Origin of the sequence: Pseudomonas sp. NPDC089741, assembly GCF_044748825.1 — a bacterium.
Lineage (GTDB): Bacteria > Pseudomonadota > Gammaproteobacteria > Pseudomonadales > Pseudomonadaceae > Aquipseudomonas > Aquipseudomonas helmanticensis.
This window is the reverse complement of record NZ_JBIVGT010000001.1, coordinates 228262-283840: the sequence shown is the minus strand read 5'-3', so window position 1 is coordinate 283840 and position 55579 is coordinate 228262. Positions and strand designations below refer to the sequence as shown.

The following is a 55579-nucleotide window of genomic DNA, read 5'->3' as shown; positions in this document are numbered from 1 at the left end:
ATTGCAGTTCGCTGTTCGGCGACTACAAGGAAGCGGTCAATTCCGGCGATTACCACCAGGGTAAGTTGTGGCTCATGGACGGCAACCCGGTGACGCCCGATACCGCGCTGCTGGTGTACCGTTTGAGTGACGGTCGCGGCGGTGCGCTGACCACGCTTGACGGTTATCACTTGAGCAACATTCTGCGCTTGATTGGCCGACAAACTTTGTTGTTGCTGCAGGTCGGCGACAACTGGTTGTCCGCCGACGGCAAAGTGCATCAGGACGCCCTGCCCGCGCTGCCAGTTGCACAAAGCATGCTGCAGTCGTCGCGCTATGCTTTCAGTGTCGCCGCCGGTTACCCGCAAGGCGAAACATGGCGCTATATGGCGAAGGAATATCCGCCACTGTTCAGCCTGTTGATGTTCTTTGGCGTGGTCTCCGGTGCGATCGGTCACGTCCTGCAAAAACGCTCGACGTCTCCCAGCCATGAAATGCTCCGTGCGCTGGAAGCCGGCGAGTTCATCCCCTACTTCCAGCCAGTCGTGCACGGCGACAGCAAGAAATGGTCAGGGGCCGAGGTGCTGATGCGCTGGAACCATCCGAAAGAAGGCCTGGTGCGCCCGGACCTGTTCATTCCGTTTGCCGAGCACTCCGGATTGATCGTGCCGATGACCCGTTCGTTGATGCAGCAGACCGCTGCCGTACTGGGGCCGCTGTCATCAACCTTCGCCACGCCCTTTCACCTCGGCATCAACATCACGGCGAGTCATTGTCGCGATCTGGAGCTGGTTGAAGACTGCCGCAAGTTTCTCGCGGCATTCGTCCCTGGCAGCGTCAGCCTGATCCTCGAGCTGACCGAGCGCGAATTGATTGAACCCACCGACATCACGCATCAACTGTTCGAGCAGTTGCACACCCTGGGCGTGAAGATTGCCATCGACGACTTCGGTACCGGCCACTCAAGCCTCGGTTACTTGCGCAAGTTCAACGTCGATTTCCTCAAGATCGACCAGAGTTTCGTGGCCATGATCGGCATCGACGCGCTGTCGCGGCATATTCTCGACACGATTATCGAACTCTCGGCCAAGCTTGATCTGGGGATTGTTGCCGAAGGTGTCGAAACTCAAGCACAGGCCGATTATCTGACCGCGTATCACGTCAACTTTCTGCAAGGCTATCTTTTCGGCAAACCAATGCCGGCTGCGGACTTCATCAGCGCATTAAGTCACCATTAACTTGCCGGGGTTAAGCTTGAAACGCCGACCAAGCGCACCAAACTGATACAAAACACCGCTGTTGTTACATGAAGACAAGATCAGGATTTACTCTTGGCGCATTAACTACTACAATTTTTTCAACCTGAGCAAAAATTCGCAGGTGAGCCATTTATCACCGAGTCGCTTCAAGGCTCTTGGCTTATAGCTTTGTTTGCGGTTGGTATCAGCCAAACACACTATTGGAGTAAAGATATTGTCCAGACTCGCTGAATTTCGTGCAGCTGAAAAGGCCCTTCAGGAACAGCTCAAGCAGCTGGAGTCGCTGAAGAACGATGCCGGGCTGAAGAAAGAAATCGAATTCGAAGAAAAGCTCCAGGGGCTGATGAAAACCTACGGCAAAGGCCTGAAAGACATCATCTCCATTCTCGATCCGAATCCGGCAAAATCCGCTCTGCAAACCTCGGCAGCACCGAAAACCCGCCGCGCACGCGTGGTCAAGGTTTATCACAACCCGCACACCGGTGAACTGATCGAGACCAAGGGCGGCAACCACCGCGGCCTTAAAGCCTGGAAGGAACAATACGGTGCTGCGACCGTTGATTCCTGGTTGCGCGGTTAATCTCACGCCAACAAAAAAGCCCTGCTCGATGCAGGGCTTTTTTATTGACAATATCTAACAAATGAAATGAATTTCATCGAACAAGTTAGGAATAGTCTGTAACGTTCGTGAGCGGACTGCTAAACATTTCACTGCGGGATGTTGCCATTCGCGATCTACGTTTAACTTTGTGCTTAATCCGTTCGGGTATCTAGTCACGTCATGCATAGAACAGACGGCTAAAGTTTCAGACTGTTTCTTACCGCCACTATTTCGTCGGCACTCGCCTTATAAACCTCGGCCTGCCCCGCGTAGGAAAGAACATAAGCCTTGTCCGCCTCGACCGCAGCAACCAAGGTTTGCGACAACACGTGCCGACCGTTTTCCGTGATCGTGCAAGTCGTCTCCAGCGCGGACAAAGAACCCAGCGTTGCCGGATGAATTTTGTTACAGACACTCTGGTAGCCACCCTGGAAGAAATCCTTCTGAATGGACTTGCGCATCTCCAGCAACACCCCCTGCAAGTTGACCTGATGGCCGGTCTCGACCTGCGTCATGGTCAACTCCATCACCATCACCTGGTTGCCCTCGGTATCGTTTTTTACCGCTCGTTGCCGGGATACCTGCGGCGACGTTTGCGGCAACGCTTCAACCTCCCAGCCAGCAGGCCAGGTCACGCCCGGTGCGTCCGCCAGCGCGCAAGTTGCGGCAAGCGATAAAGCGGATAAAACAAACAGGGATTTGAACAGTCGGATCATTGCCGGGCGCACTCGCGGATTGAGCCGTAAAGTCTGAGCCTCGCCCACGCGCAGGGCAAGCCCGCCTTTCATTTGGCGATGCCGGCAGGCATGCGTATCATTGCGCCCATTCACTCGCCCATAGTTATTGGAGGGCCCATGAGCCTGCACGAACTGAACACTTTCCCCGGCGTCACCGCCACGCCAGACAGCGCAACCCAGCAATTTGTCTTCAACCACACCATGCTGCGTGTGAAGGACATCACCAAGTCCCTGGACTTCTACACCCGCGTGCTGGGTTTCTCGCTGGTCGAGAAACGTGATTTCGCCGAAGCCGAGTTCAGCCTGTACTTCCTCGCACTGGTCGACAAGGCGCAAATCCCGGCCGACGCTGCTGCGCGCACCCAGTGGATGAAGTCGATCCCGGGCATTCTCGAACTGACGCACAACCACGGCACCGAGAACGACGCGGAATTCGCCTATCACAACGGTAATACCGATCCGCGTGGCTTTGGCCACATCTGCATTTCGGTGCCGGACATCGTCGCTGCCTGCGCACGTTTTGAAGAGTTGGGCTGTGATTTCCAGAAGCGCCTGAGCGATGGCCGCATGAAGAGCCTGGCGTTTATCAAGGATCCGGACGGTTACTGGGTCGAGATCATCCAGCCAGCGCCGCTGTAAAAAGATCGCAGGCTTCGCCAGCTCCTACACAATCTCTGTAGGAGCTGCCGCAGGCTGCGATCTTTTACGTCAGGCATAAAAAACCCGTGATCGCTCACGGGTTTTTTCATTTCTGGCCTGACGTTTACGCCGGGGCCGACGTGCGGATCAGGTGATCGAAAGCACTCAGCGAAGCCTTGGCGCCCTCGCCCACTGCAATCACGATCTGCTTGTACGGCACCGTAGTGACGTCGCCAGCCGCGAAGATCCCCGGGATCGAGGTCTCGCCGCGGTTATCGACAATGATCTCGCCCCGTGGCGACAGCTCGATGGTGCCCTTGAGCCAGTCAGTGTTCGGCAACAAACCGATCTGCACGAAAATCCCTTCCAGCTCGACCGTGCGCAGCTCGTCAGTGTTGCGATCCTTGTAGCGCAGGCCGTTGACCTTCTGCCCATCCCCAGTCACTTCAGTGGTTTGCGCACTGGTGATCACAGTAACGTTCTTGAGGCTGTGCAGTTTACGTTGCAGCACAGCGTCAGCCCGCAGTTGCACATCGAACTCCAGCAGCGTTACGTGCGACACGATACCGGCCAGGTCGATGGCCGCTTCAACGCCGGAGTTACCGCCGCCGATCACCGCGACACGCTTGCCCTTGAACAGTGGACCATCGCAGTGCGGGCAGTACGCCACGCCTTTGTTGCGGTAATCCTGCTCACCCGGCACGTTCATTTCACGCCAGCGCGCACCGGTCGCCAGGATCACGCTTTTGGCTTTGAGGGTCGCGCCGCTGGCGAAGCGCACCTCATGCAGCGCGCCGTTCTTGCCCGGGATCAGCTTGTCGGCACGTTGCAGGTTCATGATGTCGACGTCGTACTGTTTGACGTGTTCTTCCAGCGCCGTGGCCAGTTTCGGCCCTTCGGTTTCCTGCACGGAAATGAAGTTTTCGATGGCCATGGTGTCGAGCACCTGACCGCCGAAACGCTCAGCGGCGACGCCGGTGCGAATGCCTTTACGTGCAGCGTAAATCGCTGCCGAAGCACCCGCCGGGCCACCGCCGACCACCAGCACGTCAAAAGCTTGTTTGGCGCTGATCTTTTCGGCCTGACGCTCGATGGCGCCGGTGTCGAGTTTGGCGAGAATTTCTTCCAGGCCCATGCGACCCTGACCGAAGTTTTCCCCGTTCAAGTAAATGCTCGGCACGGCCATGATCTTGCGATCGTTGACTTCGTCCTGGAACAGCGCGCCGTCGATGGCGACGTGGCGGATGTTCGGGTTGAGTACGGCCATCAGGTTCAGCGCCTGGACCACGTCCGGGCAGTTCTGGCAGGATAGCGAGAAGTAAGTCTCGAAGCTGAACTCGCCTTTGAGCGAGCGAATCTGCTCGATCACTTCAACGCTGGCTTTCGACGGGTGGCCGCCGACTTGCAGCAAGGCCAATACCAGCGAAGTGAATTCGTGGCCCATCGGGATGCCGGCGAAACGCAGACTGATGTCAGCGCCCGGGCGGTTGATCGAGAACGATGGCTTGCGGGCATCGTCACCGCTGTCGATCAGAGTAATCTGGCTCGAAAGACTGGCAACGTCTTTCAGCAGTTCCAGCATTTCACGGGATTTCGCACCGTCGTCGAGGGAGGCAACGATCTCGATCGGCTGGGTGACCCGTTCCAGGTACGATTTCAACTGGGCTTTAAGATTGGCGTCCAACATACGGGCGATTTCCTTTATTTGAGGCGAAAAAAAGCCCGAACGAATCTCGCCCGGGCATTTTTTTGGGCGGTGCAGCGTACTTAAGAAGGTGCGGCGTACCGCCCTGAGTTGCGTGTCACAGACTTAGATCTTGCCGACCAGGTCCAGGGACGGAGCCAGAGTGGCTTCGCCTTCTTTCCACTTGGCCGGGCAAACTTCGCCTGGGTGAGCAGCAACGTACTGAGCGGCTTTGATCTTGCGCAGCAGCTCGGAAGCGTCACGGCCAACGCCGCCATCGTTCAGTTCAACGATTTTGATCTGGCCTTCAGGGTTGATCACGAAGGTGCCACGGTCAGCCAGACCAACTTCTTCAATCAGCACGTCGAAGTTGCGGGAGATGGCGTGGGTCGGGTCGCCGATCATGGTGTATTCGATTTTGCCGATGGCTGGCGAAGTGTTGTGCCAGGCAGCGTGGGCAAAGTGGGTATCGGTGGAAACGCTGTAGATCTCTACGCCGAGTTTCTGGAAAGCAGCGTAGTTGTCAGCCAGGTCTTCCAGCTCGGTTGGGCAAACGAAGGTGAAGTCGGCTGGGTAGAAGAACACGACCGACCACTTGCCTTTCAGGTCAGCGTCCGAGACTTGAACGAAGTCGCCGTTTTTGAACGCGGTAGCTTTGAACGGTTTTACTTGGCTGTTGATGATAGGCATTGATGACTCTCCGTCAGGGTTGTGAATTCGATGGGTGAATCCTACCCACTCGTTCGACGGATGGCTCATTGGCAAACCTGATGCTGCTGATTTGTTTTCGCTATTAGCGGACTGTATTAATAGAAGAAAACGATATCTACGACGAAGCCGGGTTATCCGTAATCCGAGCCATCCCTTGGAATGGGCTGACTTCAACATAGCGCATCGCCGACTTCATATCCTTCCAGCCGACATAACTCATCAGCGATTTCAGATCCCAGCCACTCTGATGCGCCCAAGTGGCGAAGCCGCGTCGCAACGAGTGGCTGGTGTAGTTTTCGGCGGCAATTCCGGCGCGCTCCAGCGCCTGACGCAGTAACGGGATGATGCTGTTGGCGTGCAAGCCCTCCTCGTTCAGATTGCCCCAGCGATCAATGCTGCGAAATACCGGGCCACGCACCAGCGCCGCTTCGCTGATCCAGTCGATGTAGGCCTGCACCGGGCACAGCTTGAGCAGTGCCGGGGCTTGATAGGTCTGCCCGAGGTTCTCCCGGTCCCCTTTACTGCGCGGCAAATACAAGGTGATGCCTTTGCCGGCGTGCGCTTGCACGTGTTCGATCTGCATGCGGCACAACTCGTCGCTACGGAATCCACGCCAGAAACCTAGAAGAATCAGTGCGCGATCACGGTAAGCCTTGAGCAGTAACGGTCGATCCTGCTGCTCCCTCGCAGTTTGCGCCTCTTGCTCCAGCCAATCGATGACGCGCTGCAGATCCTGCAATTGCAATGGCTCGGCTTGCTTCTCCTGCGCCGGGTGCAGAGCACGAATGCCTTTGAACACCTTGCGCACTACCGGCGCCTTGGTCGGATCGGCAAAGCCCTGGCTATTGTGCCATTGCGCCAGCGCCGACAGACGCAGCTTCAGCGTGTTGACCGACAGCTCGCCGGCATGTGCCACCAGATACCGCGCGACGCTGTCGGCCGTGGCCGGCAGGAACCCGCCCCACTTCACTTCGAAATGCTCGATGGCCGCGCGATAGCTTCGGCGCGTGTTGTCACGGGTGGCGGCTTGCAGATAGCGATCCAGATCGCTCATGGGCTGTTTTCTCGTTGGCGTACTACTGCGGGGGCGCAGATGTGCATTTTGCCGTCTGACACTGGGTAATACCAGTATATCCCGCCTCTCGTCCTGCAATCATTTACCTTTATTTTCAGCATGGTACACTGCGTACTTTAGTGGCATGTACCACAGTACGTAATCGTAGGAGTTCACATGGCCCGTGGCGGCATTACCAAAGCACTGGTGCAGATCGCGCGCACGGCGATTCTTGCTCGCGGCGAACACCCAAGCATCGATGCAGTACGCATCGAAATGGGCAACACCGGCTCGAAGACCACGATCCATCGGTATCTGAAAGAGCTGGATGACGGCGCGCAACCGGTAGAAGCCTCGGCAGAACCGATCGATGACGAGCTGACCGCTCTGGTTTCACGCCTCGCGCAGCGCCTCAAAGAGCAGGCGCAAGAGCCCATCGAGCAAGCTCGCGAGCAGTTTGAGGAGCAGCGCGAGGCGCTGGAATCGGAGCTGAAGCAGATCCGCCAGGCGCTGGAAAAGCTTGAACAGGCGCACGACATTCAAGGCGCAGCGCTGGAGCGCGAGTCCGAAGCCCTGAATAGCACGCGCTCAATGCTGCAGACCGAGCAAACCCGTAATGCCGGTTTGAATCAGGCACTGGCCGACTTTGAGTTGCGCCTGCAGGACAAGGACGAGCAGATTCGCTCGCTGGAAGAAAAACACCTGCACGCCCGCGACGCGCTGGAACATTACCGCAACGCCAGCAAAGAACAGCGCGAGCAGGAACAGAGCCGTCACGAAGGCCAGGTGCAGCAAATTCAGGCCGAACTGCGTCAGGCACAGCAAAGTGCACTGGTTCGCCAGGACGAAATCACCCAACTGCACCGTGACAACGAACGCCTGCTCACGGAAAACCGTGGCACCCTGCGCGAACTGAATCTAATGCAGGATCAGCTCAAGCAGAGCAATCAGCGTCAGGATCAATTGCTTGAACAAGCGGCCCGTGTCGATAGCGAACGCACTCTTCTCCAGGAACGTTTACGTGTAGCAGGATTGGAAAGCCAGGCACTCAAACAGAGCGTCGATGAGCAAACGCTGCTGAATCAGTCATTGAAAAAGGAACTGAGCAACGCTCAGGCGAGCCTGGAAGAAAGCCAGCGTCTGGCAGCTACCGTAGCGGCAGCGCCAGACTCGGCCAAATCGAAAGACGCTTAAGCGCCGACCGGCGTACGCATGGTGACAAACTCTTCGGCGGCCGTCGGGTGCACCCCGATCGTGTCGTCGAAGTCACGCTTGGTCGCACCAGCCTTCAAGGCAATCGCCAGGCCCTGGACGATTTCACCGGCGTCTGGGCCAACCATGTGACAGCCGAGGACTTTGTCGGTTTTGCCGTCGACCACCAGCTTCATCAGGGTTTTCTCCTGGCACTCGGTCAAGGTCAACTTCATCGGGCGGAAGCGGCTCTCGAAAATCACCACATCGTGACCCGCTTCGCGCGCCTCTTCTTCGGTCAAACCCACCGTGCCGATGTTTGGCAGGCTGAACACTGCGGTCGGGATCATCTTGTAATCTACCGGACGATATTGCTCCGGCTTGAACAAGCGTCGCGCTACCGCCATACCCTCGGCCAACGCCACCGGCGTCAGTTGCACTCGACCGATGACGTCGCCCAACGCCAAAATTGATGGCTCGCTGGTCTGGTACTGCTCGTCGACCTTGATGAAGCCTTTGTCGGTGAGCTGCACATCGGTGCTTTCCAGCCCGAGATTGTCGAGCATCGGGCGCCGGCCAGTGGCGTAGAAAATGCAATCCGCTTCCAGTACGCGACCGTCCTTCAGAGTGGCTTTCAGGCTGCCGTCAGCCTGTTTGTCGATGCGCGCGATGTCGGCGTTGAATTGCAGATCGAGGCCACGCTTGGTCAGCTCTTCGTGCAAATGCTTGCGCACCGAACCGTCGAAACCACGCAGGAACAGATCACCGCGATACAGCAGCGTGGTGTTCGCGCCGAGGCCATGGAAAATTCCGGCGAATTCGACTGCGATGTAACCTCCGCCCACGACCAGCACGCGTTTAGGCAACTCTTTGAGGAAGAACGCTTCGTTCGAACCGATCGCGTGTTCGCGACCCGGAATCTGCGGAATCTGCGGCCAGCCACCGGTAGCGATCAGAATGTTTTTCGCGGTAAAGCGCTCACCGTTCACTTCAACTTCATGCGGGCCGACGATTTTCGCGTGAGCCTCATGCAGGGTGACGCCACTGTTGACCAGCAGATTGCGATAAATGCCGTTGAGGCGATTGATCTCGCGATCCTTGTTGGCGATCAGCGTCGCCCAATCGAAATTCGCTTCGCCCAGGTTCCAGCCGAAACCGGACGCCTGCTCGAAGTCTTCAGCGAAATGCGCGCCGTACACCAACAGTTTTTTCGGCACACAGCCGACGTTGACACAGGTCCCGCCCAGATAACGGCTCTCGGCCACCGCCACTTTCGCGCCGAAACCGGCCGCAAAACGCGCAGCCCGTACACCGCCGGAACCGGCACCAATCACATAAAGGTCAAAATCGTAGGCCATTTCTATCTCCTCGGCAGGGGATCAGCATACCCGGAGTCATCCTTTGGGCAAGCGCTGCTATCCATATAGGGGCGGAAAATGAAAAAGCCACCCGAAGGTGGCTTGTTCATGCAGACCAATCAAGCGCTCTTAGTAAGCCTTGCCAGTCTTGTAGAAGTTCTCGAAGCAGAAGTTGGTCGCTTCGATGTAGCCTTCAGCACCACCGCAGTCGAAACGCTTGCCTTTGAATTTGTAGGCCATCACGCAGCCGTTCTGGGCTTGTTTCATCAGGGCGTCGGTGATCTGGATTTCGCCGCCCTTGCCTGGCTCGGTTTGTTCGATCAGGTCGAAAATGTCCGGGGTCAGGATGTAACGACCGATGATCGCCAGGTTCGACGGCGCGTCTTCCGGTTTTGGCTTCTCGACCATGCTGTGCACGCGATAGATGTCGTCGCGGATCATTTCGCCAGCGATAACGCCGTACTTGCTGGTTTCCTGCGGATCGACTTCCTGGATGGCGATGATCGAGCAGCGGAACTGCTTGTACAGCTTGACCATCTGGGTCAGTACGCCGTCGCCTTCGAGGTTGACGCACAGGTCATCCGCCAGTACCACGGCGAACGGTTCGTCACCGATCAGCGGGCGGCCGGTGAGGATCGCGTGGCCCAGACCTTTCATTTCGGTCTGACGGGTGTAAGAGAACGAACACTCGTCGAGCAGCTTGCGGATGCCGACCAGGTATTTCTCTTTGTCGGTACCCTTGATCTGGTTTTCCAGCTCGTAGCTGATGTCGAAGTGGTCTTCCAGAGCGCGCTTGCCACGACCGGTAACGATGGAGATTTGCGTCAGGCCAGCGTCCAGTGCTTCTTCGACGCCGTACTGGATCAGTGGCTTGTTTACCACCGGCAGCATTTCTTTAGGCATGGCTTTAGTCGCTGGCAGGAAGCGAGTACCGTAACCGGCTGCTGGGAACAAGCATTTCTTGATCATATAAGTCCTTGAAAGGGCTGTGTGTACGAGTTTCGGCGCAGTCTAATCAGGCGGCGTGCACCTTACAATGCCCCGCACTGGCTAACCGATGCCATCATAGAGAAATATTCTCGCCGATAGTTCCCTCGGCTTCTGCGCAGAGTCAGAACAGCGTAGCTCAAAGGCGCCGGCAAACTGCACAACCATACGCTCATCACACCCCAATGGGAGCATTTGCCGGTATCATGACGGCTTTGAACCAGCGAACGAGACAGATAGATGGCCGAAGCAAAAATCATCAACGGGTACACGGTCGACAAAGGCAAAGATGGCCAGTGGCACATCACCGCCAGCAATGGCGAAGATGTCTCCGGGCCGCTACCCAGCGAAGCGATGGCAATTGAAGTAGCGTCGGTGCTCGATTACACCCCTCCCGCGCCAAAGCGACGCGGCAAAACTCAGGACTGATCAGTCCCGAGATACAAAGAGCCCTGCCAGTGTGCAGGGCTTTTTTTGTGGCTGCGCAAAAACACGTGGCCAATCGCTATAACCTTTTCATACCGGCGCTGTCAGAGCGTCTAGTCCCCCTCGCTGAAGACGAACATAACCATGAACATGAACAGATTACTGCCCCTTCTCGCGGTATTGGCGCTGAGCGGCTGCGCCACGTCCGAAACCACGTACCTGAACAACGGCGAGCAGGGGTTGAGCATCGATTGCTCCGGCGAAGCCAATTCCTGGGCCACCTGCTATGAAAAAGCCGATGCTTCGTGCGCAGGCACCGGTTATCGCATCGTCGGTACCGACGGCACGCCACAGCCCAAGGAGAGCGACAAGACCCTGGGCGTCGACGTCGGCAACTATAAAAATCGCAGCGTGGTGGTGGTCTGCAAGTAAACCTTACATGTGAATTTCGGCGAACTTGATCCCGAGGCCGCGCACCACTTCGATCAAATCGTCGAGCCGGCCGAAAGATTCGACCTCATCGTTGTCATCCACCAGGAAATAACTGCGCCCGGCGCTTTTCTTGAAAAACACGATCCACTCCCCCGGGTTCGCCGGGTTCTGGATTACATGGGTGGCAGAGATCAGGCCCTCTGCGTGGCGTTCCCGTACTTGCTCTCGCTTCATCGCGACTCCAGAAATGAAAATGCCGCCACAGCATCACTGTGACGGCATCGATACTGATGACTGAACAGTCTATCAGCCGGAAATACACGCGTTGGCCGCGTTACGCACATCTCGTGGACGTACCGGCACATTGGACATGCGCTCATGCAGCTTGATGCTGCTGCCGCCGGAGCGATCTTCAATATCAAATACGGCGGCCGGGCCTGAGGAAAACTTCCCCGGAACGATCACACGAACGCCGTCCTTGTGCGGCTGCATCTGCAATGCACCACGGCTGTCCGCGAGTTTTTCGGCCAGGCATTGAGCATATTCATGGGGCTTCTTGCCGGAGATCACGCTCATGGTCGGCAATGTTTCATTGATTTCGGAAACATTCGCACAACCAGCCATAGCCAAAACCAACGGCACACACACCACACCCCACTTCATACAAAACCTCCGTTAAAGACCGTCCGACAGCACAAATGCCGTTTTTCTCCGGGGCCTTCTGCATTTAACCCGCATCCGATTGCGAATATCTGTTCAAAATTGTCAAACCAACGCCCGACGGCCAGATAATAACCCGTGCGGGCTGATAAACTGCGCCCAATCGACAAGCTATCGTTTTGATTTTGTAGAAAAAGCCCTTCTGGAGGCGCCCATGAAATTCATTCACCAGCGCGAACACCTCAACGAAGACGACATCGTCGTCATCCAATGCTCGCAAATGTGCAACATCCGTCTGATGAACGACGCCAACTTCCGCAGCTTCAAGAACGGCGGTCGTCACACCTATCACGGCGGCGCTTTCGACACCTTCCCGGCACGTATCACGGCGCCGAGCACCGGTTTCTGGAACATCACCATCGACACCGTCAACCGTCGGCCAATCAGCGTGACGCGCAAGCCGACCCTGACCCATTCGATCAAGATCATCCGCCGCTCCAGCACCAAACTCAGCTGAGACGCTCTGCCCATTCAAAAGGAATGCATGACCGTGGCCCAAACGACCAAATACGTCATCAAGTACAAACTCAACGGTGAGCGCCGCTTCGAGTTCGCGCAACTGGTAAACGGCACCGAAGCGGAAGCTCGGGCCGAGCTCGACAAAATCCACGGGAAGGAAGACCTGATCAGCGAAATCGCTGTCAGCAAAGCGCTGTAAGACACCGACAGCAATTTGACCGCAAGCGGCGGAGTGTTCTGCCGCCTGTCCTCGCTCAGACTGATCGACTCGACCTTGCGTCAAGGAGTCAGTATGTCGATGTCACCTTCCCGGCTGGACACCCTCGATTGGGCAGACCTGGAACAACAGCTGGATGAACACGGTTGCGCGGTCATTCGCGCGCTGCTGTCGAGTGAAAGCTGTGATCGCTTGAGTGCGCTGTATCCGCAGACCGAACCGTTTCGCGCGCAGGTGATCATGGCCCGCCACGGTTTCGGTCGTGGCGAGTACAAGTACTTCCGCTATCCGCTGCCCGCAACGGTCGAGCGCCTGCGCACCGCCCTGTATCCGCGCCTGGCGCCACTGGCGAATCGCTGGTACCAACGAATGAATCTACCCATCGAGTTTCCGCCCACGCACGCCGAATTCTTGCAGCGCTGCCATGCGGCTGGCCAGTTACGCCCTACTCCGCTGTTATTGCAGTACGGCCCGCAGGACTACAATTGCCTGCATCAGGATCTGTACGGCGAATCAGTGTTTCCACTGCAAGTGGCGATCCTTCTGTCAGAACCGGGGCTGGACTTTACCGGCGGTGAATTCGTCTTGACCGAGCAACGCCCGCGCATGCAAACACGCCCGCAAGTGCTGGACCTGAAAAAAGGTGACGCGCTGATCTTTGCCGTGAACCAGCGCCCGGTAAAAGGCACGCGCGGCGACTATCGGGTGACCATGCGTCATGGCGTCAGTCGCCTGCACAGTGGAAAACGGCATACCCTAGGCATCATCTTTCACGACGCGTCATGACTCTCATGCAACCGAGCAATTTCGACTTGTTCGCCGACCACGAACCCGAACAACAACCCCGTGCCGAGCAGATTGGCGAACAGTCATGGCTGCTGCGCGGTTTTGCCCTGCCGGTGGTCGATCAACTTTTGCCGGAACTGGACAGGATTCTGCTCGCAGCACCGTTGCGCCATATGATGACGCCCGGCGGCTTCAGCATGTCGGTGGGCACCAGCAACTGCGGAAAACTGGGTTGGATCACCGATCGCAGCGGTTATCGCTATGCAAGCGCCGATCCGCTCAGCGGCTTGCCGTGGCCGGCGATGCCAGCGGTGTTTGCCGATCTGGCACATTCGGCGGCAGCGCGAGCGGGGTTTACACATTTCGCGGCAGATTCCTGCCTGATCAACCAATATATCCCCGGTGCGAAGATGTCATTGCATCAGGACAAAGACGAAAACTCCTACGCTGCACCGATTGTTTCGCTGTCGCTCGGGTTGCCGGCGATGTTTCTTTTCGGTGGGTTCAATCGCAGTGACAAAAGCCAGCGGATTGCGCTGTTGCATGGCGACATGGTGGTCTGGGGCGGCGTTGATCGGTTGCGCTTTCACGGCGTCTTGCCGATCAAGCACGGTCGACACCCACGTCTGGGCGAACAACGGATCAACCTGACTTTTCGCGTCGCCGGCGAAATACCAAAAGTTTGACCGCAAGGCCCGGAGTGTTGCGCTTGCTGACTCTGGTTAACCTGAATCAAACAGGTCAACGGAAGAATCCACATGAAAACGCTTGCGCCTCTCAACATCGAAAACGATCCACGCTGGGCTGCCGTGGTTGCGCGTGACCCACAAGCTGACGGGCAGTTTGTCTATGCGGTGAAAACCACAGGCATCTATTGCCGCCCGAGCAGCCTTGCGCGGTTGCCGAAACCGCAGAATGTCGAGTTTTTCGAGACTGCCGAACAGGCTGAAGCGGCCGGCTATCGGCCGAGCAAACGCGCCAGCAAGGATCAAACCGAGGTCAGCGCGCAACACGCCGCCACAGTGGCAACAGCCTGTCGGCAGATAGAAGCCGCTGACACGCCACCGGCACTGAATGAACTCGCCGAAACCGCCGGTTTGAGCCCTTTTCATTTTCATCGGGTTTTCAAAGCCGCTACCGGCCTGACACCAAAAGGCTATGCCGCCGCCCATCGTTCACGTCGCGTGCGTGAGCGCCTGGTAGATGGCGGTTCGGTCACCGATGCGCTATACGATGCCGGTTTCAACTCCAATAGCCGTTTCTACGAATCAGCCGATCAGGTGCTGGGCATGAAGCCCGGTGATTTTCGCGCGGCCGGGCAGAACAACGATATTCGTTTTGCCGTTGGCCAGTGCTCGCTCGGGGCGATTCTGGTAGCGCAAAGTCAACGCGGGGTGTGCGCGATTCTGTTGGGTGAGGACCCGCACCAACTGGTCTGTGATCTGCAGGATCAATTTCGCAAAGCCAACCTGATCGGTGCCGATAGCGGCTTTGAGCAATTGATCGCCAAGGTTGTGGGATTTATAGAAGCGCCGGCGATTGGCCTGGATCTGCCCCTGGACGTCAGAGGCACGGCATTTCAGGAACGCGTCTGGCAAGCGCTGCGCGAAATCCCGGCGGGTAGCACGGCCAGTTACGCCGACATCGCCCAACGCATTGGCGCCCCCACCTCGATGCGCGCGGTGGCCCAGGCTTGCGGCGCCAACCGGCTGGCCGTGGCGATCCCTTGCCATCGCGTGGTTCGCAGCGATGGCAATCTCTCGGGTTATCGCTGGGGCGTCGAACGCAAGCGGCAGTTGCTCGAGCGCGAAATGCAGCCTTAACGAATGCCGATGTAGACCGCGACTGATTCGGGGCCGGTATAGGCTTCGAAGTCAGTCGCGTAACGCCGTTCAATCTGCGGATTGGCTTCGAAGAACGTCCAGATTTTCCCCCAGGTCGCAATCACCGCGTCGGGCAACGGTCCCTGTGCTTCGAACACCAGATAATCGCCAGCTTCAACCACCACAGCATCGAAACCTTCAGCAGGCTGAGTGACAGCAACGCCGGCGGTCACGTCGAACTGACCCGAAGCATCCGATTCGTAAGCTGAGTACACGCCGTAGACCGGAGAGTTCACTTGCTTGGCGGGCATGTCGTCAGCCAGTCCGCGAGCGAAAAACTCGCCCCACATCGGACCGATTTTTGCTGTCTCGGCCACATGCTCTGCAGCATTGCCGGTGCGGACACGCAAGCCTGAAACCGTGAACGAGTCGATCTGCTGTCGTTTCAAATCCATCGAAAATGCCACTCCCTGTCAATTGAAGTGCAGCGGGTAAGCGCCGCAATGGCGCCTACTCTGTCAGCGATTGACGTCGACCACAACCCTGCCCCGCAGCTTCCCGGCGAGTAGTTTTGGCGCCGCCTCGATGGCTTCGCTCAAGCCGATTTCGTCACTGATCAATGCCAGTAACGAGAAGTCCAGATCCTTGGCCAGACGATCCCAGGCCTCTATACGGCGCGCCTTGGGCTGGGTCACGCTGTTGATCCCGGCCAGCGTCACACCGCGCAAAATGAACGGCGCCACCGACGCGGGAAAGTCCATGCCCTGAGCCAGGCCGCAGGCTGCGACCGTGCCTTCCGAGCGGGTGCTGGCGCAGGCATTCGCCAGCGTGTGACTGCCGACCGAATCGACGACAGCTGCCCAACGTTCTTTGGCCAGAGGCTTGCCCGGCTCGGACAACGTCGCGCGATCGATGATTTCGACAGCGCCCAACTGTTGCAGATATTCATGCTCGGAGACCCGGCCCGTGGACGCGACCACGCGATAACCAAGCTTGCTCAGCAAGGCGATGGCAAAACTGCCGACACCGCCGTTGGCGCCTGTCACCAGCACTTCGCCCTGATCCGGCGTCACCCCGTTGCGCTCCAGCGCGAGGATGCACAGCATTGCCGTGTAGCCCGCCGTACCGATCGCCATGGCTTGCGCCGCCGTAAAGGCTTTGGGCAATGGAATCAGCCAGTCGCCGTTGAGCCGAGCCTTTTGCGCCAGCCCCCCCCAATGGTTTTCACCCACGCCCCAACCATTGAGCAACACCTGATCACCGACCTTGTAGTCCGGGTGCGAGCTGACCTCGACAGTGCCCGCCAGATCGATCCCCGGCACCATCGGAAACTTGCGCACCACCGGGCTGCTGCCGGTAATTGCCAGGCCATCCTTGAAGTTCAGCGTGCTGTAGGCAACCCGCACGGTGACATCGCCTGCGGGCAATTGGTCTTCGTTGATCTGCTGCAGGCTGGCGCGGTAACCGCTGTCGTCTTTGTCGATCAATATGGCGTTGAACATGACGGCCTCACTTGGCTGGTTTGAAGATTTCGTCCCTTGAAATACCACATCGCAACACGTTGCCACACTCGACTTTCCGCCAATCCAGCAATCCGCCGGGTATTTCCATGGCGGGCGGCTATGCTTTTTCGACGGTCGTACTTTCGCCGTTATTCCTTTTGAAATCGGCCTGTCGATGGAGCTGACGATGTCTTACCCGCGTTCGTTGTTTGTGATGTTGATCCTGTGTCTGCTGGCGTTTGGCAAGGTGTGCGCAGCCGCGGACGCTACGCCAGCGCAAACCGCCCCGGCGGCGCCGTCGTGGCCGCAAGTCATCACCAGCGGCAAGGCCAGACTGACGGTGTATCAACCACAACTCGACAGCTGGGATGGATACACCCTCAATGCCCGCGCGGCCGTCGAAGCCAGCGGTGCCGATGGCAAGTCCACTTACGGCATCGTCCAGTTCAGCGCCCACACCCTGGTCGACAAAGCCACGCGCTGGGTTGCGCTCGATCAATACAAGATCATCAAGGCGGATTTCCCCGCCGATGCCAGTCAGGCCAACACCTGGCTCGCAGCGCTGCAACAAGATGCCGAAAGCCGCAAGAAAACCATTTCCCTCGATCAGCTGGAAGCCGCTGTCGGCGTACTCTCGGCCGAACAGAAAGCCGACAGCGCGCCACTCGAAAACACGCCGCCGACGATCATCAGTTCCGAGGTTCCGGCACTGCTCGTCTATATCGATGGCGACGCCGCGTATCGCCCCGTCGAAGGCACCGCGCTGCAACGCGTGATCAATACTCGCCCGTTGTTGCTGAAGGATGAACAGGGCAAGCACTACCTGCACGTCTTCGATGGCTGGATGGTCGCTGACCGGTTGAACGGCGATTACACGCGCCTGGCTTCGCCACCGGCCGATCTGGAGAAGGCCAAACAGGCCGCGATCAAGAGCCGGCAAGTGGATCTGCTGACCGGGCAGAGTGATCCGAAAGACAAGATCCCCAGCCTCGCCAAGCCGCCACAACCAAAGATCGTTGTCGCCACCACGCCCACCGAGTTGCTGGTCACTGATGGCGCGCCGCAGTGGCTACCGATTCAGGGCACGGGCCTGTTATATGTGAGCAATACCACCGGGCATATTTTCAAGGAAATCGGCGACCAGAACAGCTATCTGCTGATTTCCGGTCGATGGTTTCGCGCCAGCGACATGAACGGCCCGTGGACGTTTACCCCGGCGGACAAATTGCCGGCAGATTTTGCCAACATCCCCGATGACAGCCCGAAAGAGAACGTCAAGGCGTCGGTGGCAGGCACCCCGCAAGCCAAGGAAGCGGCGATTGCCGCGAGCATTCCGCAGACCTCGGCGATCAAGAAAAGCGCGGTAAAAATGACCGCGCCGCAGTTCGACGGCGAACCGCAACTCAAGGCGATCGACAGCACGCCGCTGCAGTATGTGGTCAACAGCGCCACGCCGATAATCCGGGTCGACAACAACAGTTGGTGGGCGGTAGAGAACGGTATCTGGTTTAGCGCGACAACAGTGAATGGCCCTTGGGCCGTAGCCAGCTCGGTGCCGGCGGTGATCTATTCGATTCCGCCGAGCTCGCCCATGCATTACCTCACTTACGTCAAAGTCTATGAGTCCAGCGGCGATACCGTGGTTGTCGGTTACACCCCGGGTTATCAGGGCTCGAACCTCGATCCGGCGACCGGCGTCGTGGTCTACGGCACCGGTTATCCGTATACGCCGTGGGTCGGCAGTGTCTGGTATGGCCCGCCAGTCACCTACGGTTTTGGTGTCGCCATCCGTTACACACCCTGGACCGGCTGGACCTTCGGTTTCGGCTTCGGCTGGAGCTGGGGCGGCAGCACTGTCGCGATGGGCTGGGGCTGGGGCGCGTACCCGTGGTGGGGCAATTACGGCTGGGGCTACGCCTGGGGGCCGCACTTGTATCCGGCGCCACTGGCCTGGGGCGGCGCCGCGTACGGTTATCACGGCGGCGCAGTGGCGTGGGGGCCCGGCGGCTGGGCCGGGACGACCGGCAATATCTATCATCAATGGGGCGATCGGGCGACCGTCAGCCGCTCTGGCGCCGGGTACAACGCCTGGACCGGCAATCGCTGGGCCGGCCAGGTCGGTTCGTCCTATAACTCTCGCACCGGCGTTGCCGCCGCCGGCCAACGCGGCGCTGTACACAATGTCTACAACGGCAACTACGCCGCCGGGCGCAGTGGCGAAGTGGTCGGCCCCAACGGTGGCGCCATTGCCGGCGGGCGGGTCACTGCCGGCAATACCCGCAATGGCAGCCAGGTCACGGCCAATCGCGGCGCCGTGTATAACCCCAACACCGGCAATACCACGCAGTTCGGCGGCATTCACGGGCGCAACGGTGGCGCCGCGCACGTTGGCGACAACGTCTACGCCGGCCACGATGGCAACGTCTACAAACGCACCGACAGTGGCTGGCAATCAATGGTCGGCGGCAACGCTACGCGCACGGCGCCGATCAACAACAACGCACAACTGCAGAACCTCAATCGCGAATCCGCCGCGCGCAACGTTGGCAATCAGCGCACCAACAACTTTCATAACTCGTCGCAATTCATGAACCATTCGTTCGGGGGCGGCGGTGGTGGTGGATTCCATCGACGCTGAAAAACTGCACAGGCTGTTCTGAATTTCAGACTGGCTGCGGAGACGGTTTTGCTGTTAAAAAACTGCCTCCGTTTCGTTGTTCGGAGAACCGCTGTAATGAGCCAATGGCCAGACACCCGCATTCTTGATCTGCTTGGCATTCAATTGCCGATCATCCAGGGCCCGATGGCCGGGGCGACGAACTCGTCCATGGTGATAGCCGTGTGCAATGCCGGGGGCCTCGGTTCGATGCCGGCCGCCATGCTGAGCATCGAGCAATTGCGCGAAGAGCTGAAAACCATTCGTCAGCACACCGACAAACCGTTCAACGTCAATTTCTTCTGCCACCAGCCTCCGGCCGCCGATGAGCAACGCGCACAGGCGTGGAAAAATTTGCTGGAGCCGTATTACCGCGAACTGGGCGCCGATTTCGATGCACCGACACCAGTGTCCAATCGGGCGCCGTTCGATGCGGCTGCGTGTGAAGTGCTGGAAGAGTTTCGTCCTGAGGTGGTGAGCTTCCACTTTGGTCTACCGGAAAAGTCCCTGCTCAATCGGGTCAAGGCCACCGGGGCAAAGATCCTCTCGTCTGCGACCACGGTCGATGAAGCCATCTGGCTGGAAAACAACGGCTGCGACGCGATCATCGCCATGGGTTATGAAGCGGGTGGCCATCGCGGGATGTTTCTCAGCGAAGACTTGAGCAGCCAGGTCGGAACGTTTGCGCTGGTGCCCCAGATTGTCGATGCGGTGAGCGTGCCGGTGATTGCTGCCGGCGCAATTGGCGATTCGCGGGGGGTTGCCGCAGCGTTGATGCTTGGCGCGGCGGCGGTACAGGTCGGCACCGCCTACTTGTTTACACCGGAGGCGAAAGTCAGCGCCGCACATCACCAGGCATTGCGCACCGCCAAGGAAAGTGAAACCGCGATCACCAATATTTTCACCGGACGCCCGGCACGGGGTATTCTCAACCGCGCTATGCGTGAGCTGGGGCCGATGTCGTCGAAAGCCCCGGCATTTCCGTTGGCCGGTGGTGCGTTAATGCCGCTGCGAGCCAAGCGTGAGGCAGAGTTTGCCAACCTCTGGGCCGGGCAGGCATTCACGCTAGGCAAAGAGCTCGGCAGCGCTGAATTGACCCGGCAATTGGCGGATGGGGCTTTGGCGAAACTCAAGTAGCGACGGGCTTGAGTCGGCGCCGCTGTCCAGCGGCGCTCACCCCTGTTTGAACCAGTACTTCCCGTTTGGCGGCATTTCGCTATATATTTCGCTATATAGCGAATTCACCCCTCGCATCGGCGCAGTCCACCTCCAACAATAACTGCCCAGTGCACACGCCAACAACGGAGCTGTTACATGACCATTCGTGCCTCACGTTTTGCCCCTACCTGCCTGGCCGCTTTGCTGGCGACCTTCGCCATTGGCGCTGCCCAGGCAGATGAAGTCCAGGTAGCGGTAGCCGCCAACTTCACTGCACCGATCCAGGCGATCGCTGCCGATTTCGAAAAAGACACCGGGCACAAACTGGTTGCAGCCTATGGCGCTACTGGTCAGTTCTATACCCAAATCAAGAACGGCGCACCGTTCGAAGTGTTCCTCTCGGCTGACGACACGACCCCGGAAAAACTCGAAAAAGAAGGCGACACCGTTAAGGGCTCGCGCTTCACCTACGCCATCGGCACCCTGGCACTGTGGTCGGCAAAAGAAGGTTATGTCGACGCCAAGGGCGAGGTTCTGAAAAAGAACGAATACCAGCATCTGTCCATCGCCAACCCGAAAGCCGCGCCATATGGCCTGGCCGCCACCCAGGTGCTGGAAAAACTCAAACTGACCGAAGCGACCAAAGCCAAGATCGTTGAAGGCCAGAACATCACTCAGGCCTACCAGTTCGTTTCCACCGGCAACGCCGAACTCGGCTTCGTAGCGCTGTCGCAGATTTACAAGGACGGCAAAGTCACCAGCGGTTCGGCGTGGATCGTGCCTGCCAGCATGCACGACCCGATCAAACAGGACGCCGTGATTCTCAACAAAGGCAAGGACAACGCCGCCGCCAAAGCGCTGGTTGAATACCTCAAAGGCCCGAAAGCCGCTGCGGTGATCAAGTCCTACGGCTACCAGCTCTAAATGTCGCTGACGAGTGCCGATTTCGCGGCGATCTGGCTGACCCTGAAACTGGCGTCCCTGACCACCGCAATCCTGCTGGTTGTCGGCACTCCGATTGCCATGTGGTTGTCGCGCAGCCGTTCGTGGTTGCGCGGCCCGATCGGGGCGATCGTCGCCCTGCCCCTCGTGCTGCCTCCCACCGTCATTGGTTTCTATCTGTTGCTGATGATGGGCCCGCACGGTTTTCTCGGCCAATTCACCCAATGGCTGGGGCTGGGCACTCTGACTTTCAGTTTCACCGGCCTGGTGATCGGTTCGGTGATCTATTCCATGCCGTTCGTGGTGCAACCGTTGCAAAACGCGTTCTCGGCAATCGGCACCCGCCCACTGGAAGTGGCCGCAACATTGCGCGCCAATCCCTGGGACACTTTTTTCAGCGTGATTCTGCCTTTGGCGCGCCCCGGTTTTGTCACCGCGGCGATCCTCGGATTCGCGCATACCGTCGGTGAATTCGGCGTGGTACTGATGATCGGCGGCAACATTCCCGACAAGACCCGCGTGGTCTCGGTGCAGATCTATGACCACGTCGAAGCGATGGAATACGCCCAGGCCCATTGGCTGGCCGGGGCGATGCTAGTGTTCTCGTTCCTCGTATTGCTGGCGTTGTACTCCAGCCGCAAAACCCGCGCAGGCTGGAGCTGATCGATGATTGATGCACGTTTGCAACTCGCCTATTCAGGCTTCAGCCTCGACATCGATCTACATCTGCCGGGTCGCGGAGTCAGCGCGTTGTTCGGCCATTCCGGCTCGGGCAAAACCACTTGCCTGCGCTGCATCGCCGGGCTGGAACGTGCCGAACAAGGCTTCGTGCAGATCAACGATGAAATCTGGCAGGACAGCGACAACGGCATTTTTGTCCCGCCGCACAAACGCGCGCTCGGTTACGTGTTTCAGGAAGCCAGCCTGTTTCCGCACCTGTCAGTGCTGGCCAATCTGCAATTCGGTCTGAAGCGTATCGCCAAGTCGCAACGCCGCGTCGACATGGCGCAAGCCACCGAACTGCTTGGTATCGGCCATTTGCTGGAGCGTCATCCGCAACACCTTTCCGGTGGTGAACGCCAACGGGTCGGCATCGCCCGCGCCTTGTTGACCAGCCCGAAACTGCTGCTGATGGATGAACCGCTGGCCGCGCTCGACAGCCAGCGTAAAAACGAAATCCTGCCATACCTGCAACGCCTGCATGACGAACTGGATATTCCGGTGTTGTACGTCAGCCATGCGCAAGACGAAGTCGCACGGCTTGCCGATCACTTGGTGCTGCTTAGCGACGGCAAAGCCTTGGCCAGCGGACCGATCGGCGAAACCCTGGCGCGCCTCGACTTGCCAATGGCGCTGGGCGACGACGCCGGGGTGATCATTGAAGGTCAGGTCAGCGACTACGATACCGAGTATCAATTGCTCAGCCTGCAACTGCCGGCCACCGAAATTGCCATTCGTGTGACGCACGCACCGATGGCGGTGGGTCAGGCCTTGCGCTGCAAGGTGCACGCACGCGACATCAGCCTGACCCTGCAAAACAATGAGTTCAGCAGCATTCTCAATCGTCTGCCGGTGACGGTGGTCAGCGAGCAGGCAGCGGACAACGCTGCGCATGTGCTGATCCGTCTCGACGCTGCCGGCACACCGTTGCTGGCGCGGATCACGCGGTTCTCGCGGGATCAGTTGGGCGTGCATCCAGGGCAGCGGCTTTGGGCGCAGATCAAGGCAGTCGCGGTCCTCGCCTGAATCATTCGGCACGACGGCAACGGCGTGCGGTCAATCGTTTTACAGACCGCCGCGCCACCGAAGGAAGCCGCCATGCCCGACACTGCGCTGACTGACGCACTGCCATCCGACCTGCATTACGTCGACGACACCCAGCCGGGGATTACCCGCAAGAAGCTGCGCGGCAAGTTCAGCTATTTCGAGCCGTCGGGCCAGCGCATCAGCGATCCCGATGAAATCAAACGCATCAACGCCCTCGCCGTGCCGCCGGCCTACACCGACGTGTGGATCTGCCCCGACCCGCGCGGTCACCTGCAAGCCACCGGCCGCGACGCCCGCGGTCGCAAGCAATATCGCTATCACTCGCGCTGGCGCGAAGTACGCGATGCCGACAAGTATTCGCGCCTGCGTGAATTTGGCCTGGCGTTGCCGAAACTGCGCAAACAGCTGGAAGCACTCTTGGCCGCACCCGGTTTCAGCCGGGACAAGGTCATGGCCACGGTGATCACGTTGCTCGACGCGACGTTGATCCGGGTCGGTAACACGCAGTACGCCCGCGACAATCGCTCCTACGGCCTGACCACGTTGCGCAGCCGCCATGTCGAGATCAACGGCAGCGCGATTCTGTTCCAGTTTCGGGGCAAGAGCGGCATCGAACACCAGATCACCATCAAAGATCGACGCCTGGCGCGCATCATCAAGCGTTGCCTGGAAATTCCCGGGCAGAACCTGTTCCAGTACCTGGATGAAAACGGTGAGCGGCACACGGTCAGCTCTTCCGACGTCAACACCTACCTGCAAACCCTGACCGGCGCCGACTTTACCGCCAAGGACTACCGCACCTGGGCCGGCAGCGCGCTGGCCTTGGCGGTGCTGCGCCAACTGACCCACGAAACCGAAACCGAAGCCAAGCGCCATGTCGTCGAGACGGTCAAAGGCGTGGCCAAGCAGTTGGGCAACACGCCGGCAGTGTGCCGCAAGTGCTATATCCACCCTGCCGTGGTGGAAAAATTCATGCTCGGTGCCCTCGCCGAACTGCCGCGACCCCGCGTGCGCAAAGGGCTGCGTGCCGAGGAAGTGGCGCTGGCGATGTTCCTCGAACAGATGAGCGAAATGACCGACGCACCTTGATCATCGTTTCAGCGTGAACTAGGCTAGCCACCTTTCTCCTCTCAGGACGACCGCAGAAGTGAACAACCCGGCCTTCTAAAAATGCCTTCGCGACACGCCGTTTCTGGCGCTTGTCGGTTTTCACGACATTTTTCTGGAGGTGCCGATGACTCACGTCTCGCGTACGCCCGCACTCGTCTCCCTGAATCAATCGAGCTTTCATTTCGCCAATGGCGAGACGATTTTCGACGCCCTGAATCTAAAGTTCGATCATTTGCCGACCGCTATCGTCGGCCGCAACGGTGTCGGCAAAAGCGTGCTCGCGCGCCTGATTGCCGGACATTTGCAGCCTACCACCGGCACGATCACCCGCTGTGCAACCGTGCATTACGTCGCGCAATCATTCATCGCCACGGCCGGGCAAACCGTTGCCGAGGCGACTGGCACCGCCACAGTGCTGGCGGCGCTGCACAGGCTCAATCAGGGCAGCGCCTCGGCCGAGGATTTTGACCTTGTCGGCGAGCGCTGGGATCTGCCGGATCGCTTGCGCCAAAGCCTCGACGACGCCGGCCTCCGCGAAATTGCCGCCAACGATCTGGCCGAGCATCTAAGCGGCGGTCAACAGGCGAAAATCGCCCTGATCGCTGCGTTGTTGAGCGACGCGCAATTGCTGGTGCTGGATGAGCCGAGCAATCACCTCGACAGCAGCGGTCGCGAATGGCTGATGCGCAGCCTTGAACACTGGCGCGGCGGCTTGATTGTCGTCAGCCATGATCGACAGTTGCTTGAACAGATGCAGCGCATCGTCGAACTCACGCCGTTGGGCGCGAACGTTTTCAGCGGCAGTTATGCGCAATTCGTCGAGCAGCGTCGAATCCACCAAGCGGCGGCGCAGGCTCATCTCGACCAGGCGCGCAACGAGCGCCAGCGCGAGCGAGCACGGCTGCAACGCGAGCACGACACGATCCAGCGCCACGCTGCCGGCAGTCGCCGTAACGCCGAAACTGCAAACGTCTCCGGCTTCGAACGAGCGGCGCTGAAAGCCGCCGCGAAAGAAATCATGGGGCAGGTGAAAGTCGGCCATCAGGCGCGCAAATCTGATCTGGACGCGCGCGTCCGTGAGGCCTACGCGAAAGTACTGCCTGAGGATGGCGTGCTGATCAACCTGCCGGGAAGCGTGGTGCCGAGTACCCGCCAGGTCTGCACGTTGATCGATGCCTGTCTGCCATGGTTGCCTGGCGATGCGCCGACATCCCGCCTGAATCTTGCCATTCATGGGCCGATGCGCATTGCCGTCAGCGGGCCAAACGGTTGCGGCAAATCGACCCTGTTGCGGATGCTCGCTGGAGAACTGCGCCCGGCGAGCGGTGAATGCGCCACCCACGTGCCTTTGGCTTTTCTCGATCAGCAATTGCGCCTGCTCGATGAACGAACTGCAATTGTCGAACAGTTGCAGGCGCAGCGATCACCGTTGGACGAAGGCACCTTGCGCAGCTACCTGGCCCATCTGCAACTGGATGCCCGGCGGGTGACCCTGCCCTGCTCGTCACTGAGTGGCGGCGAACGCTTGAAAGCCGCGCTCGCCCTGGCGTTGTGGCGCCAGGTACCGGCGCAATTGCTCTTGCTCGATGAGCCGAGCAATCACCTTGACCTGAAATCGGTGGAAGCTTTCGAACACGCCTTGCAGACTTTTCCCGGAGCAATTGTCGCGGTTTCCCACGACAGGGTATTTCTCAAGGCGTTGAATCCCAGCCATGTCCTGAGCTGGCACCCGACTGGCTGGCAGTGGCAACCGACGAGCTGAGCCGGGTATTTTTTGCACGATTGCCGCGGCCTTCTATAGTTGATGTGACACGAATCAGCTGCGGTGACGCCATGGAAGACATTTTCGTCGTGAAGCGTTGCAACAAGATCATCATTCACGGTCGACGCGCCGGAGAAAGCCAGCATGATCCTGCCGAAGCCCACAGCTGGTTCCGCATCTGCGATACGCGTACCGGCGGTTTCATCGGCGACGGCTATGACGCGCAAGAGGATGCCCGGCGCGAATGCCAACGCCTCAACGCAGCCAGTTCGCCACTACCGGCCCGCCAGTCCTCCGGCTGATGCCGTGCAAAAGCGGGTCTATACTGAAACCAGCTGACGGAGCAGCACCCCAACGGCACAAGGCTCGCGACTCGCGGGCTTTTTGCTGCAGCTCAGGTTTCATGAAAAACGGAGGTGTTCCATGTCCGAAAAAGAGTCCATCACCACCCTCCTCACCCTGCTCGACGCCCGGCAGGCGCGCCTCGCGGCCGCTTGCAAAGAGATCGCCGACTGGGTCGATCACCAAGGCGGGCACCCGACCGCCCTGCGCATCCGTGATCGTCTGAACGACATCGAGAAAGACGCGCCATTGATCCGCAACACGCTGTCGACGCTCAGGCCTGCCGACCGGCCGCTGCCACGGTTCAGGTAAGCGCTGTACGCACCAGAGTCGCTTGCGGGTGTTCAACCGGTGGTTCATTTTGCTGAACGCCTGCTGTCGTGCGTGGTCGAAAAAGATACACGTCACGAAGGAGGCGTCTGATGGTTATTCATTTCAGTGTTGAAGGACATCTGGCCTGTGGTCACAAGGGCCAACATCTCACGGCGAGCCGCGAACTGAACCGCGTCAAGTGCCGCAGCTGCCGCAATACCGATGCGTATAAACAAGCCCGCAAGGATCAACGCAACGCCGCACGCCGAGCGTCGCGCCAGCCCAAAACCAACCATAGCCTGGTGAACTGGCGCACCGAGTGGCAGGAACGCCTCTCTGCGATGGGCGGCCGCCAGCGTTTACCGCGCGGCTTTGCTCAACAACGCTTCGTTTAACGTACAAAAAAGGGTCGCTTTTTTCGACCCTTTTTTATTCGCCAACAACCCGCGTACCGTCGGTGCGCAATATCAGCCGCTTACACCGCAATCCTTGGCGCCAGACCGCGGCGGGACAGCCCAGCTTGTAACGCAAACGCGACCAACACCGTCGACGGCGCAGAAAAACTGCTCAGCCCGGCCCCGGCAAACATCAACGCAAGCCCCAGCGCCGTAGCGCCAAACCATGCGCTCAAACCTGCCGGATTGAATGCCGTCACCTCATCGAGCGTTGTAACGTCGTTGCGTCCGTAGAGAATCTGCGCTAGCGCCACACCGACCCAGGCGACGACGAAAATCCCCTGATAGGCCAGCGCCTTGAGCAAGTAGGCGAACACGTCCGCAAGCATCAAGCCGTACACGATTACCCCGACTACCAGCGCCCAGAGCAAGTACGAACCGCGCACACCAAAACGCCCGAAGAACGCCTGCATGTTCAACGTCGCCAGGTAGTAATTGGCGGTGTTGATCCGGGTTTGTGTCGCCCAGACAAACAGCAGTCCCCACAAGCCCATCAACTGCAGGATCGCCATCACCACCGACACCTCGTTCAACGCACCTTCGTGGGGAATGCTGCTGACCAGATAGATGCCCGCCGCGCCGTTGAGCAGAAACGTCACCGCGTAGAACGGCATGCCGAAGTTCCAGCGGCCGTGATACTCAGCGTCTTCAGCCTTGCCGAAACGGGCGTAATCGAAGGTGAACAGCATCAGCACCCAGACGCCCATATAGGCGACAAAGCAATGCCACCAGCCGAATGCGTCAGGCGTTTGCGGGCCGAAATCCAGCCACTGCGGCTGGTAGCCATAACGACTGATCGACAGCCCCACCGCCACCAGCAAACCGCCGAGGTAGACCGGCAGCAACACGCCGTTGAGCGTGTCCAGCCAGTGCTGCACGCTGCCGAGGATCATCGGCACGCTGTACAACACCACCGCCAGTGCGGCCAATGGATAGACCAACTGCGGGTACAGATGATGCAGCGCCACGGCGATCACCGAACCTTCGAACACGGCGTAATAGATCGCCGTGGAAAAGAAGATCAATGTCGCCAGACACGCACCCGTGCGGCCAAACAACAGTCGCGAGAACAATGCCACCGACAAGCCGCTGCGGATCGCGAAGCGACTGAGCACACTGTTGACCAGGCCGTAGCTGATCACCGACAGAACCATACCGATCAGCGCATTGCGCGCACCGAACGACAACGCCAGCGAAGCGCCGACAACGATGTAGAACATCGCACTGCACACTGCCCACCAGGCCATGGTCAGCGACAGTCGGCCCATGCGTGCTTGCGCGGGTACGGGATGCTGGGCCGGGTCTTGTCCGGTTTGACTCGATTGCGATAAAGCGGCCATATGCGTGAACTCCAGAACCAGTCAGAGGTTGAAGCGCGGGCAGCCGTCACCGCACCGAAGTGCGGCGTTGGCTCGCCGTTTGGCATGGCCCGCGCGATGCGGCGGGCAGAATCAGGAAGGGAACAGCTTGCTCAGGCAGCTGAGTTTTTTCTTGTAGGAACGTCGCGCTTCCAGCGCCTCTTCGAGGGTCACCGCGACAAAGCGGGCCTTCTGGTTGGGTTGCATCTGGCCGATCAAATCGAGGTCGGCGCTGATCACTGTGCCGATCATCGCGTAGCCACCACCGGACACCGCATCGCGGTGCAGGACGATGGGTTCGAGCCCGGCCGGCACCTGGATCGAACCGATCGGGTAGCAACTGTCGACGATGTTCGAGGGATCGGAACCGGCACCGAAAGGCTGTTCGCGCGGCTGAAAAGTCAGTGCGCTGCCGCCCTTGAAGCGATAGCCGATGCGGTCGGCTTCCGAACCGACCGTCCACGGCTCGGCGAAAAAGCTTTTTGCCGCCGCTTCGCTCAGGCGCTCGTAATACAGGCCCGGTACCACCCGCAGGGTAATTTCACCGCCCAGCGATTGCCGCAGCGCCATCGGCAAACTGGCGCCAACGCGACCTTTGCCAGTGGCTGTGCCGATCGGCAATTCATCGCCCGCCACCAGCCGCCGGCCTTGAAAACCGCCGAGTGCACCCAGCGCGTAGGTTGAACGACTGCCGAGCACCAGCGGCACATCAACTCCTCCCGCCACCGCCAGATAAGTCCGCGCGCCAGCCTTGGGGAAATCAAAACGCAGCACCTGCCCGGCCTTCACCATGAAGGCCGTGTCGTGGTGCATTTCCACGCCATCGACCCGCGGCGTCATGTGCGCGCCGCACACCGCCACCAGCGCGTCCTGCTGAAATTCCAGCTCCGGCCCGAGCAGCGTGCATTCCAGCACGGCAAACCCTGCGGGATTGCCAACCAGTTGATTGGCCGCACTCAACGCGTACTGATCAAGCGCCCCGGAAGGTGGAATGCCCAAGTGGTAATAACCTTCGCGACCCAGATCCTGTACTGAGGTGGCGAGACCGGGTTTGAGTACCTTGATCATGCCAGCACCTCCTGCAGCGACTTGGGATATCCGATCGGATCGGCGAGGAACGCATCCAGCGAAAACTCCACCGGGCGAATCCGTAGATCAAAGCGCCCTGCCTCCACTTCAGCCACGGCGTGATCGTAGGCTTCACGGTCCATCGGCTTGAACTGCACGATGTCGCCCGGACGGAAAAACACCATGTGTTCTTTCAGGTAAGCGAGGTTCTGTTGCGGGTCATAAATGGGCGCCGGCGTGACGCCGAACATCTGATAACCACCGGCACCGCGCACCGAGTAAATGCAGCCAAAGCAACCGCCATGACCGAGGGTCAGCTTCGGCGTATCGGTGCGTGGCCGCAGGTATTTCGGCACCTGCAACTGACGCTCGCGCTCGACCATCTGGAACATGAAGGGCAGCCCGGCGACGAAGCCGACCATCGAGACAAACCACGGTGCTCCGCTGTGTGCGGCAATGAAGGCGTCGACGTCCGCCAGACCGTTGATCCGCGCGGCGTACTCCAGATCCGTGGCGCTGGGATCTTGATGCCGGTCGCGAAAACGCATCAGGGTTTCATGGGTCCACGGATCGTTGTAGAGCACCGGAATCTCGATGATCCGCGTGTGCAACGTGCGCTCGGCTACCGCTTGCGCCTCGGCCCCTTTCACGGCTTCGAGCAAGGTGTGCGGGGCGATGCGATCCGGGTCGAAACGAATCTGGAACGAAGCGTTGGCCAGGCACACATCGAGCACGCCATCCAGCGCCAGCCGTTCCACCGCGCGCGTGACGGCCAGGCCTTTGAAAAACGCATCGAGGGACATGCTGTCGCTGACTTCGGCAAACAAATGCTCGTCGGCACCAAAGCTGTAACGGATCGGCGTACTCATGCGGCACCTCCGCTACGGCGCGCGGCCAGCCAGGTTTCCAGGGTGCCGGTATGAAAATCGGCGCTGTGCAGCCAAGGTTGCGCGAGCAATTCTCCGTGCAGCGCCAAGGTGCTGGCCATGCCGCCCAGCGTGGTTTGCTCGACCGCGAGCCGCGCCCGGGCCAACGCTTCGGCCCGATCGGCACCGTGCACGATCAGCTTGGCCAGCAGCGAGTCATAGTAAGGCGGCACGCGGTAGCCTTGATACAGGTGAGTGTCGACGCGAATGCCCTCGCCTTGCGGCCAGATCAGTTCCTCGACCAGCCCTGGACTTGGGAAGAAGTCGCGCTGCGGGTCTTCGGCGTTCAGGCGCATTTGCACGGCCGCGCCATTCAGGCGAATGTCACTCTGCTGGAGACCCAGCGGCGCGCCGCCGGCGATGCGCAACATCGCCTGCACCAGATCGATGCCGGTGATCAGCTCGCTGACCGGGTGCTCGACCTGAATCCGCGTGTTCATCTCGATAAAGAAGAACTCGCCGGTGGCGTCGTCATACAGATATTCGAGAGTACCGGCGCCCTTGTAGCCCAACGACTCGGTCAGGCGCACGGCACTGGCGCAGAGGGTTTCCCGCTGTTGTTGGCTGAGGACCGGCGACGGCGCCTCTTCGAAGATTTTCTGTCGGCGACGCTGCAGTGAACACTCGCGCTCAAACAAATGCACGGCGTGCTCACCGTCACCCAAAACCTGCACTTCAATGTGCCGCGCCCGGCTGATAAACCGCTCCAGATAGACTGCGCCATTGCCGAACGCGGCTTGGGCTTCACGCTGCGAGCGAGGAAATTCTTCTGCTAATTGCTGCGCGTTTTCTGCCAGGCGAATACCGCGTCCACCACCACCGGCCGAGGCCTTGATCAATAGCGGGAAGCCAACAGTTTCAGCTGCCTTAAGTGCCGATTCAACGTCAAACAATTCACCCGGCGACCCCGGCACCACTGGCACGCCGGCCGCCTGCGCGGTGCGGCGGGCTTCGGCTTTATCGCCCATACGCCGGATCGTCTCTGCGCTCGGGCCGACAAAAATCGCCCCGGCGGCAACTACCGCTTCGGCAAAATCAGCGTTCTCCGAAAGAAAGCCGTAACCGGGATGCACCGCGTTGGCGCCCGTGGATTTCAGGGCGCCGAGCAACGCCTCGACGTTCAGGTAACTTTTATCAGCACGAGCCGGGCCGAGAACATGCACCTCGTCGGCCATGCGCGCCGCTTGCGAGTCGACGTCCGCCTCGCTGCACGCGGCAACGGTGGGAATCCCCAGCGCTTTGGCGGCACGGATAATCCGCACCGCGATCTCGCCACGGTTGGCGATCAACAGTTTATGAATGCCTTGAGTCATGATCACGCCCTCACTCGTCGTCGAGTGTTGCGATGACTTGACCCGGCTCCACCGGATCACCGTCTTCTACCAGGAATGCACTGAGACGACCGGCCATCCCGGCGGTCAGTTCGGAAAACTGCTTCATGACCTCGATCAGGCCGATCACCGTGTCGGCGCTGACTTGCGCGCCCACCTCGACGTAATTCGCCGATTCCGGTGTGGCTTTGCGGTAGAAGGTCCCTGGCAACGGGGTGATTACAGTGTGTTCGGCCATGTCTGTTCCTTTTTGGAATAGTTGTAGAAAGGCAGGCAAAAAATCCATCGTGGGTACAACCCTGGCGTCTGTGCGCCAAGCGTTATGGGCGTGGTGCGCGGACGTTGATCCCCGCGTAATCGAGGGCTTTTCGCGTGGCTTCGACCAGCGCGAGTGCGCCCGGTGTGTCGCTGTGCAGGCAAATCGAATCGAACTCGATCGGCAAATCCTCACCTTCAACCGTACGCACAACGCCTTGCTGACAGGCGCGCAGTACACGCGCGGCGACCTGCGCCGGGTCGTAGGCGCGCACATTGCGGGTGAAGACGATGGAGCCGCTGAGGTCGTATTCGCGGTCGGCGTAGAACTCGCGAATCACCGGTTGACCGAGTTCCGTTGCAACGCGCCAGATCACCGAATCGGGCATGCAATAGAGCAACAGTTCCGGTTCCAGACGCTGCAGGTTTTCCACCAGCAAACGGGCGGCCTCTTCGTCTCGGGCCAGGTGCATGTACAGCGCACCGTGGGGTTTTATGTGTTGCAGGGCTACACCTTGAACCCGGGCGAGTTCACGCAACGCGCCCAACTGGTAAAGCATGTCGTCGACCAGTTCCTGCGCCGGTGCGTTGATGTGGCGACGACCGAAACCGACCAGATCACGAAACCCTGGATGCGCGCCGATGGCCACGCCCAGCCGCTTGGCGTGCTCTACGGTACGGCGCATGGTGCCGGGGTCGCCGGCGTGAAAACCGGTGGCGATGTTGGCGGAACTGATGAAGCCCATCAGCTCGTTGTCGACACCGTCGCCGATGGTCCATGGGCCGAAGCCTTCACCCATGTCCGAGTTGAAATCTACTGCTTGCATGACGCTTGCTCCTGACGCTTGTGACTTCATGCAGGCCACGTTAGATTCCTGCCATCCCCTTGGGAAGATCTATTATCAGAGGGGCTATCTTCTGAAAAACAGATACCTCAATGCCCGGAGTCTCCATGTCCCTGACCTTGCGTCAAATCCGTTATTTCGTTGCCACGGCGGAGATCGGGCAAATTTCCCAAGCGGCGATTCATTTGAATATTTCGCAATCGGCCGTGACCACGGCGATCAAGGAACTGGAAGGCATACTCGGCACGTTGTTGTTCCAGCGCTCGGCCCAAGGCATGAGCCTGACCGATGCCGGCCGGCACTTTCTCAATCGCGCCTACGTGATTTTGCGCAGCGTCGATGACGCGCTGAACAGTCCGTTGCCGGACATCCGCGCCAGTGGCGTGTTGCGCCTGGCGGCGAGCTACACGGTGATCGGATATTTCCTGCCCCACCATTTGCAGCGCCTGGAACACTGGCACCCCGACGTCACCATCGAAGTCCACGAACAGGAACGCCATGCCATCGAACAAGGCCTGCTGGAAGGTCGATTCGACATGGCGGTGGTCCTCACCGCCAATCTCACCCATGCGGACATCGTCTCGGAAACACTGTTCAACTCCGAACGCCGGCTATGGCTGCCCAGCCACCATCCACTGTGCGAACGCTCGGCCATCAGCCTTGCCGACGTGGCGAAAGAACCCTTCATCCTGCTGACCGTCGACGAGGCCGAACAAAGCGCCATGCGCTACTGGGAAAACGCCCGCCAGCAGCCAAACGTGAGGGTCCGCACCAGTTCCGTGGAAGCGGTGCGCAGCATGGTCGCCAATGGCAGCGGCGTGGCCATCCTGTCAGACCTCGTGCATCGCCCGTGGTCGCTGGAAGGCAAACGTATTGAAACGCTGACGATCACCGACAAGGTGACGCCGATGAGTGTGGGTTTGGCGTGGCATCGGGAGCGGGAGTTCAGCCCGGCGATGCAGGCGTTTCGGAATTATTTTCACGATGCGTTTTTGGCGCCGCAGCAGCATATGGCGCGGCGTTGAGGTTTGAGGGGTTGCTACGAGAAGCTTCCGAATGTGAGTGAACAATACGAATTACTTCGCCGACACCCTCAATCGCGGCGTACTGATCTAGGTAGAATGATGCCGATCTGCCAAAAACGACTAATGGAGTAGTTCTCACAACATGAAGCTAGAAACGATCAAACAATTTACTCGTAAGGGTTACGTCAGAGCCGGGGGGATAATCACGCTTATCGCAGGCATCGCGACAATTTACGCTGCGTTCCATGACTCAGGCCCAGAACACAATCCAGCTTTTCTCGGGCGCTGGGAAAGCAACTACCAACATCCTGTCCCGGGCGGGTCTGTTGCCTTCAACGGTATTACCGAATACTTCCGTAACGGGCGCTACAACGTGAACGGAACCCTGAAATTCTCGGGTGGCGCTGCCGACAAGCCGTTTTCTGCTGTGGTGCTTACAAAGGGGTCAGGAACCTGGACGGCTGACAATAAATTCCTGACCTTTACACTGACAGGCTTACACACTGAACCCACGAGTTTCAAAAGCGGCGAGCTAGAGATGCCGATTCCACTTCTGGAGAAACTGAGCGGTTACTCACTGCCCGACCTGAATAAACAGTATGTTCCTGGCAGTTCAGATGAGTACGAAATCGTAACCCAGGAACGCCAACGAATCGTGCTCCAAGGAAAGGACCCATTCGGCAATCCATTTACAGTGGTAACTTCCAGACCTCAGTGAGCCACACCGGCAGGCATGAAAAATGTCTGCCGATTTAAATGCCAGCGGCTCAAAACTTCACATTTGCGCCTGCTTCAACGGCGCAAAATTTCGATCCAGATGAACGAGAGGTACATCTGCAATCGTATGGGCAAGAAGGTTACTCCCGCCAAGTGAATTGCGGACCAACATCAAAATTGCGGACCAGAAACAAACAAGGGTTTGCATCAGCTTTCGCTCGCAAACCCTTGATTTAAGATGGTGCCCGAAGCCGGAATCGAACCGGCACGCCCTTACGAGCGGGGGATTTTAAGTCCCATGCGTCTACCAGTTTCGCCATTCGGGCGGTAGCGCGGTGCTGCACTTTCCAGCTGTTGAGTCGCGATCCTGGCAGGATGCAGGCTTGAACAGCCGAGCGGGAAATATATACATCACGTCCCGGTGAAGCAAGTTCGCAATGGCTGATTTCAAGACTAAATCTTGCAGCGCACTGGAAATAAAAAAGCTCCGTAAATCATGGATCTACGGAGCTTGTTTATAGTGGAGGCCGAGGTCGGAATCGAACCGGCGTAGGTGGATTTGCAATCCACTGCATAACCATTTTGCTACTCGGCCTCAAAACGTCTGTTATCAGTAGCACAACAACAAACGCGTTTTAACTTGGAGCGGGAAACGAGACTCGAACTCGCGACCCCGACCTTGGCAAGGTCGTGCTCTACCAACTGAGCTATTCCCGCTTGGTGATGCGCATTCTATAGAATTAAGAAGCTCCGTCAACCCCTTGATTCAAAAAAGTTTTATTTCTTTTCAACATCGGTCTTCAGATGCGGCCAGGCGGCGCGCAGGTACTGAACCATCGACCACAGCGTCAAGCCGGCGGAGACCATGAGCAAGGCATAACCGAGAACAACCCAGAAACTGAAGTCGCGTGGATTGGCCAGCAGAATCACCAGCGCGAGCATTTGCGCGGCGGTTTTCCATTTGCCCAGGTTCGACACGGCAACATGTGCACGGGCGCCGAGTTCGGCCATCCATTCACGCAAGGCCGAAACGACGATCTCGCGACCGATGATGACAGCGGCTGGCAGTGTCAGCCAAAGATTGCCGTGTTCCTGCACCAGCAGAACCAGTGCGACGGCGACCATCAGCTTGTCGGCGACCGGATCGAGAAACGCTCCAAACGGCGTGCTTTGCTCCAGTCGGCGAGCCAGATAACCATCCAGCCAGTCCGTTGCTGCCGCGAAGGCAAACACCGAGGCGGAGGCCATGTAACTCCATTGGTAAGGCAGATAGAACAGCAAAATAAAGATCGGAATGAGCAGGACGCGTAGAACGGTAATCAGATTAGGGATATTCATCGGCACAACTGGCTACGAGGTGAAGGGGCATTCTACTCGCTATGCAGGTTTGCATAAATCGACTCTGCGAGCTTTTTACTGATCCCCGGGGCTTTGGCGATCTCTTCGATGCTTGCACGAGTCAGCTCCTGCAATCCACCAAAATGTTTCAACAAATCGCGTCGGCGGGTCGGCCCTACTCCCGCAACGCCTTCCAGCGTTGACGTACGGCGGGTTTTGCCACGACGGGCGCGGTGTCCGGTAATTGCAAAACGGTGAGCTTCATCGCGGATCTGCTGAATCAGGTGCAGTGCCGGCGAGTCGCCGCGTAAGGTGAACTCGTGCGCTGCATCATTCAGATACAGAGTTTCGAAGCCAGCCTTGCGCGTTGCACCCTTTGCCACGCCGAGCAGGATCAGATCCGGCACGGCCAGTTCGTTGAGCACGTCACGGGCCATCGACAACTGGCCCTTGCCGCCGTCCACCAGCAGAATGTCCGGCAACTTGCCCTCGCCGTCCTTCAGTTTGCTGAAGCGCCGGGTCAAGGCCTGATGCATGGCAGCGTAATCGTCGCCCGCCGTTACACCTTCGATGTTATAGCGACGGTAATCCGACTTGATCGCCCCTTCCGGGCCGAACACCACGCAGGACGCGACAGTCGCTTCGCCGCTGGAGTGACTGATGTCGTAGCATTCAAGGCGCTGTGGCGGTTCATCCAGGTTCAGCACTTCTGCCAAAGCCTCGAAACGCGCAGCAGTGTGCTGACGGTTGGCCAGCCGCGCACCCAGTGCCTGCTCGGCGTTGGTCACAGCCAATTGTTGCCAGCGCGCTCGCGTACCGCGAACCCGGTGACTGATGGCCAGCTCGCGGCCACGCAACCCGTGGATCGCTTCAATCAGCGTCGGGAAATCTTCGTGGACAACGTTGACGATCAACTCGCTTGGCAGGTCGCGTTCCGGACTGCTGATGAAGTATTGGCCGAGAAACGCCGCCATGACTTCCGAGACGTCCTCTTCTATACCCACCTGCGGGAAGAAGTTCTTGCTGCCCAGCACGCGTCCGCCGCGCACGCTGATCAAATGAACGCAGGCGCCGCCCGGGTTGACGAACGCCGCGATGACGTCGATATCGCCGGTGCCGCCTTCCATGCTCTGTTGATCCTGCACCCGGCGCAGCAGTGCGATCTGGTCACGCAATTCAGCGGCGCGCTCGAACTCAAGGTTGATCGCTGCCTCTTCCATCGCCGTTGACAGCTCGTTGGTCAGTGCATGACTGCGCCCTTCGAGGAACATCACCGAGTGACGCACATCCTCGGCATACACCTCAGGCTCGACCAGCCCGACACAAGGGGCCTTGCAGCGCTTGATCTGATATTGCAGGCATGGGCGGGTGCGGTTCTTGTAATAGCTGTCTTCACACTGCCGGACAAAAAAGGTTTTTTGCAGCAGGCTCAGGCTTTCACGAATGGCACCAGCGCTCGGATACGGGCCGAAGTATTTGCCTTTGGCCTTCTTGGCGCCGCGATGGATACTCAGTCGCGGGAATTGGCCGTCGGACAGAAACACGTAAGGGTAGGATTTATCGTCGCGCAACAGAATGTTGTACGGCGGTCGCCATTCCTTGATCAGTGTCTGCTCAAGCAACAGCGCTTCGGTTTCGTTGGCGGTGATGGTCGTTTCGACCTGAGCGATACGCCCGACGAGTGCCGCGGTCTTCGGCGCCAGCCCGGTCTTGCGAAAATAGCTGGCGAGACGCTTCTTGAGATTCTTGGCTTTGCCGACATACAGCAGGCGCGCGTCGCTATCGAACATACGATAGACGCCGGGGCGCCCGCTGACGGTCGACAGAAAGGCGCCGGAATCGAATACTTCAGTCATGATCAGGCGCTGGCATCAACCATGCCGTGACGCACCGCCAGAAGCGTCAACTCGACGTCGCTGCTGATCGAGAGCTTCTCGAATATGCGATAACGGTAGGTGTTGACGGTCTTCGGCGACAGACACAACTTGTCGGAAATGATCTGTACCTTCTGACAGCCAACAATCATCAAGGCAATCTGGATCTCCCGTTCGGACAAGGCATCGAACGGCGAATCGTTGGTCGGCTGGAAGGATTTGATCGCCAACTGCTGAGCGATCTGCGGGCTGATATAGCGCTGGCCGGCGAATACCAGGCGAATGGCCTGAACCATTTCCGGCAATCCTGCGCCCTTGGTCAGGTAACCTGCGGCGCCAGCCTGCAACAACCGTGTAGGAAAAGGATCTTCTTCACACACGGTAACGGCAACCACCTTGATGTCCGGGTGACTGCGCAACATTTTGCGCGTGGCTTCCAGGCCGCCGATGCCGGGCATCTTGACGTCCATCAGGACCACGTCCGGTTTCAATTCTCGCGCCTTGATCAGGGACTCTTCACCTGACTCGGCCTGCCCCACCACCTGCAAGCCATCGATATCGGCCAGCATCCGTGTAATGCCTGTACGAACGAGATCATGGTCATCGACCACTAGCACCCTAATCAAGCAGACACCTCGCGATATGGTCTTATTGGGATGCCGGACACCTTAGCAAAAACTGCCAGACAGACCTAGCGGCAAGCAGCATTTAAAAAGTTTCAATTCATCATTGAGGGCTTGCAGGCCGTGGGTTTCAGAGCACAGATGTACTGATATCGAGCTGCATCCTCAGGAAACACTCGTCCTCGCCCTGCACGACGAAGCCTTTTCTCAGATACAAGTTTTTTGCCATATTATTTTTGAATACCGTTAGACGCACTGCAGGGTTGCCGTCGCGGCGAGCCATGGCAATAACCTGATCAATCGCCCAGGAACCCGCGCCCTGCCCCTGAAACGCCTGCGCCACCTGCAATTCGCGGATATACAGCGCCCGCGCATCGCGACTGAGGCTGAAAAACCCCAACGCCGCCTCATCACCGATCATCAACCAGTTCTCACGTCCGGCCCAGGCAACGTCGAACGCCTCATCCTGCCACAACAACTCGTAATGAATGTAATAGCTCAGCATGTTCTGGCAGGTCAAAGTTCGCACAAATGCCAGGTCATCCTGTGTGGCCCGGCGCATTTGAAAGGTCATTTATCCCCCGCGAGGCTGACGACCTGCCCCTGCCACGCGCCGGCATCACGACGAGCGATCACCAACTCATCGCCAGCACCGGGGGCGGCAATGATCAACGCACCCTCTTCAGACCACACCGCGCTGCGCCCGGCCGATTGCCAGCCACCGGTGAGACCGCCATGGTTGGCCATCAACACCACCATCGCGTGTTGCCGGGCATAACCCTGCAGCAACGCGGTGTCAGGCTCATAACCGCTCTCGCCGATCAATACGCCCGCCGCGTACACACCAGCGCCCAACTCGGCAGCAGCGGCAGCATGGCTGGCGTGCGAAAAATCTGCACAGACTGCCAGGGCCACTGTGTCCACGCCGATTTGCAGTGTCGCACCACCCTTCCCGACCGCATAAATAAGCTCTTCACCTGCATGCAGGTGCTGTTTGCTGTACACATCAAGCGTACCGTCGGCGCCCAACACCAAAGCACCAATCAATACTGCCGAACTGCCCTCCTGACGAATCGGCATGCCGACGACAGCCGTGATGCCGCGCTTGTGCGCCAGCCTTCTTAACGGTTGAAGCACGGCGTCTTGCGGATCGATGGCCAATGCCGCCGCCACTTCGCCCTCATAGCCGGTCAGCGACAACTCGGGAAACACCAGCAACTCGACACCGTGTAGCGCCGCCAATTCGATGAAATCCATGTGCCGGGCGATGTTCGCGGCGAGGTCACCAGCAATGGAGACCGATTGAGCAGCAGCGATGGTCAGAGTTGACATGTTTCATCCTTGGTTTCAGGCAAAGCGCTGAGTGTGTCACAACTGTTGCAGCGCTCAAGCGATAGGCATTCTGATCTGCACGCGATAGCATTTTCTGATTGCTGATGCGTATCGGCCTCTAGTAAGCTCGGCGCATTCATCGGAGACAGACCATGCTCAACACCCCAACTCAGCTACGTACCGCAAGCGCCTCGCGCTCGGTTGCGGCTGCCCGGGTGAATGACGCCTGCGCTCCTGCAAGCTTTTATTTTGGGTATTGGTTTAGCCACTAGCGCGCCTGATACCCCACACGGCGCCCATGAAAACGGGTCGCCACCTGAGAAATCTCAACCCCCGGTCGGCCTCCCGACCGGGGGTTTTGTTTTTTCAGGCACAAATTTTCCAGCAACACACCAGACACTTTGAGGATTTAAGACATGAACTACGCCACTTATTACCGTCACGACAGTTTTTCCGCCTGGCGATTTACCAGCCCCCGCTCGGGACAGCCTGCCGCCTCCGATCGGTCACCTACAGGTGGCAAGCACACACACGTAGCCAATACGGCCAACTGTCGAACACCCCAATAGGGCCGTGCGAGCGGGAAGCACCCGCCGCCTGCCCAGGAAGACTGAACATGAACTCGTCCGTTTCTGCTTTGCCACTGTCCACTCTTGATTCTGCCAACGAAGCACTGACCCTGCGTCTGCCCAGCTCGTTGCAACTCAAACAGCAATTGCCTCTGACCAACGCCCTGAGTCAGCAGATTGCCGCCCACCGCCAAGCGGTTCAGGCCATTCTTGATGGCGACGACCAGCGCTTGCTGGTGATCGTCGGACCTTGTTCGATCCACGACCCGCAATCCGCCATTGAATACGCGGACAAACTCGCACGCCTCGCTGACGACGTCAGCGATGAGATGTTGCTGGTCATGCGCGCCTACGTCGAAAAGCCGCGCACCACCGTTGGCTGGAAAGGCCTCGCCTACGATCCGCATCTGGATGGCAGTGATGACATGGCCGCAGGCCTGACACTGTCCCGCGAGCTGATGATCGAAATGATCCGCCGCGGGCTGCCAATCGCCACGGAAATACTGCAACCCATGGCGGCCGGGTACTTCGACGATTTGCTCAGCTGGGTCGCGATCGGTGCGCGCACGACTGAGTCGCAGATCCACCGCGAGATGGCCAGCGGCCTGAGCATGCCGGTCGGCTTCAAGAACGGCACCGATGGCGGCGTCACCGTCGCGGTCGACGCGATGCGCTCCGCCTCCCATCCGCACCGACACTTCGGCGTTGATAGCCAGGGCCATCCGGCCGTTATCCAGACCACCGGCAATCCTGATACCCACCTGGTGCTGCGCGGCGGCCATCAAGGGCCGAACTTCGACCGTGCAAGCGTCGCCCGGATACACGCCGATCTGACCCGTTTGAAGATTCCGAGTCGAATCATGGTCGATTGCAGTCACGCCAATAGCGGTAAAGACCCACTGCGCCAGCCTGAAGTATTCAACGAAGTGCTGGAGCAGCGGCTTCAGGGCGACCGCTCGCTGATCGGCATGATGATCGAATCTCACCTGTTCGAAGGTTGTCAGCCTCTCAGTGCCTCTTTGCGCTACGGTGTATCGGTTACCGACGGTTGCCTGGGTTTCGCCGCAACGGAACAGTTGCTGCTGAACGCCGCGGAACGCCTTCGCGCGAAACCTCAGGCCTGACCTCGTCAACAGCCTTTGCGGACACCTCGCCCGCAAAGGCTGAACGGCTAATCAGTCCACCGCACGGAAATTACGCACGAACACGTACGCGGGTAGCACTGGAGGCCTGACTGACATCATCCAGTCGCTCCACCGTATACGACACCTGTACTACCGTTTCGCGGTGTTCTCGCCAGAAACGGTGCGGCACGATGAATACCAGCGGCTGCCCGGCGGTCTCCCGGGTAATGTCGCGATCGTCCCGATGATTGAAATACTCACCATCACAGCGCAGGTACACCAACTCGCCCTCCTCTGCCTGGGCATCGACGATGACCACCGTCACACCATCAATCGAATCGGCGACATCGAGCTCGCCACCCTCCGCGTCCAGGACCTGCGGTGCCGCCAGTTCGCCGCGAACCAGTGGTGCGATCAGGATTCTCGAAATCGCCGACTGCCTCGATTCACCCTCCGCTGATTTGACCTGATAACTGAGATTCACCGTTTGCCCGGTGTGTGAGGCGATGTGTTCATGGGCAATCCAGAAGGAAAGCTCTTCGCGCACGGCAAAAGCTTCAACCGTCAGTTCGTCACTGAACGTCTCTTCACTGTTTGCACCTTGCCAACCAAGCGAGATCCGGTCCCCGACGGCCATCCGCGCATACGGTCGCACAATCACGTTGGTACCTTTCTCGACACGCGCCGGGTCCAGTGTCCCACCCACAGTCTCTTCGATAAACGGTGCCAGCAGATGGGGTTCGGGATCACCTACGTTCAACTGCAAGCAATCAGATGAAAGCGGCTCAGGTAGATCGACGCTGAACAGCGTCCAATGAGTTTGCACCGAGCCGCGCTCGAGCATGGCGATGTGCACGCCCTTGATGACGAACACGACCTCCTGTCCCACTTGCGCGGCACTGACAAAACGCGAAGTTACATAGTCGTAGGACAGCCCGTCAGCATCGAGACCGCACCAACTCAAGACCAGCTTGTCGCCACATTTCATCTGCGGGTACGGCGCAACCCGGACAAAGGCTTTGTTCAGTGAGGGATCGACCATCCCGCCCTCCAGAACCTCGAGTGCCGGCGCAGATAAATGTTTTAAAGACCCGGGTTCCGAGACAGGCCAGGGTCGATAGCTGAACTCAAGTGTCTCGCCTTGCACCCGGAAACTCAGCTTTGCGTGTGCGCCTGGATTGGCCGGCAGCAACGATGTGTCCGTTGCGAGCGTCGTACAAGTGTCGATATTAGCGTCATATATGGTCATTCGTGGCTCCATTCCCTGGATAAAACGTCGCTAATCACAACGACGTCGAATGAAAGCCATTGAATAGCAATGTTTGAGTAGCCGATGTCAGCCATAGCAACTGCATAGCGGAGGCAAATGCGCCTGACTGCGTAGGCCCTAGGTAATGAACTCGCCAAAACAGTGCAAAAGATTGCTGAATGTTCCGACCATGCCCGCAAACAGAGCTGAAAAGTCGTACAGCTTTTAGTCCTTTTTCACCTCAATACTGCGGTGTTTTCAGACACCGGCTGCATGACGACGTGATTTACAGTGACCCGCTGGAATCACCTATGAACGTCTGTAAAAGAGGTAGAAACATGCAACGGAATGCAACAACTCGCCATCCCATCCTGTTGGTCCACGGTCTGTTCGGCTTTGAGCGGATAGGCCGTTTCGAGCTGTTCCATGATGTCAAGCAGGCATTGCAAGATGCAGGCAACCGAGTGTTTGTGCCGCAGCTATCGGCCACCCATGACAACGAAGAACGTGGCCAGCAATTATTGATGCAGGTCACGCGGGTGTTGAAAGGCACAGGAGCAGACAAGGTCAATTTGATCGGGCACAGCCAGGGCGCCCTGGCGTGTCGTTACGCTGCGGCGCTGGCCCCGTGCAGCGTTGCGTCTGTCACCTCGGTCAGCGGCCCCAATCATGGTTCGGAACTGGCCGATCTATTGCGCAAGGCTCTGGTTCCGGGGCAGATACCGGAGCGTCTGGCCGAAGAAATCGCCACGCAGTTCGCGAATTTCCTGTCTTTGCTCAGCGGGCAGCTCGCTTTGCCGCAGAACGCCATTGCGGCACTCAACGCGTTGACCACGGAAGGTGTTGCGCGTTTCAATCGGAAATACCCACAAGGTCTGCCTTCGACGTGGGGCGGTCAGGGTGCCGAAGAGGTCGATGGCGTTCGGTACTACTCGTGGAGCGGCACGCTGCCGGAAGACCCACTGGCCAATCCTCGTCCGTTCGACGCTTTACATGCGGTGTGCCGTGCACTCTCCGGAAACTTTGCCACCGAAGCCTGGCAAAACGACGGTTTCGTCGGCCGCTACAGCTCGCATCTGGGCAGCGTGATCCGCTCGGACTATCCTTTCGATCACCTCGACAGTCTGCGCAGGCCCAAGGTATTGCGATCACTCACGCCTGATCCAGTCGACCTTTATATAGAGCACGCCATGCGTCTGCAGGCCGTGCACCTGTGAACCGAGGCGAACCCACTGAATGGAACTTTGCCGAGAATTCACCCACTGAATCCGGTAGGCTCCACACTTTACTGAAATAGATCGGAGATTTTCCCCATGGCTAAAGCCACTGCCCGCCACATCCTGGTTGCCAGCGAAGACAAGTGCAACGAACTCAAAACCCAGATCGAAGGCGGCGCTGATTTCGCCGAAGTCGCCAAGGCCAATTCCACCTGCCCATCCAGCCGTCAAGGCGGCGACCTGGGTTCGTTCGGTCCTGGCCAGATGGTCAAGGAATTCGACACCGTGGTCTTCAGCGCACCGATCAACGTCGTGCAAGGCCCGGTGAAGACCCAGTTCGGTTATCACCTGCTGGAAGTCACCAGCCGTCAGGACTGATTCGTCGTCCGACTGCTCTGCAACGGCCCGCCTTTTGGTGGGCCGTTGTGTTTCAGTTACACATACGGCTGGCGACTGGCGCGCCTCTCGCGTACAACTTGCGCTTATCGATTACCCGGTTCCAAGGCTGACAATGCGACTGGTTTTCCCCACATTGATGCTCACCGCCCTCGCCCTGTTGTCGGGCGCCGGCGTTGTAAACGCTGCACCGCAACACGCGCTGACCGTATATGGCGAGCCCGCCAAATACCCTGCCGGTTTCAGCCATTTCGACTACACCAACCCGCAAGCGCCGAAAGGCGGGACGATGCGTCGTTCGGCGATTGAAATCGGTCACTTCGACCATTTGCTGCCGTATATCGACAAAGGCATCGGCGTCACGCAGATCGACGGCCTGCTGTACTCGCCGCTGGCCCAGCGTTCGATGGACGAGCCCTACACCGTCTATGGTCTGGTGGCGCAGAAAATCCAGCGCTCGGACGACGGACTGTCGCTGCGCTTCTTCATCAATCCCAAGGCACGCTTCGCCGACGGCAAACCGATCACCGCCGAAGACGTGCGTTACACCTACGATCTGTTGATGACCCAGGGCAGCCTGCGCTATCGCACCCAGTTTGCCGACGTCAAAGGCGTCGAAGTGGAAGCGCCGCTGACCGTGCGTTTCGACTTCAAGAACAATGAAAACCGTACCCTGCCGCTGGATATCGCGACCCTGCCGGTGTTCCCCGAACACTGGTGGAAGAGTCGCGACTTCGCCGGCGGGGGTGGTTATGAACCGCCGCTGGGCAGTGGACCGTACCGCGTCGGCAAGGTCGACTCCGGACGCAGCATCACCTTCGAACGCAATGCCGACTGGTGGGGCAAGGACCTGCCGGTCAGTCGTGGCCTGTACAACTTCGATCACTTCAGCATCGAGTACTTCGGCGACACCGACGTCGCCCGCCAAGTGCTGCGCGGCGGCGCCTATGACTACAACCGCGAGTTCTCCGCCACCGGTTACTCGATCGGCTACGACAGCCCGGCGTTGAGTGACGGGCGCTTGCAAAAAGCCCACCTGGCCACCGAAGCACCGCAATCGGCCCAGGGTTTTGTATTCAATCTGCAGAAACCGATGTTCCAGGACCGTCGTGTGCGTCAGGCGCTGGCCATGCTCTGGGATTTCGAGTGGAGCAACCGGCAGATGATGCGCAACCTGTACATCCGCCAGCAAAGCTACTTTTCCAACACCGACCTTGCGGCGCGGGAGTTACCCGATGCCGCCGAGTTGAAAATCCTTGAACCGCTGCGTGGGCAGATCCCCGACGAAGTCTTCAAGAAAGTCTTCGAAGCGCCGAAAACCGATGGCAGCGGCATCATCCGTGACAAGCAACTGCAAGCCCTGGAATTGCTTGAGCAGGCCGGCTGGAAACCGGATGGCGATCGACTGGTGAATGCCGAAGGTGAGCCGCTGAGTTTCACGTTTCTGGTCAGCCAGAACGGCATGGATCGCCTGCTGCTGCCGTACAAGCGCACGCTGAAACAGATCGGCATTGACCTCAACATCCGCCGGATCGACTCTTCGCAGTACGTCAACCGCATGATGAGCCGCGACTACGACATGATCGTCACCGGTTATCCGGTCACCACCTCTCCGGGCGGTGAGTTGCTCAACTATTTCGGCTCCGCGTCCGCCAACGACCCGGGCGCCAACAACTACATGGTGCTGAAAAATCCGGCAGTCGATACGTTGATCAATGGTCTGATTCGCGCCTCGACCCAATCGGACATGCTGCATTACGCGCATGCCCTCGACCGGGTGCTGCAATGGAATTACTACTGGATTCCCAATTACTACCCGCCGGGCACGTCGACCGTCTGGTGGAACCGGTTCGGCATACCGACGGTTCAAGCCAGCAACGACGAGGCCATCGACAGCTGGTGGGAAATCAGCCCCACGGCGCTGACCAATCAACAGATGACCGCTGAAAAAATCAGTCGAAGCAGACCCGGAGGGCCGCGCTGATGTGGGGTTACATACTGCGGCGCCTGCTGCTGATCGTTCCGACGCTGGTGATTATCCTGCTGGTCAATTTCGTCATCATCCAGGCCGCGCCGGGTGGCCCGGTAGAACAGGCGATTGCGCATTTGCAAGGAATCGGCGGCGGCAATGTCGGCGGCGGCTCGAGCGAAACCATGAGCAGCACTTCGCGCGCCAGCCGTGGCCTCGACCCGCAACTGATCAAGGACATCGAAAAACAGTACGGTTTCGACAAGCCGGCCCACGAACGCTTGTGGCTGATGCTGAAAAACTACGCGCAACTCGATTTCGGCAAAAGCTTCTTCAGAGGCGCCACGGTCACCGACCTGATCCTCGAAAAAATGCCGGTGACCATTTCCCTCGGGCTCTGGGCGACGCTGATCACGTATCTGGTGTCGATCCCGCTGGGCATCCGCAAAGCCGTGCACCACGGCAGCCATTTCGACATCTGGAGCAGTACGGCGATCATCATCGGCTACGCGATGCCGGCGTTCCTGTTTGCGATGTTCCTGATCGTGGTGTTTGCCGGCGGTACGTCGTTGAACTGGTTCCCGGTGCGCGGACTGGTCTCGGACAACTTTGATTCGCTGTCGACCCTGGGCAAGATCGCCGACTACTTCTGGCACCTGGTGCTGCCGGTGACCGCGCTGGTCATCGGCGGTTTCGCGACACTGACGATCCTCACCAAAAACTCGTTCCTCAATGAAATCACCCGCCAGTATGTGGTCACGGCGCGCGCCAAAGGCTTGAGCGAGCGCCGCGTGCTCTACGGCCATGTGTTTCGCAACGCGATGTTGCTGGTGGTCTCGGGCATTCCGCAGGCGTTCATCAGCGTGTTCTTTGCCGGCTCGTTGCTGATCGAAGTGATCTTCTCGCTCGACGGCCTCGGACGCATGAGTTACGAGGCGGCGGTATCGCGGGATTACCCGGTGGTGTTCGGTTCGCTATTCATCTTCACTCTGTTCGGGCTGCTGATAAAACTGATCGGCGACCTCTGCTACACCTTCGTCGACCCGCGTATCGACTTCGCCGCGAGGAATGCCTGATGTTCAAGCTCTCGCCGTTGGGCCGCAGGCGTTTCGAACGCTTCAAGAAAAACCGCAGAGGCTGGTGGTCGTTGTGGCTGTTTATCGGTTTGTTCATGCTGACGCTGGGCGGCGAATTGATCGCCAACGACAAGCCGCTGATGGTCAGTTATCAGGGCCAGTGGTATTTCCCGGTGTTCAAGCGCCACACCGAACAGGAGTTCGGCGGGCAACTGCCGTTCCAGGCCGATTACCGCAGCGACTATGTGCAGAACCTGATTCGCAAGGACGGCGGCTGGCTGTTGTTTCCGCCGATCCCGTTCAGTGACGACACGCCGAACTACGACCTCAACAAGCCGGCGCCAAGCCCGCCCACAGGCGTCAACTGGCTGGGCACTGACGATCAGGCGCGCGACGTGTTGGCGCGGGTGATTTTCGGTGCCCGGGTATCGATTCTGTTCGCGTTGATGTTGACGTTTGTCAGTGCGCTGATCGGCATTGCGGCCGGCGCTTTGCAGGGCTATTACGGCGGCTGGGTCGACCTGCTCGGGCAACGTTTGCTCGAGGTCTGGTCAGGCTTGCCGGTGCTCTACCTGCTGATCATCCTCTCGGGCTTCGTCGAGCCGAATTTCTGGTGGCTGCTGGGGATCATGGCGCTGTTTTCCTGGTTGGCGCTGGTCGATGTGGTGCGTGCCGAATTCCTCCGTGGGCGCAACCTGGAATACGTCAAAGCCGCGCGCGCGTTGGGCCTGACTGACCGCAAAGTGATTGTCCGGCACATCCTGCCGAATGCCATGAACGCAACGCTGAGTTATCTGCCGTTTATCCTCACGGGGGCGATCTCGACCCTGACGGCACTGGATTTCCTTGGTTTCGGCATGCCCGCCGGCAGCGCTTCGCTGGGCGAGCTGATCGGTCAGGGCAAGCAGAACCTGCAGGCACCCTGGCTTGGCTTGACCGCGTTTTTCACCCTGGCGCTGATCCTTTCCTTACTGGTGTTCATCGGCGAAGCGTTGCGTGACGCGTTCGACCCACGATCCTGAAGCGTGACCATGACTGAAAACCTGATTGAAATTCGTAACCTCAATGTCGCTTTCCATGGCCAGAACGTAGTGCGCGACCTGTGCCTGGATATTCGCCCCGGCGAGTGCCTCGCGCTGGTCGGCGAATCAGGTTCGGGCAAATCGGTGACTGCGCATTCGATCCTGCAATTGCTGCCCGAAAGCGACGCGCAAACCACGGGCAGCATTCGTTATCGCGGCCAGGAACTGGTCGGCGCCGATCCGAAAGTGTTGCGTGAATTGCGTGGTAACCGCATCGCGATGATCTTCCAAGAGCCGATGACTTCACTCAACCCGCTGCACACCATCGAGAAACAGATCGGCGAAACCTTGCTGCTGCACCGTGGCCTCGGCGGTAAAGCAGCGCAGCTGCGCATCCTTGAATTGCTCGGACTGGTCGGCATCCAGAAACCCGAGGAGCGGCTCAAGGCGTATCCGCATCAACTGTCCGGCGGGCAACGGCAACGCGTGATGATCGCGATGGCGTTGGCCTGCGAGCCGGAACTGCTGATTGCCGACGAGCCGACCACCGCACTCGATGTGACGGTGCAGCGCAAGATCCTGCTGCTGCTCAAATCCTTGCAACAACGTTTAGGCATGTCCCTGCTGTTGATCAGTCACGACCTCAATCTGGTGCGCAGCATTGCTCAGCGGGTGTGCGTGATGAAGGCCGGGCAGATTGTCGAGCAGGCGCCGTGCGAAACGCTGTTTACCGAGCCGAAACACCCTTACAGCTGCGTGCTGCTCAATGCCGAGCCCGAGGGTGAAGCGTTGCCCCGCGATGAGCGTGAGAATGTCCTGCAAGTCGATGACCTTAAGGTCGAGTTTGTCATCGGTGGCGGGCTGTTTCAGCGCAAGCAATACCTGCGTGCGGTCGATGGCATCAGCCTGAGCATCCAGCGCGGCAAGACCTTGGGCATCGTCGGTGAATCCGGTTCGGGCAAATCGACATTGGGTCAGGCGATCCTGCGCCTGCTCGATTCCGAGGGCAGTATCCGTTTCCAGGGCAGCGCACTCGACGGTTTGAACCAGAAACAACTGCGGCCCTGGCGGCGACAGATGCAGGTGGTGTTTCAGGACCCGTTCGGCAGCCTCAGCCCGCGCATGTCGGTGGCGCAGATCATCAGCGAAGGCCTCGAAGTGCATTGCGAATCGACGGCCGATGAGTGTGATGCGCAAGTGATCCGCGTCCTCAAGGAAGTCGGCCTCGACCCGGAAAGCCGCCATCGCTACCCGCACGAATTTTCCGGCGGCCAGCGCCAACGCATTGCAATCGCCCGCGCCCTGGTGCTGAAACCGGCGCTGATCCTGCTCGACGAACCGACTTCGGCGCTCGATCGCACCGTGCAGAAACAAGTGGTCGCCCTGCTTCGTGATCTTCAGGAAAAGCATGGCCTGACGTATCTGTTCATCAGCCACGACCTGGCGGTGGTACGCGCCCTCGCCCACGACATGATCGTGATCAAGGACGGCAAAGTGGTCGAGCGCGGCGCCAGTCACGAGGTGTTCGAGGCGCCACAGCATCCATATACCCAAGAGCTGTTGGCGGCGGCGCATCAGCGGTAGGCATAATCGCTGTTCGACCTGGAACCGAGTCGCGGCCTTCGCGAGCAAGCCCGCGATGAGCCCCCCATAAACAACCCGAATTCCGGACCTGCCTGCACATGAACACCACCGAAAGCCTCAAGGACTACCAACGGGTGCGTACCCTGGCGATCCGCTCGCTGTTCGAGATCATCGAGCAATCGAGCGAAGGCACGGTGATTGTCGATCGTGACGCCAATATCGTCTGGATGAACGAGCGTTATGCCCGGCGCTTCGGTCTCGAGTCCGCTGCCGGGGCGATCGGCAAACCCTGCGAAAGCGTGATCCCCGGCAGCCTGCTGCGTGACGTGGTGCGCACCGGACGGCCGATTCTGCTGGACATGCAGGACACGCCGAAAGAGCCGCTGGTGGTGATGCGCCTGCCGATCCACGACGATGCCGGCAGCGTCATCGGCGCGATTGGTTTTGCTCTGTTCGATGAATTGCGCACCCTGTCGCCGATGCTCAAGCGCTACCTGAGCATGCAGGAAGAACTGGCCTCGACCCGTTCACTGCTGCGCGCCCGCCAGACCAAATACAACTTCGCGCACTTCATCGGCACCAGTGCGGCCAGCCTCGAAGTCAAACGGCGGGCGCGGCGCAGTGCCAGCGCCGATTCGCCGGTTTTGCTGCTCGGAGAAACCGGCACTGGCAAGGAGTTGCTCGCGCAAGCGATCCACAGCGCTTCGCCACGGGCGCACAAAGCCTTCGTCAGCATCAACAGCGCGGCGATTCCCGAGGCATTGCTGGAAGCGGAGTTCTTCGGCACCGCACCGGGCGCGTTTACCGGCGCCGACCGCAAGGGCCGCACCGGCAAACTGCAGATTGCTCAGGGCGGTACGTTGTTTCTCGACGAGATCGGCGACATGCCGCTGCCGCTGCAAAGCAAACTGTTGCGCGTACTGCAGGAAAAAGAGTTCGAACCGGTCGGCTCCAACGAAGTGATCCAGAGCGATGTACGCGTGATTGCTGCGACGTCGACTGATCTGCAAGCCGCGATTAAACGCGGCGAATTCCGCGCTGACCTGTATTACCGCCTCAACGTGCTACCGATCCAGGTGCCGCCGTTGCGCGAGCGCCTCGACGATCTGCCGGCGCTCAGCGAAGCGATCCTCGAAGAACTGCGCAGCCAGCACGAGTTGCACCGCGACGCGCTGGCATTGCTCGGCCAGCATGCCTGGCCGGGGAACATCCGCGAGTTGCGCAATGTACTGGAACGGGCGGCATTGCTCAGCGATGACCTGATGCTGACCGAGAGCGATCTTCGCGCGGCGATCGGCACATTGACTCAGGTTGAGCGGACCTCTACGCCGGTGATTGCAGCGGCGCCAGTGGAAACCTATGCACAGGCGCGAGAGCGCTTTGATCGGCAGTTGATCCAGTCGACGCTGGCGCAGTGCGCGGGGAAAGTGCCGGAAGCGGCGGTGAGGTTGGGGCTTGGGCGGTCGACGCTGTATAAGAAAATGGTTGCGTTGGGGATTGCTGAGTCTCAATAACGAGACCTGATCTCTGATTTGAGATTGAGCATTTCAGGATCAAAAGATCGCAGCCTTCGGCAGCTCCTACAGGGCTTCACACACCCCAATGTAGGAGCTGCCGAAGGCTGCGATCTTTTGATCTGAAGCCACAGTCTCAAAACGGAGACAGATCATCAAAACAACCTTCACAAAAATCTATCTAAACTCATATAAATCAGCACGTTAAGCTTCTGGCACAAATCTCGCTATAGCCTCCCCCACACCCGTTTCAACCACAAAAATAACAACTCTGGAGAGACACACCATGAGTGTGATCATTGCCTTGGCAGCCCTCGCGCTGCTGATGCTGGCGGCCTACCGTGGCTACAGCGTTATTCTCTTTGCTCCGATCGCCGCCCTCGGCGCCGTGCTGCTGACCGATCCTTCTGCCGTCGCCCCCGCCTTCACCGGGGTGTTCATGGAGAAAATGGTCGGGTTCATCAAATTGTATTTCCCGGTATTCCTGCTCGGTGCGGTGTTCGGCAAGCTCATTGAGCTGTCGGGTTTCTCGCGCTCGATTGTTGCGGCGGCCATTCGTCTGCTCGGCACCAAACAGGCGATGCTGGTAATCGTGCTGGTTTGCGCCCTGCTTACCTACGGTGGCGTATCGCTGTTTGTCGTGGTGTTTGCGGTGTATCCGTTTGCCGCCGAAATGTTCCGCCAGAGCAATATTCCCAAGCGCCTGATCCCGGCGACCATCGCCCTCGGTGCGTTTTCGTTCACCATGGATGCCCTGCCCGGCACTCCGCAGATCCAGAACATCATCCCCAGCACTTTCTTCAACACCACCGCCTGGGCGGCGCCGTGGCTGGGTGTGATCGGCACGATTTTCGTCTTCTGCACTGGCATGCTGTTCCTGCAACGCCAGCGCAACAAGGCGCAGCGTGCCGGTGAAGGCTACGGGACCGAACTGCGCAACGAGCCGGAAACCGCTGAAGATCTCAAGCTGCCGAACCCGTGGATCGCCCTTTCGCCGTTGCTGGCGGTGGGCATCATGAACCTGCTGTTCACCCAGTGGATTCCGCAGTGGTACGGCAAGTCCCACAGCCTCGCGTTGCCGGGCATGGCCACGCCGGTCACCACCGAAATCGCCAAACTCACGGCGATCTGGGCGGTGCAGGCAGCGCTGTTGATCGGCATCCTCATGGTGCTGGTGTTTGGCTTCAAGGCGATTCGCAGCAAATTGGCCGAAGGCAGCAAAAGTGCGGTCAGCGGTGCGTTGCTGGCGGCAATGAACACGGCCTCGGAATATGGTTTCGGTGCGGTCATCGCTTCGCTGCCGGGCTTTCTGGTGCTGGCCGACTGGCTCAAGCAAATCCCCAATCCACTGGTCAACGAAGCGATCACCGTGACGCTGCTGGCCGGCATCACCGGTTCGGCATCGGGCGGCATGAGCATTGCGCTGGCGGCGATGTCCGAGCAGTTCATCAGCGCCGCGCACGCCGCGAACATTCCATTGGAAGTGCTGCACCGTGTCGCGGCGATGGCCAGTGGCGGCATGGATACCCTGCCGCATAACGGCGCGGTTATTACTCTGCTCGCGGTCACCGGCCTGACCCACCGCGAAGCCTATAAAGACATTTTCTGTATTACGCTGATCAAGACCCTCGCGGTTTTCGTAGTGATCGGCACTTTCTACGCCACTGGCATTGTGTGAGGTATTCATGACCACTCTTTCCGGCAAGACCGCACTGGTTACCGGCTCCACCAGCGGCATCGGCCTGGGTATCGCATTGAGTCTGGCCAAGGCTGGTGCCAACCTGATCCTCAACGGTTTTGGCGACGCGTCGAGCGTCATCGCCGAAGTCGGCCAGTTCGGCGGCAAGGTCGGCCATCATCCGGCCGATGTCAGCGACCCGGCGCAGATTGCCGAGATGATCGCCTACGCGGAGCGCGAGTTCGGCGGCGTCGATATTCTGGTCAATAACGCCGGCATTCAGCATGTCGCCGCCGTCGAAGAGTTTCCGGTCGAGCGCTGGGATTCGATCATTGCGATCAACCTGTCGTCGGTGTTTCACAGCACGCGCTTGAGCCTGCCGGGTATGCGCGCAAAAGGTTGGGGGCGGATCATCAACATTGCCTCCGTGCACGGTCAGGTCGGTTCGACCGGCAAGGCTGCGTATGTCGCGGCCAAACACGGGGTGATCGGTTTGACCAAAGTGGTCGGCCTGGAAACCGCGACCAGCAATGTCACGTGCAACGCGATCTGCCCGGGCTGGGTGTTGACGCCGCTGGTGCAGAAGCAGATCGATGATCGCGCCGCCAAGGGTATCGATCCGCAGCAGGCGCAGCATGACCTGCTGGCTGAGAAGCAGCCGTCGCTGGAGTTCGTCACGCCGCAGCATTTGGGCGAGTTGGTGTTGTTTCTGTGCAGTGAGGCGGGTAGCCAGGTACGGGGCGCGGCGTGGAACATTGACGGTGGGTGGTTGGCGCAGTAGTCCATTGAGAGACCGCGTTATCGTTCATCGCGGGCAAGCCACGCACCCACAGGTACAGGGTGATATCAAGACCTGCTGACAACCTGTGGAGTGTGGCTGCCCGTGTCTGGATCTGAAGCTAAAACAAGAGGCACACAATGTCCGACATCCTCTGGCAACCCGACGCCAACCGCATCGCCCACTCGCGCATGGACACGTTCCGGCGCGCGGTCAATCAGCGTCATGCGCTGAAGCTCGACGACTACCCTGCCCTGCACCAATGGAGCATCGAGCAGCGTGCGCAATTCTGGCAGGACATCGTCGATTTCTTCGACATCCGCTTTCACACTCAACCTGATGCGGTATTGCGTGAAGGCGCACAAATGCCCAGCGCCGAATGGTTTCCCGGCGCCACCTTGAACTTCGCTGAACACCTGCTGCGCCGGCGTGACGATGCCGTGGCAGTCATTTCTGTGGCAGAAAACGGTCAGCGCGAACAACTGAGCTGGGCCGAGTTGGCCGAACACGTCGCCGGCTTCCAAGCCAGTTTGCAGGCTTGCGGCGTCAGCCTCGGCGATCGAGTGGCCGCGTGCATGCCGAATACCTGGCAGACACTGGTGGCCATGCTGGCGACCACCAGCCTCGGCGCGATCTGGTCGTGTTCTTCGCCGGATTTTGGCACGCATGGCGTCATCGACCGTTTCGGTCAGATCGAGCCGAAGGTGCTGATCACCTGCGCCGGCTATCGCTATGCCGGCAAGGAGATCGACCAGACCAGCAAGCTCAATGAAATTCTCCAACGCCTGCCAACACTGAAGCAGTTGATCGTCGTGCCTTACGCCCGCCCGCAAGCGCACATCGCGGATTACCGGACGCGCGCCGAAGTGACGCTGTGGGATGACTTTTATCAACCCGGCGGCGATCCGGATTTCGTCCCGGTGGCGTTCAATCATCCGCTCTACGTGCTGTATTCGAGTGGTACCACCGGCGTGCCGAAATGCATCGTTCACAGCACCGGCGGCGTGCTGTTGCAACACGTCAAGGAGCACGGCCTGCATTGTGATCTTGGCCCCGGCGAGCGGTTGTTCTACTACACCACATGTGGCTGGATGATGTGGAACTGGCTGGTGTCAGCCCTCGCGGTCGGCAGCGCGATCGTGCTGTACGACGGCTCGCCGTTCTACCCGGATCACCAACGTCTGCTCGATCTGATCGACGATGAACGCATCAGCGTGTTCGGCACCAGTCCGAAGTATCTCGCAACCCTGGAAAGCCACGGCAGCAAACCGCGCGACAGCCATGATCTGCGCAGCCTGAAAACCCTGCTGTGCACCGGTTCGGCGCTGTCGCCGCAAAGTTATGACTTCGTCTACCGCGACGTCAAAGCCGACGTGTGCCTGGCGTCGATGTCCGGCGGCACCGATATCGTCTCGTGCTTCGTCAACGGCAATCCGCTGTCAGCGGTGCGTCGTGGCGAAATCATGGGCAAAAGCCTGGGCATGGCCGTTGAAGTCTGGAACGACGCCGGCCAACCGGTGATTGGCGAGAAAGGTGAACTGGTCTGCACTCGACATTTCCCGGCGATGCCGATCGGCCTGTGGAATGACCCGGATGGCAGCAAACTGCAGCAATCCTATTTCAGCCTGTTTCCCGGGGTCTG

56 protein-coding genes and 3 tRNA genes (2 of these 59 running past the window's edge) are annotated in these 55579 nt (G+C 59.0%); 34 read left to right on the top strand and 25 right to left on the bottom strand.

All coding sequences use genetic code 11. From position 1 onward, the window contains the following. Both ACIPZE_RS01320 and ACIPZE_RS01315 read left to right on the top strand, forming a co-directional pair. On the top strand, window positions 1–1217 hold the 3' portion of the coding sequence (locus tag ACIPZE_RS01320; protein WP_400770683.1) for an EAL domain-containing protein. The gene continues 319 nt to the left of window position 1, outside the view; the window shows 1217 of its 1536 coding nt (coding positions 320–1536); its start codon lies beyond the left edge, outside the window; the stop codon is at window positions 1215–1217. Window positions 1218–1452: 235 nt separating this feature from the next. Continuing rightward, on the top strand, window positions 1453–1818 hold the full coding sequence (locus ACIPZE_RS01315) for a histone-like nucleoid-structuring protein, MvaT/MvaU family (protein ID WP_105706642.1): 366 nt from the start codon (window positions 1453–1455) through the stop codon (window positions 1816–1818). 218 nt (window positions 1819–2036) lie between these two features. On the opposite strand, the gene ACIPZE_RS01310 is transcribed toward ACIPZE_RS01315, so the two are convergent. Then, window positions 2037–2555: a DUF4946 domain-containing protein gene (locus ACIPZE_RS01310; protein ID WP_129396135.1), complete on the bottom strand. Its 519-nt coding sequence runs from the start codon at window positions 2553–2555 to the stop codon at window positions 2037–2039. A gap of 138 nt (window positions 2556–2693) precedes the next feature. Here ACIPZE_RS01310 and gloA point away from each other — a divergent pair, with 138 nt between their 5' ends. Further along, window positions 2694–3215: a lactoylglutathione lyase gene (gene gloA, locus ACIPZE_RS01305; protein ID WP_129394014.1), complete on the top strand. Its 522-nt coding sequence runs from the start codon at window positions 2694–2696 to the stop codon at window positions 3213–3215. Between the two features lie 124 nt (window positions 3216–3339). On the opposite strand, the gene ahpF is transcribed toward gloA, so the two are convergent. The 3 genes from ahpF to ACIPZE_RS01290 form a co-directional block, all read right to left on the bottom strand. Next, a complete protein-coding gene (gene ahpF, locus ACIPZE_RS01300) occupies window positions 3340–4902 on the bottom strand; it encodes an alkyl hydroperoxide reductase subunit F (protein ID WP_283436391.1) in 1563 nt (520 codons plus the stop codon). 123 nt (window positions 4903–5025) lie between these two features. Beyond that, window positions 5026–5589, bottom strand: coding sequence for an alkyl hydroperoxide reductase subunit C (gene ahpC, locus ACIPZE_RS01295; RefSeq protein WP_007912224.1), 564 nt, complete (start codon window positions 5587–5589; stop codon window positions 5026–5028). Between the two features lie 136 nt (window positions 5590–5725). Continuing rightward, entirely contained in the window at window positions 5726–6664 is a 939-nt protein-coding gene (locus tag ACIPZE_RS01290) for a site-specific integrase (protein WP_400770679.1), read from the bottom strand. 177 nt (window positions 6665–6841) lie between these two features. Between ACIPZE_RS01290 and ACIPZE_RS01285 the strand changes: the two genes are divergently transcribed. Further along, window positions 6842–7858 carry a DNA-binding protein gene (locus ACIPZE_RS01285; protein ID WP_283436389.1) on the top strand — a complete coding sequence of 339 codons (1017 nt, stop codon included), beginning with the start codon at window positions 6842–6844 and terminating at the stop codon, window positions 7856–7858. Here ACIPZE_RS01285 and gorA read toward each other — a convergent pair. Both gorA and galU read right to left on the bottom strand, forming a co-directional pair. After that, window positions 7855–9213: a glutathione-disulfide reductase gene (gorA, locus tag ACIPZE_RS01280; RefSeq protein ID WP_400770677.1), complete on the bottom strand. Its 1359-nt coding sequence runs from the start codon at window positions 9211–9213 to the stop codon at window positions 7855–7857. The two genes, ACIPZE_RS01285 and gorA, sit on opposite strands and share 4 nt — an antisense overlap. A 129-nt stretch (window positions 9214–9342) precedes the next feature. After that, window positions 9343–10182, bottom strand: coding sequence for a UTP--glucose-1-phosphate uridylyltransferase GalU (gene galU, locus ACIPZE_RS01275; protein ID WP_129394025.1), 840 nt, complete (start codon window positions 10180–10182; stop codon window positions 9343–9345). A 258-nt stretch (window positions 10183–10440) separates the two neighbouring features. Here galU and ACIPZE_RS01270 point away from each other — a divergent pair, with 258 nt between their 5' ends. Both ACIPZE_RS01270 and ACIPZE_RS01265 read left to right on the top strand, forming a co-directional pair. Then, a complete protein-coding gene (locus ACIPZE_RS01270) occupies window positions 10441–10629 on the top strand; it encodes a hypothetical protein (protein ID WP_283436387.1) in 189 nt (62 codons plus the stop codon). A 147-nt stretch (window positions 10630–10776) separates the two neighbouring features. After that, window positions 10777–11058 carry a hypothetical protein gene (locus tag ACIPZE_RS01265; RefSeq protein WP_174823971.1) on the top strand — a complete coding sequence of 94 codons (282 nt, stop codon included), beginning with the start codon at window positions 10777–10779 and terminating at the stop codon, window positions 11056–11058. Window positions 11059–11061: 3 nt separating this feature from the next. On the opposite strand, the gene ACIPZE_RS01260 is transcribed toward ACIPZE_RS01265, so the two are convergent. Both ACIPZE_RS01260 and ACIPZE_RS01255 read right to left on the bottom strand, forming a co-directional pair. Continuing rightward, window positions 11062–11292 carry a hypothetical protein gene (locus ACIPZE_RS01260; RefSeq protein ID WP_064390226.1) on the bottom strand — a complete coding sequence of 77 codons (231 nt, stop codon included), beginning with the start codon at window positions 11290–11292 and terminating at the stop codon, window positions 11062–11064. Between the two features lie 72 nt (window positions 11293–11364). After that, window positions 11365–11721: a hypothetical protein gene (locus tag ACIPZE_RS01255; protein ID WP_129394030.1), complete on the bottom strand. Its 357-nt coding sequence runs from the start codon at window positions 11719–11721 to the stop codon at window positions 11365–11367. A gap of 211 nt (window positions 11722–11932) precedes the next feature. On the opposite strand from ACIPZE_RS01255, the gene ACIPZE_RS01250 reads away from it, so the two are divergent. From ACIPZE_RS01250 to ada, 5 genes are all read left to right on the top strand, one after another. Further along, complete coding sequence (locus ACIPZE_RS01250) at window positions 11933–12235, top strand: DUF1883 domain-containing protein (RefSeq protein ID WP_016984992.1); 303 nt, start codon at window positions 11933–11935, stop codon at window positions 12233–12235. A 27-nt stretch (window positions 12236–12262) separates the two neighbouring features. Then, complete coding sequence (locus ACIPZE_RS01245; RefSeq protein ID WP_164979434.1) at window positions 12263–12436, top strand: hypothetical protein; 174 nt, start codon at window positions 12263–12265, stop codon at window positions 12434–12436. Between the two features lie 93 nt (window positions 12437–12529). After that, window positions 12530–13240: a 2OG-Fe(II) oxygenase gene (locus ACIPZE_RS01240; protein WP_283436386.1), complete on the top strand. Its 711-nt coding sequence runs from the start codon at window positions 12530–12532 to the stop codon at window positions 13238–13240. Between the two features lie 5 nt (window positions 13241–13245). Further along, window positions 13246–13926, top strand: a complete 681-nt coding sequence (gene alkB / locus ACIPZE_RS01235; RefSeq protein ID WP_283438619.1) for a DNA oxidative demethylase AlkB — start codon at window positions 13246–13248, stop codon at window positions 13924–13926. A 72-nt stretch (window positions 13927–13998) separates the two neighbouring features. Continuing rightward, complete coding sequence (ada, locus tag ACIPZE_RS01230; RefSeq protein ID WP_400770673.1) at window positions 13999–15063, top strand: bifunctional DNA-binding transcriptional regulator/O6-methylguanine-DNA methyltransferase Ada; 1065 nt, start codon at window positions 13999–14001, stop codon at window positions 15061–15063. Here ada and ACIPZE_RS01225 read toward each other — a convergent pair. Both ACIPZE_RS01225 and ACIPZE_RS01220 read right to left on the bottom strand, forming a co-directional pair. Beyond that, the gene (locus ACIPZE_RS01225) at window positions 15060–15518 is read right to left on the bottom strand and encodes a GyrI-like domain-containing protein (protein WP_283436384.1); all 459 of its coding nucleotides are present in this window, start codon (window positions 15516–15518) and stop codon (window positions 15060–15062) included. The two genes, ada and ACIPZE_RS01225, sit on opposite strands and share 4 nt — an antisense overlap. 63 nt (window positions 15519–15581) lie before the next feature. Beyond that, window positions 15582–16565 (bottom strand): MDR family oxidoreductase, encoded by a 984-nt coding sequence (locus ACIPZE_RS01220; protein WP_400770671.1) that lies wholly within the window; start codon window positions 16563–16565, stop codon window positions 15582–15584. Window positions 16566–16752: 187 nt separating this feature from the next. Here ACIPZE_RS01220 and ACIPZE_RS01215 point away from each other — a divergent pair, with 187 nt between their 5' ends. From ACIPZE_RS01215 to ACIPZE_RS01170, 10 genes are all read left to right on the top strand, one after another. Beyond that, window positions 16753–19203 carry an autotransporter gene (locus ACIPZE_RS01215; RefSeq protein WP_400770669.1) on the top strand — a complete coding sequence of 817 codons (2451 nt, stop codon included), beginning with the start codon at window positions 16753–16755 and terminating at the stop codon, window positions 19201–19203. Between the two features lie 96 nt (window positions 19204–19299). After that, on the top strand, window positions 19300–20358 hold the full coding sequence (locus ACIPZE_RS01210) for a nitronate monooxygenase family protein (RefSeq protein WP_283436381.1): 1059 nt from the start codon (window positions 19300–19302) through the stop codon (window positions 20356–20358). 177 nt (window positions 20359–20535) lie between these two features. After that, window positions 20536–21303, top strand: a complete 768-nt coding sequence (gene modA / locus ACIPZE_RS01205) for a molybdate ABC transporter substrate-binding protein (RefSeq protein ID WP_129394043.1) — start codon at window positions 20536–20538, stop codon at window positions 21301–21303. Further along, the gene (modB, locus tag ACIPZE_RS01200) at window positions 21304–21984 is read left to right on the top strand and encodes a molybdate ABC transporter permease subunit (RefSeq protein WP_400770667.1); all 681 of its coding nucleotides are present in this window, start codon (window positions 21304–21306) and stop codon (window positions 21982–21984) included. A gap of 3 nt (window positions 21985–21987) precedes the next feature. Then, entirely contained in the window at window positions 21988–23067 is a 1080-nt protein-coding gene (gene modC / locus ACIPZE_RS01195) for a molybdenum ABC transporter ATP-binding protein (RefSeq protein ID WP_283436380.1), read from the top strand. A 72-nt stretch (window positions 23068–23139) separates the two neighbouring features. Then, a complete protein-coding gene (locus tag ACIPZE_RS01190) occupies window positions 23140–24177 on the top strand; it encodes a DNA topoisomerase IB (protein WP_283436379.1) in 1038 nt (345 codons plus the stop codon). A gap of 145 nt (window positions 24178–24322) precedes the next feature. Next, a complete protein-coding gene (locus tag ACIPZE_RS01185) occupies window positions 24323–25960 on the top strand; it encodes an ABC-F family ATP-binding cassette domain-containing protein (protein WP_400770664.1) in 1638 nt (545 codons plus the stop codon). Between the two features lie 71 nt (window positions 25961–26031). After that, a complete protein-coding gene (locus ACIPZE_RS01180; protein ID WP_129394057.1) occupies window positions 26032–26262 on the top strand; it encodes a hypothetical protein in 231 nt (76 codons plus the stop codon). A 121-nt stretch (window positions 26263–26383) separates the two neighbouring features. After that, window positions 26384–26614 (top strand): hypothetical protein, encoded by a 231-nt coding sequence (locus ACIPZE_RS01175; RefSeq protein WP_129394059.1) that lies wholly within the window; start codon window positions 26384–26386, stop codon window positions 26612–26614. A gap of 110 nt (window positions 26615–26724) precedes the next feature. Further along, window positions 26725–27009 (top strand): hypothetical protein, encoded by a 285-nt coding sequence (locus tag ACIPZE_RS01170; RefSeq protein ID WP_283436377.1) that lies wholly within the window; start codon window positions 26725–26727, stop codon window positions 27007–27009. Window positions 27010–27089: 80 nt separating this feature from the next. On the opposite strand, the gene ACIPZE_RS01165 is transcribed toward ACIPZE_RS01170, so the two are convergent. The 6 genes from ACIPZE_RS01165 to ACIPZE_RS01140 all read right to left on the bottom strand — a co-directional run bounded on the left by ACIPZE_RS01165 (window position 27090) and on the right by ACIPZE_RS01140 (window position 32834). Next, window positions 27090–28409 (bottom strand): purine-cytosine permease family protein, encoded by a 1320-nt coding sequence (locus ACIPZE_RS01165; RefSeq protein WP_400770661.1) that lies wholly within the window; start codon window positions 28407–28409, stop codon window positions 27090–27092. Between the two features lie 111 nt (window positions 28410–28520). Next, window positions 28521–29495: a biotin-dependent carboxyltransferase family protein gene (locus ACIPZE_RS01160; protein WP_400770659.1), complete on the bottom strand. Its 975-nt coding sequence runs from the start codon at window positions 29493–29495 to the stop codon at window positions 28521–28523. Next, window positions 29492–30364 (bottom strand): allophanate hydrolase subunit 1, encoded by an 873-nt coding sequence (locus ACIPZE_RS01155; RefSeq protein WP_129394067.1) that lies wholly within the window; start codon window positions 30362–30364, stop codon window positions 29492–29494. Before ACIPZE_RS01155 ends, ACIPZE_RS01160 begins: the two co-directional genes overlap by 4 nt. Further along, window positions 30361–31734 (bottom strand): acetyl-CoA carboxylase biotin carboxylase subunit, encoded by a 1374-nt coding sequence (locus ACIPZE_RS01150; protein WP_283436374.1) that lies wholly within the window; start codon window positions 31732–31734, stop codon window positions 30361–30363. Before ACIPZE_RS01150 ends, ACIPZE_RS01155 begins: the two co-directional genes overlap by 4 nt. A 10-nt stretch (window positions 31735–31744) precedes the next feature. Then, a complete protein-coding gene (locus ACIPZE_RS01145; RefSeq protein WP_283436373.1) occupies window positions 31745–31990 on the bottom strand; it encodes an acetyl-CoA carboxylase in 246 nt (81 codons plus the stop codon). Between the two features lie 82 nt (window positions 31991–32072). Continuing rightward, window positions 32073–32834 (bottom strand): 5-oxoprolinase subunit PxpA, encoded by a 762-nt coding sequence (locus ACIPZE_RS01140; protein WP_400770657.1) that lies wholly within the window; start codon window positions 32832–32834, stop codon window positions 32073–32075. Between the two features lie 125 nt (window positions 32835–32959). Between ACIPZE_RS01140 and ACIPZE_RS01135 the strand changes: the two genes are divergently transcribed. Both ACIPZE_RS01135 and ACIPZE_RS01130 read left to right on the top strand, forming a co-directional pair. Continuing rightward, window positions 32960–33877 (top strand): LysR family transcriptional regulator, encoded by a 918-nt coding sequence (locus tag ACIPZE_RS01135; protein WP_129394075.1) that lies wholly within the window; start codon window positions 32960–32962, stop codon window positions 33875–33877. Between the two features lie 142 nt (window positions 33878–34019). Then, entirely contained in the window at window positions 34020–34595 is a 576-nt protein-coding gene (locus ACIPZE_RS01130; protein ID WP_400770655.1) for a hypothetical protein, read from the top strand. A 238-nt stretch (window positions 34596–34833) separates the two neighbouring features. Here ACIPZE_RS01130 and ACIPZE_RS01125 read toward each other — a convergent pair. The 8 genes from ACIPZE_RS01125 to ACIPZE_RS01090 form a co-directional block, all read right to left on the bottom strand. Continuing rightward, window positions 34834–34920, bottom strand: a tRNA-Leu gene (locus ACIPZE_RS01125). Window positions 34921–35115: 195 nt separating this feature from the next. Then, a tRNA-Cys gene (locus tag ACIPZE_RS01120) sits at window positions 35116–35189 on the bottom strand. A 46-nt stretch (window positions 35190–35235) separates the two neighbouring features. Then, window positions 35236–35311, bottom strand: a tRNA-Gly gene (locus tag ACIPZE_RS01115). A gap of 60 nt (window positions 35312–35371) precedes the next feature. Further along, entirely contained in the window at window positions 35372–35932 is a 561-nt protein-coding gene (gene pgsA, locus ACIPZE_RS01110; protein ID WP_008080159.1) for a CDP-diacylglycerol--glycerol-3-phosphate 3-phosphatidyltransferase, read from the bottom strand. A gap of 32 nt (window positions 35933–35964) precedes the next feature. Next, window positions 35965–37788: an excinuclease ABC subunit UvrC gene (gene uvrC / locus ACIPZE_RS01105; protein WP_129394079.1), complete on the bottom strand. Its 1824-nt coding sequence runs from the start codon at window positions 37786–37788 to the stop codon at window positions 35965–35967. Window positions 37789–37790: 2 nt separating this feature from the next. After that, complete coding sequence (uvrY, locus tag ACIPZE_RS01100; protein ID WP_400770652.1) at window positions 37791–38432, bottom strand: UvrY/SirA/GacA family response regulator transcription factor; 642 nt, start codon at window positions 38430–38432, stop codon at window positions 37791–37793. Window positions 38433–38559: 127 nt separating this feature from the next. Beyond that, window positions 38560–39003, bottom strand: a complete 444-nt coding sequence (locus ACIPZE_RS01095) for a GNAT family N-acetyltransferase (RefSeq protein WP_400770650.1) — start codon at window positions 39001–39003, stop codon at window positions 38560–38562. Next, window positions 39000–39761 carry a carbon-nitrogen hydrolase family protein gene (locus ACIPZE_RS01090; RefSeq protein ID WP_283436368.1) on the bottom strand — a complete coding sequence of 254 codons (762 nt, stop codon included), beginning with the start codon at window positions 39759–39761 and terminating at the stop codon, window positions 39000–39002. The genes ACIPZE_RS01095 and ACIPZE_RS01090 overlap by 4 nt, the downstream gene beginning before the upstream one ends. Before the next feature lie 616 nt (window positions 39762–40377). Between ACIPZE_RS01090 and ACIPZE_RS01085 the strand changes: the two genes are divergently transcribed. Continuing rightward, window positions 40378–41454, top strand: a complete 1077-nt coding sequence (locus tag ACIPZE_RS01085) for a 3-deoxy-7-phosphoheptulonate synthase (protein ID WP_400770648.1) — start codon at window positions 40378–40380, stop codon at window positions 41452–41454. A 70-nt stretch (window positions 41455–41524) separates the two neighbouring features. Here the strand turns inward: ACIPZE_RS01085 and ACIPZE_RS01080 are convergent, their stop codons facing one another. Next, a complete protein-coding gene (locus ACIPZE_RS01080) occupies window positions 41525–42703 on the bottom strand; it encodes a hypothetical protein (RefSeq protein WP_400770646.1) in 1179 nt (392 codons plus the stop codon). Between the two features lie 338 nt (window positions 42704–43041). On the opposite strand from ACIPZE_RS01080, the gene ACIPZE_RS01075 reads away from it, so the two are divergent. From ACIPZE_RS01075 to ACIPZE_RS01030, 10 genes are all read left to right on the top strand, one after another. Next, window positions 43042–43920, top strand: a complete 879-nt coding sequence (locus ACIPZE_RS01075; RefSeq protein ID WP_400770644.1) for an esterase/lipase family protein — start codon at window positions 43042–43044, stop codon at window positions 43918–43920. A gap of 96 nt (window positions 43921–44016) precedes the next feature. Further along, entirely contained in the window at window positions 44017–44298 is a 282-nt protein-coding gene (locus tag ACIPZE_RS01070) for a peptidylprolyl isomerase (RefSeq protein ID WP_028622714.1), read from the top strand. A gap of 133 nt (window positions 44299–44431) precedes the next feature. Next, entirely contained in the window at window positions 44432–46300 is a 1869-nt protein-coding gene (locus ACIPZE_RS01065) for an extracellular solute-binding protein (protein WP_400770642.1), read from the top strand. After that, window positions 46300–47361 (top strand): microcin C ABC transporter permease YejB, encoded by a 1062-nt coding sequence (locus ACIPZE_RS01060; RefSeq protein ID WP_129394092.1) that lies wholly within the window; start codon window positions 46300–46302, stop codon window positions 47359–47361. The genes ACIPZE_RS01065 and ACIPZE_RS01060 overlap by 1 nt, the downstream gene beginning before the upstream one ends. Beyond that, window positions 47361–48383, top strand: coding sequence for an ABC transporter permease (locus ACIPZE_RS01055; protein ID WP_400770640.1), 1023 nt, complete (start codon window positions 47361–47363; stop codon window positions 48381–48383). Before ACIPZE_RS01060 ends, ACIPZE_RS01055 begins: the two co-directional genes overlap by 1 nt. 9 nt (window positions 48384–48392) lie before the next feature. Beyond that, window positions 48393–49967, top strand: coding sequence for an ABC transporter ATP-binding protein (locus tag ACIPZE_RS01050; protein WP_283436362.1), 1575 nt, complete (start codon window positions 48393–48395; stop codon window positions 49965–49967). A 98-nt stretch (window positions 49968–50065) separates the two neighbouring features. Then, a complete protein-coding gene (locus ACIPZE_RS01045) occupies window positions 50066–51481 on the top strand; it encodes a sigma-54-dependent Fis family transcriptional regulator (protein WP_283436361.1) in 1416 nt (471 codons plus the stop codon). A 286-nt stretch (window positions 51482–51767) separates the two neighbouring features. Beyond that, window positions 51768–53159: a GntP family permease gene (locus ACIPZE_RS01040; RefSeq protein ID WP_400770635.1), complete on the top strand. Its 1392-nt coding sequence runs from the start codon at window positions 51768–51770 to the stop codon at window positions 53157–53159. 7 nt (window positions 53160–53166) lie between these two features. Next, window positions 53167–53940 (top strand): 3-hydroxybutyrate dehydrogenase, encoded by a 774-nt coding sequence (gene hbdH / locus ACIPZE_RS01035; RefSeq protein WP_283436359.1) that lies wholly within the window; start codon window positions 53167–53169, stop codon window positions 53938–53940. Between the two features lie 137 nt (window positions 53941–54077). Next, on the top strand, window positions 54078–55579 hold the 5' portion of the coding sequence (locus ACIPZE_RS01030; RefSeq protein ID WP_400770633.1) for an acetoacetate--CoA ligase. The gene runs 454 nt beyond the window's last position; only the first 1502 of its 1956 coding nucleotides appear in the window; it begins with the start codon at window positions 54078–54080; its stop codon lies beyond the right edge, outside the window.

What these genes read in the sequence shown, in the direction of transcription:
- ACIPZE_RS01255 (WP_129394030.1), bottom strand. Translation starts at nt 11,721, where the DNA reads ATGAAGTGGGGTGTGGTGTGTGTGCCGTTGGTTTTGGCTATGGCTGGT.
- ACIPZE_RS01285 (WP_283436389.1), top strand. Translation starts at nt 6,842, where the DNA reads ATGGCCCGTGGCGGCATTACCAAAGCACTGGTGCAGATCGCGCGCACG.
- ACIPZE_RS01175 (WP_129394059.1), top strand. Translation starts at nt 26,384, where the DNA reads ATGTCCGAAAAAGAGTCCATCACCACCCTCCTCACCCTGCTCGACGCC.
- ACIPZE_RS01190 (WP_283436379.1), top strand. Translation starts at nt 23,140, where the DNA reads ATGCCCGACACTGCGCTGACTGACGCACTGCCATCCGACCTGCATTAC.
- hbdH (WP_283436359.1), top strand. Translation starts at nt 53,167, where the DNA reads ATGACCACTCTTTCCGGCAAGACCGCACTGGTTACCGGCTCCACCAGC.
- ACIPZE_RS01050 (WP_283436362.1), top strand. Translation starts at nt 48,393, where the DNA reads ATGACTGAAAACCTGATTGAAATTCGTAACCTCAATGTCGCTTTCCAT.
- ACIPZE_RS01075 (WP_400770644.1), top strand. Translation starts at nt 43,042, where the DNA reads ATGCAACGGAATGCAACAACTCGCCATCCCATCCTGTTGGTCCACGGT.
- ACIPZE_RS01040 (WP_400770635.1), top strand. Translation starts at nt 51,768, where the DNA reads ATGAGTGTGATCATTGCCTTGGCAGCCCTCGCGCTGCTGATGCTGGCG.
- pgsA (WP_008080159.1), bottom strand. Translation starts at nt 35,932, where the DNA reads ATGAATATCCCTAATCTGATTACCGTTCTACGCGTCCTGCTCATTCCG.
- ACIPZE_RS01270 (WP_283436387.1), top strand. Translation starts at nt 10,441, where the DNA reads ATGGCCGAAGCAAAAATCATCAACGGGTACACGGTCGACAAAGGCAAA.
- ACIPZE_RS01090 (WP_283436368.1), bottom strand. Translation starts at nt 39,761, where the DNA reads ATGTCAACTCTGACCATCGCTGCTGCTCAATCGGTCTCCATTGCTGGT.
- ACIPZE_RS01155 (WP_129394067.1), bottom strand. Translation starts at nt 30,364, where the DNA reads ATGAGTACGCCGATCCGTTACAGCTTTGGTGCCGACGAGCATTTGTTT.
- ACIPZE_RS01185 (WP_400770664.1), top strand. Translation starts at nt 24,323, where the DNA reads ATGACTCACGTCTCGCGTACGCCCGCACTCGTCTCCCTGAATCAATCG.
- ACIPZE_RS01245 (WP_164979434.1), top strand. Translation starts at nt 12,263, where the DNA reads ATGACCGTGGCCCAAACGACCAAATACGTCATCAAGTACAAACTCAAC.
- ACIPZE_RS01140 (WP_400770657.1), bottom strand. Translation starts at nt 32,834, where the DNA reads ATGCAAGCAGTAGATTTCAACTCGGACATGGGTGAAGGCTTCGGCCCA.
- ACIPZE_RS01070 (WP_028622714.1), top strand. Translation starts at nt 44,017, where the DNA reads ATGGCTAAAGCCACTGCCCGCCACATCCTGGTTGCCAGCGAAGACAAG.
- ACIPZE_RS01265 (WP_174823971.1), top strand. Translation starts at nt 10,777, where the DNA reads ATGAACAGATTACTGCCCCTTCTCGCGGTATTGGCGCTGAGCGGCTGC.
- ACIPZE_RS01290 (WP_400770679.1), bottom strand. Translation starts at nt 6,664, where the DNA reads ATGAGCGATCTGGATCGCTATCTGCAAGCCGCCACCCGTGACAACACG.
- ada (WP_400770673.1), top strand. Translation starts at nt 13,999, where the DNA reads ATGAAAACGCTTGCGCCTCTCAACATCGAAAACGATCCACGCTGGGCT.
- ACIPZE_RS01215 (WP_400770669.1), top strand. Translation starts at nt 16,753, where the DNA reads ATGTCTTACCCGCGTTCGTTGTTTGTGATGTTGATCCTGTGTCTGCTG.
- ahpC (WP_007912224.1), bottom strand. Translation starts at nt 5,589, where the DNA reads ATGCCTATCATCAACAGCCAAGTAAAACCGTTCAAAGCTACCGCGTTC.
- ACIPZE_RS01150 (WP_283436374.1), bottom strand. Translation starts at nt 31,734, where the DNA reads ATGACTCAAGGCATTCATAAACTGTTGATCGCCAACCGTGGCGAGATC.
- alkB (WP_283438619.1), top strand. Translation starts at nt 13,246, where the DNA reads ATGCAACCGAGCAATTTCGACTTGTTCGCCGACCACGAACCCGAACAA.
- ACIPZE_RS01135 (WP_129394075.1), top strand. Translation starts at nt 32,960, where the DNA reads ATGTCCCTGACCTTGCGTCAAATCCGTTATTTCGTTGCCACGGCGGAG.
- modA (WP_129394043.1), top strand. Translation starts at nt 20,536, where the DNA reads ATGACCATTCGTGCCTCACGTTTTGCCCCTACCTGCCTGGCCGCTTTG.
- ACIPZE_RS01045 (WP_283436361.1), top strand. Translation starts at nt 50,066, where the DNA reads ATGAACACCACCGAAAGCCTCAAGGACTACCAACGGGTGCGTACCCTG.
- ACIPZE_RS01180 (WP_129394057.1), top strand. Translation starts at nt 26,032, where the DNA reads ATGGAAGACATTTTCGTCGTGAAGCGTTGCAACAAGATCATCATTCAC.
- ACIPZE_RS01060 (WP_129394092.1), top strand. Translation starts at nt 46,300, where the DNA reads ATGTGGGGTTACATACTGCGGCGCCTGCTGCTGATCGTTCCGACGCTG.
- ACIPZE_RS01055 (WP_400770640.1), top strand. Translation starts at nt 47,361, where the DNA reads ATGTTCAAGCTCTCGCCGTTGGGCCGCAGGCGTTTCGAACGCTTCAAG.
- ACIPZE_RS01310 (WP_129396135.1), bottom strand. Translation starts at nt 2,555, where the DNA reads ATGATCCGACTGTTCAAATCCCTGTTTGTTTTATCCGCTTTATCGCTT.
- modB (WP_400770667.1), top strand. Translation starts at nt 21,304, where the DNA reads ATGTCGCTGACGAGTGCCGATTTCGCGGCGATCTGGCTGACCCTGAAA.
- ACIPZE_RS01065 (WP_400770642.1), top strand. Translation starts at nt 44,432, where the DNA reads ATGCGACTGGTTTTCCCCACATTGATGCTCACCGCCCTCGCCCTGTTG.
- gloA (WP_129394014.1), top strand. Translation starts at nt 2,694, where the DNA reads ATGAGCCTGCACGAACTGAACACTTTCCCCGGCGTCACCGCCACGCCA.
- ACIPZE_RS01085 (WP_400770648.1), top strand. Translation starts at nt 40,378, where the DNA reads ATGAACTCGTCCGTTTCTGCTTTGCCACTGTCCACTCTTGATTCTGCC.
- ACIPZE_RS01130 (WP_400770655.1), top strand. Translation starts at nt 34,020, where the DNA reads ATGAAGCTAGAAACGATCAAACAATTTACTCGTAAGGGTTACGTCAGA.
- ACIPZE_RS01145 (WP_283436373.1), bottom strand. Translation starts at nt 31,990, where the DNA reads ATGGCCGAACACACTGTAATCACCCCGTTGCCAGGGACCTTCTACCGC.
- ACIPZE_RS01210 (WP_283436381.1), top strand. Translation starts at nt 19,300, where the DNA reads ATGAGCCAATGGCCAGACACCCGCATTCTTGATCTGCTTGGCATTCAA.
- ACIPZE_RS01220 (WP_400770671.1), bottom strand. Translation starts at nt 16,565, where the DNA reads ATGTTCAACGCCATATTGATCGACAAAGACGACAGCGGTTACCGCGCC.
- ACIPZE_RS01240 (WP_283436386.1), top strand. Translation starts at nt 12,530, where the DNA reads ATGTCGATGTCACCTTCCCGGCTGGACACCCTCGATTGGGCAGACCTG.
- ACIPZE_RS01160 (WP_400770659.1), bottom strand. Translation starts at nt 29,495, where the DNA reads ATGATCAAGGTACTCAAACCCGGTCTCGCCACCTCAGTACAGGATCTG.
- modC (WP_283436380.1), top strand. Translation starts at nt 21,988, where the DNA reads ATGATTGATGCACGTTTGCAACTCGCCTATTCAGGCTTCAGCCTCGAC.
- ACIPZE_RS01170 (WP_283436377.1), top strand. Translation starts at nt 26,725, where the DNA reads ATGGTTATTCATTTCAGTGTTGAAGGACATCTGGCCTGTGGTCACAAG.
- ACIPZE_RS01095 (WP_400770650.1), bottom strand. Translation starts at nt 39,003, where the DNA reads ATGACCTTTCAAATGCGCCGGGCCACACAGGATGACCTGGCATTTGTG.
- ACIPZE_RS01250 (WP_016984992.1), top strand. Translation starts at nt 11,933, where the DNA reads ATGAAATTCATTCACCAGCGCGAACACCTCAACGAAGACGACATCGTC.
- uvrC (WP_129394079.1), bottom strand. Translation starts at nt 37,788, where the DNA reads ATGACTGAAGTATTCGATTCCGGCGCCTTTCTGTCGACCGTCAGCGGG.
- galU (WP_129394025.1), bottom strand. Translation starts at nt 10,182, where the DNA reads ATGATCAAGAAATGCTTGTTCCCAGCAGCCGGTTACGGTACTCGCTTC.
- ahpF (WP_283436391.1), bottom strand. Translation starts at nt 4,902, where the DNA reads ATGTTGGACGCCAATCTTAAAGCCCAGTTGAAATCGTACCTGGAACGG.
- ACIPZE_RS01225 (WP_283436384.1), bottom strand. Translation starts at nt 15,518, where the DNA reads ATGGATTTGAAACGACAGCAGATCGACTCGTTCACGGTTTCAGGCTTG.
- ACIPZE_RS01260 (WP_064390226.1), bottom strand. Translation starts at nt 11,292, where the DNA reads ATGAAGCGAGAGCAAGTACGGGAACGCCACGCAGAGGGCCTGATCTCT.
- ACIPZE_RS01165 (WP_400770661.1), bottom strand. Translation starts at nt 28,409, where the DNA reads ATGGCCGCTTTATCGCAATCGAGTCAAACCGGACAAGACCCGGCCCAG.
- ACIPZE_RS01080 (WP_400770646.1), bottom strand. Translation starts at nt 42,703, where the DNA reads ATGACCATATATGACGCTAATATCGACACTTGTACGACGCTCGCAACG.
- gorA (WP_400770677.1), bottom strand. Translation starts at nt 9,213, where the DNA reads ATGGCCTACGATTTTGACCTTTATGTGATTGGTGCCGGTTCCGGCGGT.